The sequence below is a fragment of the Pseudokordiimonas caeni genome, from assembly GCF_026719705.1.
Lineage (GTDB): Bacteria > Pseudomonadota > Alphaproteobacteria > Sphingomonadales > Kordiimonadaceae > Gimibacter > Gimibacter caeni.
Window position 1 is genome coordinate 1,232,591 of record NZ_JAPPRR010000001.1, and the last position, 56,262, is coordinate 1,288,852.

At 60.7% G+C, this 56,262-nt stretch carries 59 protein-coding genes and 1 pseudogene (2 of these 60 only partly in view); 20 read left to right on the forward strand and 40 right to left on the reverse strand.

What is annotated here, in order from left to right:
- The 11 genes from OU694_RS05615 to rpiB form a co-directional block, all read right to left on the reverse strand.
- Nucleotides 1-2,079, reverse strand: partial view of a sodium-translocating pyrophosphatase gene (locus OU694_RS05615; RefSeq protein WP_308910000.1) — the 5' portion only. The gene continues 12 nt to the left of window position 1, outside the view; 2,079 of the gene's 2,091 nt are visible here — the first part of the coding sequence; the start codon lies at nt 2,077-2,079; the stop codon falls past the left edge of the window.
- Nucleotides 2,080-2,345: 266 nt separating this feature from the next.
- Nucleotides 2,346-2,861 (reverse strand): hypothetical protein, encoded by a 516-nt coding sequence (locus tag OU694_RS05620; RefSeq protein ID WP_308910001.1) that lies wholly within the window; start codon nt 2,859-2,861, stop codon nt 2,346-2,348.
- Between the two features lie 17 nt (nt 2,862-2,878).
- A complete protein-coding gene (gene thiL / locus OU694_RS05625) occupies nt 2,879-3,838 on the reverse strand; it encodes a thiamine-phosphate kinase (RefSeq protein ID WP_308910002.1) in 960 nt (319 codons plus the stop codon).
- Nucleotides 3,839-3,863: 25 nt separating this feature from the next.
- Nucleotides 3,864-4,328, reverse strand: a complete 465-nt coding sequence (gene nusB / locus OU694_RS05630; protein ID WP_308910003.1) for a transcription antitermination factor NusB — start codon at nt 4,326-4,328, stop codon at nt 3,864-3,866.
- Entirely contained in the window at nt 4,328-4,774 is a 447-nt protein-coding gene (locus tag OU694_RS05635) for a 6,7-dimethyl-8-ribityllumazine synthase (RefSeq protein WP_308910004.1), read from the reverse strand. The genes nusB and OU694_RS05635 overlap by 1 nt, the downstream gene beginning before the upstream one ends.
- Before the next feature lie 54 nt (nt 4,775-4,828).
- On the reverse strand, nt 4,829-5,932 hold the full coding sequence (gene ribB, locus OU694_RS05640; RefSeq protein WP_308910005.1) for a 3,4-dihydroxy-2-butanone-4-phosphate synthase: 1,104 nt from the start codon (nt 5,930-5,932) through the stop codon (nt 4,829-4,831).
- A gap of 3 nt (nt 5,933-5,935) precedes the next feature.
- Nucleotides 5,936-6,535 carry a riboflavin synthase gene (locus OU694_RS05645; RefSeq protein WP_308910006.1) on the reverse strand — a complete coding sequence of 200 codons (600 nt, stop codon included), beginning with the start codon at nt 6,533-6,535 and terminating at the stop codon, nt 5,936-5,938.
- A 9-nt stretch (nt 6,536-6,544) separates the two neighbouring features.
- Complete coding sequence (gene ribD, locus OU694_RS05650; protein ID WP_308910007.1) at nt 6,545-7,648, reverse strand: bifunctional diaminohydroxyphosphoribosylaminopyrimidine deaminase/5-amino-6-(5-phosphoribosylamino)uracil reductase RibD; 1,104 nt, start codon at nt 7,646-7,648, stop codon at nt 6,545-6,547.
- Nucleotides 7,649-8,122, reverse strand: coding sequence for a transcriptional regulator NrdR (gene nrdR, locus OU694_RS05655; protein ID WP_308910008.1), 474 nt, complete (start codon nt 8,120-8,122; stop codon nt 7,649-7,651).
- Between the two features lie 63 nt (nt 8,123-8,185).
- On the reverse strand, nt 8,186-9,478 hold the full coding sequence (gene glyA, locus OU694_RS05660) for a serine hydroxymethyltransferase (protein WP_308910009.1): 1,293 nt from the start codon (nt 9,476-9,478) through the stop codon (nt 8,186-8,188).
- A 46-nt stretch (nt 9,479-9,524) separates the two neighbouring features.
- A complete protein-coding gene (rpiB, locus tag OU694_RS05665) occupies nt 9,525-9,968 on the reverse strand; it encodes a ribose 5-phosphate isomerase B (RefSeq protein WP_308910010.1) in 444 nt (147 codons plus the stop codon).
- A 302-nt stretch (nt 9,969-10,270) separates the two neighbouring features.
- On the opposite strand from rpiB, the gene OU694_RS05670 reads away from it, so the two are divergent.
- Nucleotides 10,271-10,684 (forward strand): Ros/MucR family transcriptional regulator, encoded by a 414-nt coding sequence (locus OU694_RS05670; RefSeq protein ID WP_308910011.1) that lies wholly within the window; start codon nt 10,271-10,273, stop codon nt 10,682-10,684.
- Nucleotides 10,685-10,760: 76 nt separating this feature from the next.
- On the opposite strand, the gene OU694_RS05675 is transcribed toward OU694_RS05670, so the two are convergent.
- From OU694_RS05675 to OU694_RS05685, 3 genes are all read right to left on the reverse strand, one after another.
- Complete coding sequence (locus OU694_RS05675; protein WP_308910012.1) at nt 10,761-10,991, reverse strand: DUF6898 family protein; 231 nt, start codon at nt 10,989-10,991, stop codon at nt 10,761-10,763.
- 14 nt (nt 10,992-11,005) lie between these two features.
- On the reverse strand, nt 11,006-12,223 hold the full coding sequence (gene hemA / locus OU694_RS05680) for a 5-aminolevulinate synthase (protein ID WP_308910013.1): 1,218 nt from the start codon (nt 12,221-12,223) through the stop codon (nt 11,006-11,008).
- 107 nt (nt 12,224-12,330) lie between these two features.
- Nucleotides 12,331-12,810, reverse strand: coding sequence for a MarR family winged helix-turn-helix transcriptional regulator (locus OU694_RS05685; protein ID WP_289502514.1), 480 nt, complete (start codon nt 12,808-12,810; stop codon nt 12,331-12,333).
- A 190-nt stretch (nt 12,811-13,000) separates the two neighbouring features.
- On the opposite strand from OU694_RS05685, the gene hemB reads away from it, so the two are divergent.
- Nucleotides 13,001-13,990 carry a porphobilinogen synthase gene (gene hemB / locus OU694_RS05690; protein ID WP_308910014.1) on the forward strand — a complete coding sequence of 330 codons (990 nt, stop codon included), beginning with the start codon at nt 13,001-13,003 and terminating at the stop codon, nt 13,988-13,990.
- Nucleotides 13,991-14,007: 17 nt separating this feature from the next.
- On the opposite strand, the gene OU694_RS05695 is transcribed toward hemB, so the two are convergent.
- From OU694_RS05695 to OU694_RS05720, 6 genes are all read right to left on the reverse strand, one after another.
- A complete protein-coding gene (locus OU694_RS05695) occupies nt 14,008-14,742 on the reverse strand; it encodes an RNA methyltransferase (protein ID WP_373460257.1) in 735 nt (244 codons plus the stop codon).
- 2 nt (nt 14,743-14,744) lie between these two features.
- Complete coding sequence (cysS, locus tag OU694_RS05700) at nt 14,745-16,073, reverse strand: cysteine--tRNA ligase (protein ID WP_308910016.1); 1,329 nt, start codon at nt 16,071-16,073, stop codon at nt 14,745-14,747.
- Entirely contained in the window at nt 16,070-17,401 is a 1,332-nt protein-coding gene (gltX, locus tag OU694_RS05705) for a glutamate--tRNA ligase (protein ID WP_308910017.1), read from the reverse strand. The genes cysS and gltX overlap by 4 nt, the downstream gene beginning before the upstream one ends.
- A 46-nt stretch (nt 17,402-17,447) precedes the next feature.
- Nucleotides 17,448-19,115, reverse strand: a complete 1,668-nt coding sequence (locus tag OU694_RS05710; RefSeq protein ID WP_308910018.1) for an NAD+ synthase — start codon at nt 19,113-19,115, stop codon at nt 17,448-17,450.
- 434 nt (nt 19,116-19,549) lie between these two features.
- Nucleotides 19,550-20,212, reverse strand: a complete 663-nt coding sequence (locus OU694_RS05715) for an RluA family pseudouridine synthase (protein WP_308910019.1) — start codon at nt 20,210-20,212, stop codon at nt 19,550-19,552.
- Between the two features lie 93 nt (nt 20,213-20,305).
- Nucleotides 20,306-21,679: a class II 3-deoxy-7-phosphoheptulonate synthase gene (locus tag OU694_RS05720; protein WP_308910020.1), complete on the reverse strand. Its 1,374-nt coding sequence runs from the start codon at nt 21,677-21,679 to the stop codon at nt 20,306-20,308.
- A 265-nt stretch (nt 21,680-21,944) separates the two neighbouring features.
- On the opposite strand from OU694_RS05720, the gene gph reads away from it, so the two are divergent.
- The 8 genes from gph to phoB all read left to right on the forward strand — a co-directional run bounded on the left by gph (nt 21,945) and on the right by phoB (nt 30,338).
- On the forward strand, nt 21,945-22,613 hold the full coding sequence (gph, locus tag OU694_RS05725) for a phosphoglycolate phosphatase (RefSeq protein WP_308910021.1): 669 nt from the start codon (nt 21,945-21,947) through the stop codon (nt 22,611-22,613).
- A 142-nt stretch (nt 22,614-22,755) separates the two neighbouring features.
- Nucleotides 22,756-24,036: an ATP-binding protein gene (locus OU694_RS05730; protein WP_308910022.1), complete on the forward strand. Its 1,281-nt coding sequence runs from the start codon at nt 22,756-22,758 to the stop codon at nt 24,034-24,036.
- Between the two features lie 157 nt (nt 24,037-24,193).
- Nucleotides 24,194-25,264: a substrate-binding domain-containing protein gene (locus tag OU694_RS05735; protein ID WP_308910023.1), complete on the forward strand. Its 1,071-nt coding sequence runs from the start codon at nt 24,194-24,196 to the stop codon at nt 25,262-25,264.
- A gap of 96 nt (nt 25,265-25,360) precedes the next feature.
- Complete coding sequence (gene pstC / locus OU694_RS05740; protein ID WP_308910024.1) at nt 25,361-26,740, forward strand: phosphate ABC transporter permease subunit PstC; 1,380 nt, start codon at nt 25,361-25,363, stop codon at nt 26,738-26,740.
- 10 nt (nt 26,741-26,750) lie between these two features.
- A complete protein-coding gene (gene pstA / locus OU694_RS05745; protein WP_308910025.1) occupies nt 26,751-28,070 on the forward strand; it encodes a phosphate ABC transporter permease PstA in 1,320 nt (439 codons plus the stop codon).
- A 29-nt stretch (nt 28,071-28,099) separates the two neighbouring features.
- A complete protein-coding gene (pstB, locus tag OU694_RS05750) occupies nt 28,100-28,894 on the forward strand; it encodes a phosphate ABC transporter ATP-binding protein PstB (RefSeq protein WP_373460259.1) in 795 nt (264 codons plus the stop codon).
- A gap of 20 nt (nt 28,895-28,914) precedes the next feature.
- The gene (phoU, locus tag OU694_RS05755) at nt 28,915-29,628 is read left to right on the forward strand and encodes a phosphate signaling complex protein PhoU (RefSeq protein ID WP_308910026.1); all 714 of its coding nucleotides are present in this window, start codon (nt 28,915-28,917) and stop codon (nt 29,626-29,628) included.
- A 14-nt stretch (nt 29,629-29,642) separates the two neighbouring features.
- Nucleotides 29,643-30,338, forward strand: coding sequence for a phosphate regulon transcriptional regulator PhoB (phoB, locus tag OU694_RS05760; RefSeq protein ID WP_308910027.1), 696 nt, complete (start codon nt 29,643-29,645; stop codon nt 30,336-30,338).
- 3 nt (nt 30,339-30,341) lie between these two features.
- Here phoB and OU694_RS05765 read toward each other — a convergent pair whose 3' ends face one another.
- The 8 genes from OU694_RS05765 to OU694_RS05800 form a co-directional block, all read right to left on the reverse strand.
- A complete protein-coding gene (locus tag OU694_RS05765) occupies nt 30,342-31,190 on the reverse strand; it encodes a nicotinate-nucleotide--dimethylbenzimidazole phosphoribosyltransferase (protein ID WP_308910028.1) in 849 nt (282 codons plus the stop codon).
- A 127-nt stretch (nt 31,191-31,317) separates the two neighbouring features.
- On the reverse strand, nt 31,318-31,719 hold the full coding sequence (locus OU694_RS05770) for a helix-turn-helix domain-containing protein (RefSeq protein WP_289502531.1): 402 nt from the start codon (nt 31,717-31,719) through the stop codon (nt 31,318-31,320).
- A gap of 267 nt (nt 31,720-31,986) precedes the next feature.
- The gene (gene pepN / locus OU694_RS05775; protein WP_308910029.1) at nt 31,987-34,638 is read right to left on the reverse strand and encodes an aminopeptidase N; all 2,652 of its coding nucleotides are present in this window, start codon (nt 34,636-34,638) and stop codon (nt 31,987-31,989) included.
- A 3-nt stretch (nt 34,639-34,641) separates the two neighbouring features.
- Nucleotides 34,642-35,133 carry an Lrp/AsnC family transcriptional regulator gene (locus tag OU694_RS05780; protein ID WP_308910030.1) on the reverse strand — a complete coding sequence of 164 codons (492 nt, stop codon included), beginning with the start codon at nt 35,131-35,133 and terminating at the stop codon, nt 34,642-34,644.
- An 80-nt stretch (nt 35,134-35,213) separates the two neighbouring features.
- Entirely contained in the window at nt 35,214-35,681 is a 468-nt protein-coding gene (locus tag OU694_RS05785) for a DoxX family protein (protein ID WP_308910031.1), read from the reverse strand.
- Nucleotides 35,678-36,232, reverse strand: coding sequence for an HvfC/BufC family peptide modification chaperone (locus OU694_RS05790; protein WP_308910032.1), 555 nt, complete (start codon nt 36,230-36,232; stop codon nt 35,678-35,680). The genes OU694_RS05785 and OU694_RS05790 overlap by 4 nt, the downstream gene beginning before the upstream one ends.
- Nucleotides 36,225-37,070 (reverse strand): MNIO family bufferin maturase, encoded by an 846-nt coding sequence (bufB, locus tag OU694_RS05795; protein WP_308910033.1) that lies wholly within the window; start codon nt 37,068-37,070, stop codon nt 36,225-36,227. The genes OU694_RS05790 and bufB overlap by 8 nt, the downstream gene beginning before the upstream one ends.
- Nucleotides 37,071-37,100: 30 nt before the next feature.
- On the reverse strand, nt 37,101-37,376 hold the full coding sequence (locus OU694_RS05800) for a BufA1 family periplasmic bufferin-type metallophore (protein WP_308910034.1): 276 nt from the start codon (nt 37,374-37,376) through the stop codon (nt 37,101-37,103).
- Between the two features lie 129 nt (nt 37,377-37,505).
- Here OU694_RS05800 and OU694_RS16380 point away from each other — a divergent pair.
- Nucleotides 37,506-37,631: pseudogene (locus OU694_RS16380) on the forward strand (cyclase family protein); the annotation flags it as partial.
- A 12-nt stretch (nt 37,632-37,643) separates the two neighbouring features.
- On the opposite strand, the gene OU694_RS05805 reads toward OU694_RS16380, so the two are convergent.
- The 8 genes from OU694_RS05805 to OU694_RS05840 all read right to left on the reverse strand — a co-directional run bounded on the left by OU694_RS05805 (nt 37,644) and on the right by OU694_RS05840 (nt 45,661).
- A complete protein-coding gene (locus tag OU694_RS05805) occupies nt 37,644-40,535 on the reverse strand; it encodes a tetratricopeptide repeat protein (RefSeq protein WP_308910035.1) in 2,892 nt (963 codons plus the stop codon).
- Entirely contained in the window at nt 40,522-41,259 is a 738-nt protein-coding gene (locus OU694_RS05810) for an OmpA/MotB family protein (RefSeq protein WP_308910036.1), read from the reverse strand. The genes OU694_RS05805 and OU694_RS05810 overlap by 14 nt, the downstream gene beginning before the upstream one ends.
- Nucleotides 41,259-41,948: a hypothetical protein gene (locus OU694_RS05815; RefSeq protein WP_308910037.1), complete on the reverse strand. Its 690-nt coding sequence runs from the start codon at nt 41,946-41,948 to the stop codon at nt 41,259-41,261. Before OU694_RS05815 ends, OU694_RS05810 begins: the two co-directional genes overlap by 1 nt.
- 32 nt (nt 41,949-41,980) lie before the next feature.
- Complete coding sequence (locus OU694_RS05820) at nt 41,981-42,637, reverse strand: protein phosphatase CheZ (protein ID WP_308910038.1); 657 nt, start codon at nt 42,635-42,637, stop codon at nt 41,981-41,983.
- A 63-nt stretch (nt 42,638-42,700) separates the two neighbouring features.
- On the reverse strand, nt 42,701-43,417 hold the full coding sequence (locus OU694_RS05825) for a MotE family protein (protein ID WP_308910039.1): 717 nt from the start codon (nt 43,415-43,417) through the stop codon (nt 42,701-42,703).
- Nucleotides 43,418-43,444: 27 nt separating this feature from the next.
- Entirely contained in the window at nt 43,445-43,882 is a 438-nt protein-coding gene (locus OU694_RS05830; RefSeq protein ID WP_308910040.1) for a DUF6468 domain-containing protein, read from the reverse strand.
- Nucleotides 43,883-43,885: 3 nt separating this feature from the next.
- Nucleotides 43,886-45,022, reverse strand: coding sequence for a flagellar motor switch protein FliM (gene fliM, locus OU694_RS05835; RefSeq protein ID WP_308910041.1), 1,137 nt, complete (start codon nt 45,020-45,022; stop codon nt 43,886-43,888).
- A gap of 51 nt (nt 45,023-45,073) precedes the next feature.
- Nucleotides 45,074-45,661 (reverse strand): flagellar basal body-associated FliL family protein, encoded by a 588-nt coding sequence (locus OU694_RS05840; RefSeq protein WP_308910042.1) that lies wholly within the window; start codon nt 45,659-45,661, stop codon nt 45,074-45,076.
- 340 nt (nt 45,662-46,001) lie between these two features.
- Here OU694_RS05840 and OU694_RS05845 point away from each other — a divergent pair, with 340 nt between their 5' ends.
- The 5 genes from OU694_RS05845 (at nt 46,002) to OU694_RS05865 (ending at nt 50,123) form a co-directional block, all read left to right on the forward strand.
- The gene (locus tag OU694_RS05845; protein ID WP_308910043.1) at nt 46,002-46,748 is read left to right on the forward strand and encodes a flagellar hook-basal body complex protein; all 747 of its coding nucleotides are present in this window, start codon (nt 46,002-46,004) and stop codon (nt 46,746-46,748) included.
- Nucleotides 46,749-46,780: 32 nt separating this feature from the next.
- Complete coding sequence (flgG, locus tag OU694_RS05850; protein WP_308910044.1) at nt 46,781-47,566, forward strand: flagellar basal-body rod protein FlgG; 786 nt, start codon at nt 46,781-46,783, stop codon at nt 47,564-47,566.
- A 12-nt stretch (nt 47,567-47,578) separates the two neighbouring features.
- Nucleotides 47,579-48,313 carry a flagellar basal body P-ring formation chaperone FlgA gene (flgA, locus tag OU694_RS05855; protein ID WP_308910045.1) on the forward strand — a complete coding sequence of 245 codons (735 nt, stop codon included), beginning with the start codon at nt 47,579-47,581 and terminating at the stop codon, nt 48,311-48,313.
- 41 nt (nt 48,314-48,354) lie between these two features.
- Nucleotides 48,355-49,125 carry a flagellar basal body L-ring protein FlgH gene (gene flgH, locus OU694_RS05860; RefSeq protein WP_308910046.1) on the forward strand — a complete coding sequence of 257 codons (771 nt, stop codon included), beginning with the start codon at nt 48,355-48,357 and terminating at the stop codon, nt 49,123-49,125.
- Nucleotides 49,126-49,427: 302 nt separating this feature from the next.
- Entirely contained in the window at nt 49,428-50,123 is a 696-nt protein-coding gene (locus OU694_RS05865; RefSeq protein ID WP_308910047.1) for an HPP family protein, read from the forward strand.
- Nucleotides 50,124-50,183: 60 nt separating this feature from the next.
- Here the strand turns inward: OU694_RS05865 and dksA are convergent, their stop codons facing one another.
- Nucleotides 50,184-50,615 (reverse strand): RNA polymerase-binding protein DksA, encoded by a 432-nt coding sequence (gene dksA / locus OU694_RS05870; RefSeq protein WP_308910048.1) that lies wholly within the window; start codon nt 50,613-50,615, stop codon nt 50,184-50,186.
- Nucleotides 50,616-50,823: 208 nt separating this feature from the next.
- Complete coding sequence (locus tag OU694_RS05875) at nt 50,824-51,243, reverse strand: flagellar assembly protein FliX (RefSeq protein ID WP_308910049.1); 420 nt, start codon at nt 51,241-51,243, stop codon at nt 50,824-50,826.
- Nucleotides 51,244-51,486: 243 nt separating this feature from the next.
- Between OU694_RS05875 and OU694_RS05880 the strand changes: the two genes are divergently transcribed.
- From OU694_RS05880 to OU694_RS05895, 4 genes are all read left to right on the forward strand, one after another.
- Nucleotides 51,487-52,608, forward strand: coding sequence for a flagellar basal body P-ring protein FlgI (locus tag OU694_RS05880; RefSeq protein WP_308910050.1), 1,122 nt, complete (start codon nt 51,487-51,489; stop codon nt 52,606-52,608).
- Nucleotides 52,608-52,967, forward strand: coding sequence for a rod-binding protein (locus OU694_RS05885; protein WP_308910051.1), 360 nt, complete (start codon nt 52,608-52,610; stop codon nt 52,965-52,967). The genes OU694_RS05880 and OU694_RS05885 overlap by 1 nt, the downstream gene beginning before the upstream one ends.
- 3 nt (nt 52,968-52,970) lie before the next feature.
- Nucleotides 52,971-53,441 carry a hypothetical protein gene (locus tag OU694_RS05890; RefSeq protein WP_308910052.1) on the forward strand — a complete coding sequence of 157 codons (471 nt, stop codon included), beginning with the start codon at nt 52,971-52,973 and terminating at the stop codon, nt 53,439-53,441.
- A gap of 632 nt (nt 53,442-54,073) precedes the next feature.
- A complete protein-coding gene (locus tag OU694_RS05895; protein ID WP_308910053.1) occupies nt 54,074-54,904 on the forward strand; it encodes a flagellin in 831 nt (276 codons plus the stop codon).
- Between the two features lie 103 nt (nt 54,905-55,007).
- Here the strand turns inward: OU694_RS05895 and pseC are convergent, their stop codons facing one another.
- Nucleotides 55,008-56,195, reverse strand: a complete 1,188-nt coding sequence (pseC, locus tag OU694_RS05900; protein WP_308910054.1) for a UDP-4-amino-4,6-dideoxy-N-acetyl-beta-L-altrosamine transaminase — start codon at nt 56,193-56,195, stop codon at nt 55,008-55,010.
- A 7-nt stretch (nt 56,196-56,202) separates the two neighbouring features.
- On the reverse strand, nt 56,203-56,262 hold the end of the coding sequence (pseB, locus tag OU694_RS05905; protein ID WP_308910055.1) for a UDP-N-acetylglucosamine 4,6-dehydratase (inverting). It continues 978 nt past the right edge of the window; 60 of the gene's 1,038 nt are visible here — the last part of the coding sequence; its start codon lies beyond the right edge, outside the window; it ends in the stop codon at nt 56,203-56,205.

The following is a 56,262-nucleotide window of genomic DNA, read 5'->3' on the forward strand; positions in this document are numbered from 1 at the left end:
CATGGCGAGGAGAAGAAGGGCCACGATATTGGTGATCTTGATCATCGGGTTGACGGCAGGGCCTGCCGTATCCTTGTAAGGATCACCAACCGTGTCGCCAGTCACTGCCGCCTTGTGGGCTTCTGACCCCTTGCCGCCGTGATGGCCGTCCTCGATATATTTCTTGGCATTGTCCCACGCGCCGCCGCCGGCGGTCATGGAAAGCGCCACGAAGAGGCCGCCGACGATCACACCTAGGAGAAGCGCGCCGAGGGCCGCAAAAGCCGCCCCCTCGCCCGCAATCGCCTTGATCACGTAGAAGGTGACGATGGGTGCCGCGATCGGCAGAAGGCTCGGCACGATCATCTCGCGGATGGCAGCCTTGGTCAGAAGATCCACCGAACGTGCATAATCAGGCTTCGAAGTGCCGGCCATGATACCGGGATTTTCCCGGAACTGGGCACGAACTTCCTCGACAACCGCACCGCCGGCGCGGCCGACTGCGGTCATGCCCATTGCCCCGAACAGGTACGGCAGCAGGGCACCCAGGAACAGGCCGACCACCACATAGGGGTTAGAAAGGCCGAAATCGACCGTCACATGCCCGAAGTAGGTTTCAAGGTCTGCCGTGTAGGCGCCGAACAGCACGAGGGCAGCAAGGCCTGCCGAACCGATGGCATAGCCCTTGGTGACCGCTTTCGTGGTGTTGCCGACAGCATCAAGGGCATCGGTGCGTTCCCGCACGTCATCCTCAAGGCCTGCCATTTCGGCAATGCCGCCGGCGTTGTCGGTAACCGGGCCGTAGGCATCAAGAGCGACGACCATACCGGCGAGCGCCAGCATCGCGGTGGCCGCAAAGCCAAGGCCGATGAGGCCTGCCATATTGTAGGCCACGATGATGCCCACGCAGATCACGATGGTCGGCAGCGCTGTGGCTTCCAGCGACACGGCAAGGCCCTGGATCACGTTGGTGCCATGGCCGGTTTCCGAAGCCTTTGCGATGGACCGCACAGGCCGATAGTCAGTGCCCGTGTAGTATTCGGTGATCCAGATGATGAGGCCGGTGACCACAAGGCCAACGATGCCGCAATAATAGAGATCAACCCCGGTGAAGGTCATCCCCGACTTGGTGGTGATCACCGTGCCAAGATCGCCGCCCAAGCCCCACTCCATCGCGAACCACATGACGACGGCAGAGAGAAGCGCCGTGACGGTGAAACCCTTGTAGAGCGCCCCCATGATATTCTGGCTTTTGCCGAGCTTCACGAAATAGGTACCGATGATCGAGGTGATGATGCAGGCCCCGCCAATAATGAGCGGCAAGCTCATCACGGCAGCGGTGCTGCTCGTGATGAACAGGGCCGACAGCACCATGGTGGCGCCGATAGTGACGACATAGGTCTCGAAAAGATCCGCCGCCATACCGGCGCAGTCACCCACGTTATCGCCCACGTTATCGGCGATCACGGCCGGGTTGCGCGGGTCATCTTCGGGGATGCCGGCTTCCACCTTGCCGACAAGGTCGGCGCCCACATCTGCACCCTTGGTGAAGATACCACCGCCAAGACGCGCGAAGATCGAAATGAGCGAAGCACCGAAACCGAGCGCCACAAGCGCATCGATCACCTCACGGCTTGTCGGGTCATATCCCCGCGCGCCGGTGAGATAAGTGTAGTAGCCGGCGATCGCGATGAGGCCAAGGCCCGCCACCAGCATGCCGGTCACGGCGCCCGATTTGAAAGCGATGGTCAGGCCCGCCTGCAGGCTGGTGCGCGCAGCTTCGGTGGTGCGGACGTTCGCTTTCACCGAAATCAGCATACCGATGAAGCCCGCCACGCCCGAAAGCACGGCCCCGATTACAAAACCGGCGGCCGCAAGGCCGCCGATGGCAAAGAAGAGCGCGATGGCGACAGCCACGCCGACAATCGCAATGGTGCGGTATTGGCGGTTCAGATAAGCCTTTGCGCCCTCTTGGATGGCGCCTGCGATTTCCTGCATTTTCTCGTTGCCGGCAGAGGCCGACAGAATGGATTGACGCGTAATGATGCCGTAAACCACGGCCAGAACGCCGCACAGAATAGCAGCGTATAACACTTGCATGTGAATTATCCCCCTCGAACAGGCCGAACTCTGAGACCCAATATGGTTTAACCACTTGGCGAGCAGCCTTCAGGGGCATTGAACGCGTAACAGTCTGCCTACCCCGAGGCCACTCACGTTAACGGCCCGACCTCCCCCCATACTTCCGAAGGTCGAACAGGATCAGTCTAGGGATCGATTTCACGAGGCGCAAGGGGGCACTTTGAAACGCGAAAAGCGCCCTGGATGGAGCGCTTTCCCATTGATTCATATGCCGTTATTGGAAATTAGCGTGAGGCGCGCACCGCTTTCGAGACACTGACAGCATAGACGACATCATTGCCGAGCACGCTGTTGGCGCGCTCCTTCAGCACCTCTGCCGCCTTGTCGAGATCAAGCTCCATCGGACTGTCGGCGCGCATCAGGTCGGTCTTGCTGATCGCCGAAATGAAGGCATGTTGCAGGCGCGGGCCGGCCACGCGGACCTTTTCCAGATTTTCAGCGCCGTCCACCTCAATCGTGAGGTCGATGAAATAGTTGCCAAGGAAGCTCATCTTGCCGCCGCGCGAGGCATAGATCGGCACAGCAAGCCGTTCGATCGTATGGCTTTGCGGATCAGTGGGGCCTGCCGGCACTTCAGGCTCGGCTGTGGCATGCTCGTCTGCCACACCTTCCTCCGCCTGATTGCCGAAAAGGAAGAAGCCGCCCCCTGCACCAAGGCCAAGCCCCAGGGCAAGGCCGACAATCAGGAGCATCTTGCCCCCTTTGCCGCCACCCGATTCTGTTGCGCCCTCAGCTGCCATACTCTCTCCCTTTCCACTCAATCGCCAAAATGACTGTAACCGCCGGCGCCAGTTTGCACAGGCATCCCTGCCCGATCAACCATCACGACACCGGTGCCTGCTTGCACCCGCCCGATCCGGGTAACAGGCACGCCTGCCAACGTGCCTGCCGCCAGCACCTTTTCCCGAAGAAAAGAGGGTGCTGTAAAAACCAGCTCGTAATCGTCTCCGCCCGCCCAGACACAGCGGTCGAGGCTCGGTTCGGACGCCAACCTTTCCTCCGCGGCGGCTGAAACGGGCAGCGCTGCCCGCTCGATCACCATCCGTACGCCGGAAGCCTTGCCGATATGCCCGGCATCGGCAATCAGCCCGTCGGAAACATCTGCTGACGCTGTTGCAAGTCCCCGTAACTGACTGCCAAGCGCCACCCGTGCCACGGGCTGTTCGAGCCTCTGGCGCAAGCCTTCGTCAGGCGTCCGGCCCTTGAGGATGGCGTCCAAGGCGAGGGCTGCATCACCCAGCGTGCCGCTCACCCATATATCGTCGCCAACCGTGGCACCATTGCGGCGGATCATGGCGTCACCCGGACATTCACCTATGGCCGTAATGCTGATGGTGCGGGGGCCGGTCGAGCCCGTGCTGTCGCCGCCCGCAAGTGTCAAACCGCCGACTTCCTGCGCTCGGCGCAAGCCTTCGGCAAAACCTTCAAACCAGCTGTCCGGGGTATCCTTCGGTGCGGAAAGGCCTACAAAATAAAGGCGCGGGGTGGCACCCTTGGCAGCAAGGTCCGACAGGTTGACCATCAGAGACTTCCAGCCAAGGGCTGCGGGATCGACACCGGACAGAAAATGGATGCCCTCGGTAAGGACATCCTTGGTGATCACCAGATCCTGCCCCGGTGTGGGGGTGAACAGCGCGGCATCGTCAAGAAGACCGAGCCCCTCAGGGCCCGCGAGCGGCGCGAAACAGCGCCCGATCAGGTCAAACTCCCGGCTCATCCCTGGGGCACGGCCGCCATGAAGCTCAGCTCCGTGCGGTGCGGGCAAGTTTGTCCAGCACGCCGTTCACGAAAGCCGCTTCCGCGCGCTCATAAAAGGCGTGGGCGACATCCAGATATTCGTTGATGACAACCGCGGTCGGCACATCCGGGCGGGCCGACAGCTCGTAGGCGCCGGCACGGAAAATGGCGTGGATAATGCTCTCAAGCCGTTCGAGCGGCCAGTCCGCTGTCAGGCAGTCACGGATCGCTTCGTCAAGGTCTGCGCGGCGTTCCCACGCGCCTTTCACGATATCGCCGAAAAGCTCGGTGTCGGCTTCCACATACTGATCACCCTCGATCTCGGCGCCAAGGCGGTGACGAATGAATTCCTCGATCACCAGCGGCACTTTCGGATCTTCGCTGACCCCGAGCTGATACAGGGCCTGAACGGCACCAAGGCGTGCAGCACTACGTGGGCCGCCGGGCTTTTTTGGGGCTTGTCCGTTCATCAGATGACGCCGAAGCTTTTGCGGAGCGTCGCCATGCGCATCGCGGCGTTGGCGGCATCGGCACCTTTGTTCTTCTTGGTGCGCAGCGCGCGCGCCCAGGCCTGATCGTCGTTTTCAACGGTCAGGATGCCGTTGCCGACAGCCAGATTGTATTTCAGCGCCAGTTCCTGCAGGCCACGGGCGGATTCGCCGCACACATAGTCATAGTGCGTGGTCTCACCGCGGATCACACAGCCAAGGGCAACATAGCCGTCGTAATCAAGGCCGGAACCGGAATGGGCGAACTTGATGGCAGCAGGAATTTCAAGGGCACCGGGCACATCCACGCGGTCAAACGTGGCGCCCGCCTTTTCGATGGCGTCGATGGCGCCGGCGACGAGTTCGTCAGCGATATCTGTGTAGAAGCGCGCTTCCACGATCAGAAGATGCGGCTTGGGGTCGGACACGGCGTCATTCCTTTTCTTTGTTCAGCCGCACCTTCAGGACGCGGCGGGCACCATTCAGGCGCCGGGGATCGGGCGGTGTTCTACAATATCGAGGCCATAGCCATCAAGGCCCACGACATGGCTTGAGGAGTTTGACAGCAGAATCATGTGGCGCACACCGATATCGCGCAGGATCTGGGCACCGATGCCGTAGTCCCGCAGTTCGTTATGATGCCCGCCAGACGGCGCTTTCGCCTGAAGTGCCTGCGACGGGCGCATGCCGGCCAGTCCCGGGAACAGGACAGCCACGCCCCTGCCCTCGGATTCAATCACATCAAGTGCGCGGCCAAGCTGGCCCGAACGCGGGCTTGCGCCGTCCAGCATATCCTCGAACGGGTTCATCGAATGCATGCGGACAAGGGTCGGCGTATCGGCATCGATATCACCCAGCACCAGCGCCACGGTCTCGCGGCGATCCGAGGTGGCATTGTAAACGCGGACGGTCCATTCCGCCCCGCTCCGGCGGCGGAAGGTGGACGTCGCCACGGTTTCCACCAGATGATCATATTTCAGGCGGTAAGCGATCAGATCACGGATCGTGGCCACTTTCATCTTGTGCTGTTTCGCGAATTCCACCAGCTCCGGCAGGCGCGCCATGGTGCCATCGTCATTCATGATCTCGCAGATCACGGCAGACGGGTTGAGGCCGGCAAGGCGCGAAATATCGACCGATGCCTCGGTATGGCCGGCACGCTCCAGCACGCCGCCGTCACGCGCCATCAGCGGGAAAACGTGGCCAGGGGTGGCGAGATCGTCCTTGCCCTTCGACGCATCGATAGCAACCGCGATGGTACGGGCGCGGTCTGCGGCTGAAATACCGGTCGCCACCCCCGTCTTGGCTTCGATCGAAACCGTGAAGGCCGTCTGGTGGCGGCTTTCGTTATTATAACTCATCAGCGGCAGGCCAAGCTCCGCCACGCGCTGGCGGGTGAGCGGCAGGCAGATAAGACCACGCCCGTATTTCGCCATGAAATTGATTGCATCCGGCGTCGCCATCTGGGCGGGGATGATCAGGTCCCCTTCATTTTCCCGGTCTTCATCGTCCACAAGGATGAACATGCGGCCATTGCGGGCATCTTCGATCACGTCCTCGATGGGTGAAAGGTAGGATTGCGGCACGGATCAGGCCCTTTCAGTCAGCCGCGCCACATAGCGCGCAAGAATATCGAATTCCACATTCACCCGGTCGTCCGCCTTGGCGGTACGGAAGCTCGTCACTTCCTGCGTGTGGGGAATGAGATTGATGGCGATCACGGTGCCATCCGCCGTATCTGTCACCTTGTTGACGGTCAGCGACGTGCCGTTGATGGCAACGCTGCCCTTTTCGGCAACATAACGGCCCCAGCGCGCCGGCACTTTGATATCCATGGCAATCGAGCCGCCGACGGCTTCAAACCGAACGATCTCGCCCACGCAGTCGACATGGCCGGTGACGATATGGCCGCCAAGCTCGTCCCCGAGCTTCAGCGAGCGTTCAAGATTGATCAGGCTGCCGACCTGCCAGTCACCGAGCGCGGTCACCCGCAGCGTTTCATCCGAAACGTCTGCCGCAAACCAGTCGTCGCCCTTGTCGACAACCGTGAGGCAAACGCCCCCGCAAGCGATGGAGGCCCCGATGGCGACGTCGGAGAGATCGTAGCCGGTGCCGATGACGACCCGAAGGTCGCCGCCTTTTTCGAGCGCCCTGACCGCGCCCACATCCGTGACAATGCCCGTAAACATGCCGCCTCGTTACTCTTCCTTGATCCAGGATGCAAGAACATCGGGCCCGAGCGGGCGCATCCCCTGAAGTTTAAATCTGGGCGCTGAGCCAAGCGCCGTCAAGCCAAGCGCGGCGATTGCAGGTGTTGCATCGCCGCCAAGCGCCATACCGCTCACGAAATGTTCAACTCGCGAAGCGAGCCCTGCCTTCAGGAACGAGGCATGCACCTCTCCGCCGCCTTCCACAAGCACGCGGGTGAGGCCCTCGTCGCCCAGGCGCTTTGCAACAGCACTCATGTCGCGGATATCCTGAACGACCAAAACCTTTACCCCTGCCGACACAAGGGCATCGCTGCCCGCCCCGCCTGCGACTTCGGTGACGACCCAAAGCGGCAACCGGGATGCCGACTGCACGAGTTTCGATGTCACGGGCAAACGCAAACTGCGGTCCAGCACAATGCGGATGGGGGAGCGGTCCTCGAGCCCCTCGACCCGGCAATCAAGCACAGGGTCATCGGCAAGCGCAGTACCGATGCCGATAAGGATCGCATCGTGCGCGGCCCGCATCATATGGCCCATGCGGCGGGCATCATGGCTCGTGATCCAGCGGCTTTCGCCATTTGACAGCGCAATGCGGCCATCAAGGCTTGTTGCCATCTTGAGGGTGAAGCCCGGCCTGCCGGTTGCGACGCGCGAGAAGAAGCCGGCATTGATCACCTCTGCTTCGGCGCGGCGCACCCCTTCGGTCACCGCAATGCCGGCCGCCTTGAGGATGGCAATTCCCCGACCCGCCACGCGTGGGTCACTGTCGCCTGCCGCCGTCACCACACGGGCAACACCCGCCGCAACCAGTGCTTCGGCGCAGGGCGGTGTTTTGCCATGGTGGGCGCAGGGTTCAAGCGTAACATAGGCAGTGGCACCGCGCGCTGCAGTGCCCGCCTCTCTCAAGGCTTCGGCTTCGGCGTGTGGCCTGCCGCCGGGTTGGGTATAGCCCCGGCCAACGATGATGCGATCCCCGACGATCACACAGCCAACGGAAGGGTTCGGAAAGGTGCGGCCGAGGCCACGGCGGGCCAGCGCCAGCGCATGGCCCATCAGGCGCGCGTCATCCGGCTGCTGGGGTGCGCCTGCCACTCATGCTTCCCCGGCGTCCTCGTCAGACGGCTCCATGCCGCTGAGGAAGTTTGCAAAGTCGGAAGCTTCACGGAAATTTCGATATACCGAGGCGTAACGGACATATGCAACCTGATCGAGGCGCTCCAGCCCCTCCATCACCAGCTTGCCGATCTGGTCGGAATGCACTTCGCTGTCACCCAGCGATTCAAGCTGGCGGACGATACCGTTGATCATGCGTTCAATCCGCTCGGATTCCACCGGACGCTTCCTGAGCGCGATATCGAGGGAACGTTCCAGCTTGTTGCGGTCGAACGGCACATGGCGGCCGTTGCGTTTGATCACGGTCAGTTCACGCAGTTGCACGCGTTCAAACGTCGTGAAGCGGGCACCGCAGGCGGTGCAGGAGCGACGGCGACGGATCGCGGAATTGTCTTCCGTGGGCCGCGAATCCTTCACCTGGGTATCTTCATGCTGACAGAACGGGCAACGCATTGATCAAATCCCCCTTTGTAAACCGGCCGGTACGAACCCCCATCCGCACCGGCCAGCCTAGCGTCAGGCAAGGTCTTCGTAAATCGGGAAGCGCTTGCAAAGATCGGCCACCTTGGCGCGGACCGAAGCTTCGGCAGCCTCGTTATTGTCCGGATTGGCCTTCAGGCCATCCAGCACTTCGGTGATCATGTCAGCAATCGCGATGAATTCGGCCTCGCCGAAACCGCGCGTGGTGCCGGCGGGCGTGCCAAGGCGGATACCCGACGTGATGAAGGGTTTCTCGGGATCGAAGGGCACACCGTTCTTGTTGCAGGTCATGTGGGCGCGCTCGAGCGCCTCGTCGGCGGCCTTGCCTGTCAGGCCCTTGGGCCGCAGGTCGACAAGCACAACGTGGGTGTCGGTACCGCCAGAGACGATGTCGAAGCCGTTCTCTTTCATGCGGGCGGCAAGCGCCACGGCATTCTTCACAACCTGGCTTGCATAGGCCTTGAACTCGGGGCGCAGCGCTTCACCGAAGGCCACGGCCTTCGCGGCAATCACGTGCATCAGCGGGCCGCCCTGCAGGCCGGGGAAGACGGCCGAGTTGATCTTCTTCGCCACATCTTCGTGATTGGTGAGGATCATGCCGCCGCGCGGGCCACGGAGCGTTTTGTGGGTCGTCGTCGTCACCACATGGGCATGCGGCAGCGGCGAAGGATGCGCACCACCCGCCACGAGGCCGGCAAAGTGGGCCATGTCAACCATCAGGTAGGCACCGACGCTGTCGGCGATCTGGCGGAAGCGGGCGAAATCGATCTCGCGCGGATAAGCCGAGCCGCCGGCGATGATCAGGGTCGGCTTGTGTTCCTTGGCAAGGCGCTCGACCTCGTCATAGTCGATGAGCGCGTCTTCGCGGCGCACACCATACTGAATGGCATTGAACCACTTGCCCGAAAGTGCGGGGGCCGCACCATGCGTCAGGTGGCCACCGGCATCGAGCGACATACCGAGGATGGTATCACCCGGCTTCACAAGCGCCAGCATCACGGCGCCGTTCGCCTGCGCACCGGAATGCGGCTGCACGTTCACAAAGTCGCAATTGAAAAGCTTCTTGGCGCGGTCGATCGCCAGGTTCTCGGCGATATCCACCTGATGGCAACCCTGATAGTAGCGCTTGCCCGGATAGCCTTCGGCATATTTGTTGGTCAGGACCGAACCCTGTGCCTCAAGCACCGCGCGGCTGACGATATTTTCAGACGCGATCAGCTCGATCTGGTTCTGCTGACGGGTCAGCTCGCCGTCAAGGGCGGCTTTCAGCTCGGGATCGGTTGCGGCCACATGGGCCGAAAAGAAGCCATCCTGGGTAAATTTGCTCATGGAAAGTACCTCGTGCGCTATGCTCAGAAACCGGTTGATCGCGTCTTTAGCCTTTAATGCCGAGCTTGTCGACCCGGCGTTGATGGCGGCCACCCTCGAACGGTGTGTCGAGGAATTCATTCAGGCAATCGATGGCTACCTCGTCGCCGATAAGGCGCGCACCAAGGGCCAGTACGTTGGCGTCGTTATGCTGGCGCGACAGGCGGGCCATCAGGCCGCTTTGGCAAAGTGCCGCACGCACCGCGGGATTGCGGTTGGCCGCAATCGAAATACCGATACCCGAGCCGCAGACGATAACACCACGCTCGGCCTTGCCTGCCGCAATCGCGTCGCCGACAGCTGTGCCGAAATCAGGATAATCGACGGATTCAAGGCCGTGCGCACCCAAGTCCAGCGCTTCATAACCACGAGCGGCGAGCCACTCCTTGATTTTTTCCTTGAGGGCAAATCCGGCATGATCGGAAGCAAGGGCGATGGGTTTGGCGCTCATGATCGGTCCATTCGTAACGGTTGGGGAATTTCTGTCGCGAGGAAAAGTACAGTCGAGCCTTTTCAGCCAGTCTTCTTCTCCGCCGCGTCTTAGCACAATAGATCCGGCAACCCAAGACGAGCGTATATGGATCGGCGCAATTTAAACTAGCTTCCGACAATCGATAAAATTTTCGGAAAATTAGCGGAAGCTTAACCAATTCAAAGCTATTGAGTGGCACGTCATCGCTATTTCTTGTTGAAAGCCCCCCTGCTTTCAGCAATATAAAATCATCACATGTCAAGAAGTCGAGGTGGATTTTAATGTCCGGGAATGCAATTCAGAAGCTAATCGGAGAAGATGTGCTTGCGCTTACGGCTGATATTGTTACGGCCTACGTAAGCAATAACACGATTTCGACGGACGATCTGCCACGCATGATCCATTCGGTATTCAGCACCCTGTCGTCGCTCAACGGGGCCGAAGCCGAGTCGCAGCCGGTCGAACAGAAACCTGCGGTATCGCCGAAAAAATCTTATACGGACGATTACATCATCTGCCTTGAGGACGGTAAGAAGCTGAAAATGCTCAAACGTTACCTCCGCACGCGCTATAATCTCACCCCTGAGGAATATCGTGCAAAGTGGAACCTGCCGGCCGATTACCCGATGGTCGCCCCGAATTACGCCAAGCAGCGGTCCGCCTTCGCGAAAAAAATCGGCCTCGGCAAGCGCTGATAAAATTAACGCTGAATTCTTGCAAAAGCCCGGTTTCTGCCGGGCTTTTACTTTGGGGCATTAACCTTATTATTTGTCAGGTAAGGATGCCGCCTCGCCCGCCGGACGTGCCCCCACCACCCTGCCCGCCAGCCTTCTTGGCACGCACATATTCAAGCTTGCGGATGGCCAGGCGCTCAAGCTCCATACGGCTCACGCGCGGGTCGCCAACGATGCTGACTTCAAGCCCCGTGCGTTCGCACACAGCCGTGACTTTCACGACAGTGCCCATCTTGATGAATTCGATGATGACCCCGGCGCCTGCCATGGTGTCGCGCCCGGTCAGGACGCTTTCTTCTTGAGCCCGAGCCGCGCCCAGATATCGACAAGGGCAGCGACAAGCGCGTCCATCATGCTGTCGTCATGCATGGGGCCGGGGGTGAAGCGCAGGCGCTCGGTCCCGCGCGGCACGGTCGGATAATTGATCGGCTGCACATAGACGCCGTATTCATTGAGGAGCGTGTCGGACACTTCCTTGCAGAGCACGGGGTCGCCGACGAAAAGCGGCACGATATGGCTGACCGAGTCCATCACCGGTAGTCCGGCGGCCCGGAAGCGGCGTTTCAGTTCGGCCGCGCGAGCCTGCTGACCGTCACGTTCGATCTGGCTGACTTTCAGGTGACGAATGCTGGCCAGCGCCCCTGCTGCCAGCACCGGCGACAGCGAGGTCGTGAAGATGAAGCCCGACGCCATCGAGCGCACGACATCAACCAACGTTTTGGATGCAGCGATATAGCCGCCCATCACGCCAAATGCCTTGCCAAGTGTGCCCTCGATCACGGTCAGGCGGTGCGCGACCTTGTCGCGTTCAGAAACGCCACCACCACGCGGACCATACATGCCAACGGCATGCACTTCATCAAGGTAGGTCATGGCGTCATATTTGTCGGCCAGATCACAGATGGCTTCAATCGGCGCGATGTCGCCGTCCATGCTGTAAACGGATTCAAACGCGATAAGCTTCGGGCGCGACGGATCAGCAGCCTTCAGAAGCTCTTCGAGATGTTCAAGATCGTTATGGCGGAAGATGTGGCGCTCGGCGCCGCTGTTGCGGATGCCCTGGATCATCGAGGCATGGTTCAGCGCGTCCGAGAAGACGATGCAGTTCGGCAGAACCTTGGCGAGCGTCGAAAGCGTCGCCTCGTTCGAGATATAGCCCGAAGTGAAAAGAAGCGCAGATTCCTTGCCGTGGAGATCGGCCAGTTCGCGCTCCAGGAGCACATGATAATGATGGTTGCCCGCGATGTTACGGGTGCCGCCGGCGCCAGCGCCGGTTTCATCAAGCGCCTTGTGCATGGCTTCCAGCACCGTCGGATGCTGGCCCATCCCCAAATAATCGTTGGAGCACCAGACCGTGATGGCGCGGGCATTGTCGCCGGCGTCAAAGCGGGTCGCGCGGGGGAATTCCCCCCGGTGGCGGGAAATATCCGCGAAGACGCGATAACGCCCCTCAGCCTGAATGGCGGCAATCGCGTCAGCGAATACTTTTTCGTAATCCATCGGGCACTGTCCAACTGTCATATACCGCGCCAGTGTATCGGCGCGGCATGTTTAGCGCAACCATACGAAAGTAGTCCAGTGGCCAATTTGTCGCAGCAAGGTGCGACTTACATCCCGAAATGCAGTTTGTCGGACCAGAAGCGTTCAAGATTCCTGAGATTGCGACGCAGGCTCTTCAGTTCCTCCGGCGACAACAGGTTGTCGGCGAGGATCTCTTCCAGGTGATTCTGGTAGAGCTTCTCGACCATATCCCGCACCACATAGCCCTCGTCTGTCAGCGAGATACGCACCGAACGGCGGTCGAAATCTGACCGCTCATGACGCATGTAGCCCATCTCGACCAGTTTCTTGAGGTTATAGGAAACGTTGGAGCCCTGATAATAACCGCGGGTTTTCAGCTCACCCGCCGTCATTTCATTCTCGCCGATATTGTAGACGAGCAGCGCCTGAACGGGGTTCAAGTCCTCAAGGCCGGCACGGTCAAGCTGGTCCTTGATCACGTCAAGAAGGCGGCGGTGAAGGCGCTCGACCAGCGACAGAAGGTCGTGGAACAGGAACTTGGGATCGTCAAAATTGTAGTCGTTCATTTTCGTTCGCCTGATTTCTGTCCGAATTTTCGTCGAACTGTTACCATTTGCCGCACTGTTTCGCACAAAGCTTAACGCGAAGTTAAACCTAAAATTGCCAGCAATTTTTCGCAACAGTGATGAAGCACATGACAGAAGTTTGCCAAGGCGTTAGGGTCGCTGCCGTTTCCGGTTTCGCACGAGGCTAAAGATGACCGTTCGTTTCCCCCTCACCCGCCTTCGCCGCCCCCGCGCACATGACTGGTCGCGCCGCATGATGCGCGAGACAATCCTGACGCCGGACGACCTGATCTGGCCTATTTTTATATGCGAAGGCAAAGGTGTGCGCCAGCCCATTGGCTCGATGCCGGGTGTGGAGCGGCTGTCTGTTGACCTTGCTGTTGTGGCCGCGAAGGAAGCCGCAGCCCTTGGCATCCCGTGCATTGCCCTCTTCCCCTCCACGCCGAAAGACAAGCGTGATGAGCGGGGCGACGAAGCCCTCAACCGCGATAACCTGATCAACACCGCCATGCGCGCCATCAAGGATGCCGTGCCGGAAATTGGCCTCCTGGCCGATGTGGCGCTCGATCCCTACACCAGCCACGGCCAGGACGGGCTCGTTGAAAACGGGGTGATTCTGAATGATGAAACGGTCGGCGTGCTGGTGCAGCAAGCTGTCGTTCAGGCTGAAGCAGGCGCCGATATCATCGCACCGTCCGACATGATGGACGGCCGTATCGGCGCAATCCGCACCGAGCTGGACAAGGCCGGCTTCCAGAATGTGCAGATCATGGCCTATGCCGCCAAATATGCGTCGGCCTTCTATGGCCCATTCCGCGAGGCCGTGGGATCGGGTGGCGTGCTGAAAGGCGACAAGAAAACCTACCAGATGGACCCCGCCAACCGGCTGGAAGCCATCCGCGAGGTCGCCATGGATATCGCTGAAGGCGCCGACAGCGTGATGATCAAGCCCGGCATGCCGTATCTTGATATCATCCGCGAGGTGAAGGACCAGTTCGGCGCGCCGACCTATGCCTATCAGGTGTCCGGCGAGTATGCGATGCTGATGGCCGCCGTGCAGAATGGCTGGCTGGACGGCGACAAAGTCATTCTTGAGGCAATGACAGCCTTCAAGCGCGCTGGCGCCGATGGGGTGCTGACCTATTTCGCGCCGCGCGTGGCGAAGCTTCTGAATGATTGATCGGCAACCGGGCGGGGTTATTCGCCCTGCCCGTCCCGCGTCAGCGAGCGGATGATGCCGCGCATGGTGTGGATTTCCTGCGTAGACCAGCCAGCCGAGTGAAACAGATTCTGCAGCATCCGCTTCTGCGTGGCGCGGCGGTCTTCGCTGCGGAAGAAGCCACGGCCTTCAAGTGCTGCTTCCAGATGCTCGATCAGCCCCAGAAACTCCGATTTCGGCGCAGCGCCATCGGGGTGTGCGGGCTGGATCGGCGTGGTTTTATCCACAGCTTGCGAGAATTCATATGCCAGCAAGATCACTGCTTGGGCGAGATTGAGGCTGCCGAATTCCGGGTTCACCGGCACGGTCAGCACCGTGTCCGCAAGCGCCACGTCGTCGTTTGAAAGGCCGGAACGTTCGGGCCCGAACAGGATTGCAGGCCGCTCGCCGCGCGCAATGGCGGCATGCATCTCGGCCGAACAGACACGCGGTGTTACCACCGGCTTCGGCATGTCGCGGTCCCGCACCGTGGAGGCATAAACGCTGGTGCAGTCGGCAATCGCCTCTTCGACCGTATCGAAGACCTTCGCGTTATCGAGGATCACATCAGCGCCAGATGCCGCAGGGCCAGCCGCCGGGTTCGGCCAACCGTCGCGCGGCGCCACCAGCCGCATGTCGGTCAGTCCGAAATTGAGCATGGCCCGCGCCGCCTTGCCGATATTCTCGCCAAGCTGCGGCCGCACAAGAATGATGGCGGGCTGAAGATCACTCATCATCAAGCCTTCCGCCAAGTCGTGCCGCCCGGTCCGTCCTCAAGGACAATATCTTGCGCCAGAAGCTCGGCACGGATCGCATCGGCGCGAGCGAAGTCTTTGTTCTTCTTGGCGTTGATGCGTTCTTCGATCAGCGCTTCGATGGCCGACGCATCGCCCTCACCGCGGAACCATTCCGCAGAGCCAGCTTGCAGGAACCCCATGAACTGCGCGCCAGCCTTCAGGTCCGCTGCCGTTTCGGGCGCAGCAAGCGCATCAAGTGCCGCCAGCGCCTTCGGCGTGTTCAAGTCATCGCTGAGGGCTTCGATCACGCTGGCGGGCACGTCAGCGGCTGCCGTCACGCCGTCCGTCACGCGGTACCATTTATCCAGCCGTCGCTTCTGTTCCGCGACGCTATCAAGGCTGAAATCAATCGGCTGGCGGTAATGTGCGGTCAGCAGTGAAAGGCGCAGCGCTTCGCCGGCATGGCCATCGGCGATCAGGTCATGCACGGTGTGGAAGTTGCCGAGGGATTTCGACATCTTTTCGCCGTCCACGGTCAGATAACCATTGTGCATCCAGTAGTTCACGAAGGTATGGCCCCCGTGCGCGCATTCGGATTGCGCGATCTCGTTTTCATGGTGCGGGAAGATCAGGTCCTGCCCGCCGCCGTGAATATCGATGGTCTCGCCCAGATGCTTCTCGATCATGCAGGAGCATTCAAGGTGCCAGCCGGGGCGGCCACGACCCCACGGGCTTTCCCAGCCGGGTTGATCGTCGGTGGAGGGCTTCCACAGCACGAAATCCGCCGGATCGCGCTTGAAGGGAGCGACATCAACCCGCGCGCCCGCCACCAGTTCATCGCGGCTGTGGCGCGACAGACGGCCGTAATTCGGCATCGAGGGCACATGGAACATCACGTGGCCTTCGGCTTCGTAGGCGTGACCCTTGGCGATCAATGTCTGCATCATGGCAATCATTTCCGGCAGATGCTCGGTCGCCTTCGGCTTGACCGACGGATCAAGGGCATTGAGCGCGCCCATATCCTCGCTGTACGCCTTGGCGTAGCGGTCCGAGATGACGTCGATGCCGACGCCCTCGTCCGCCGCACGCTTCATGATCTTGTCGTCAATATCCGTTATATTACGGGCATATGTGACGTGTTCTTCACCATATACATGACAAAGAAGCCGGAAGAGCGTGTCGAAGACCACCACAGGCCGCGCGTTGCCGATATGGGCAAAGTCCCAAACGGTCGGCCCGCAGACATACATCCGTACATTCTTCGGGTCGATGGGCGTGAAGACCTGCTTTTCGCGGGCAAGCGTATTGTAAAGACGGATTTCCGTCATGCGGCTTCCCCGCTGAGGCGCGCCGCAACCTTCTGACGACCGATCAGCGGCAGCAGTGTCGCCATTTCCGGCCCGCGTTCCTGCCCTGTCAGCGCCAGGCGCAGCGGCATGAAGAGGCCCTTGCCCTTCACGCCCGTCGCTTCCTTGATCGCGTTCGTCCATGCGCCCCAGGTCTCGCCTGTCAGCTCACCCGAAGGCAGCAGCTCAAGCGCCTTTGCCATATGAGCCGCGTCCTCGATCACCGGTGTCACCGGCCCGCGCACGATGGCGAGCCAGTCTTTCACGTCGGCAAGTTTGTTGAGGTTCGGCTTCACCGCTTCCCAGAAAGCCTCGTCAAGGCCGTCCAGCCGATCCGCAACCAGCGCGAACGGCGTGGCGTGCAGGATCTTGGCATTGAGGATGTCGAGGTCAGCCGGATCGAGCTTTGCGGTCGAACGGCCGAATTTCGAGAAGGCAAAGCCTTCAATCAGGGGCTCCGGCGATACGAACGCCTCGATAGGCTCGCTGGTACCAAGGCGCGCCAGCAGCGAGATGATGGCCATGGGCTCGATGCCTGCTTCATCGCGGTATTCTTCGACTGACATGGCGCCGTGGCGCTTCGAGAGGCCCTCGCCGCTTTTGCCGGTAAGGAGTGCAAAGTGCGCCATTTCCGGCACTTTGCCGCCGATGGCTTCGAAAATCTGGGCTTGCACGGCCGAGTTGGTCACATGATCTTCACCGCGCACGATATGGGTGATGCCATAGTCCACGTCGTCAATCACACTCGGCAGCGTATAGAGGTACGAACCATCCTCGCGCACGAGGATCGGATCGGAAAGGGCCGCCATATCAATCGACTGCGTGCCGCGAATGAGATCATTCCACTCCACGCGGGCCGGCACTTCAAGCATGAAACGCCAGTGCGGCTTGCGGCCCTCGGCTTCAAGCTTGGCGCGGTCCTCGTCCGTCAGGGCAAGGGCTGCGCGGTCATAAACCGGCGGCAGGCCGCGACCGAGCTGGATCTTGCGCTTCATTTCCAGCTCTTCAGCGCTTTCATAGCAGGGATACAGGCGACCAGCTGCCTTGAGGTCAGCCACCACCTCGTCATAACGGCTGAAACGCTCGCTCTGACGGAAGGTGTCATCATAATTCAGGCCAAGCCATGCGAGGTCGCGCTTGATCGCTTCCTCGTTCTCGAGCGTGGAACGTTCGCGGTCCGTATCGTCGATCCGCAGGAAGAAGGTGCCGCCCTGCTGGCGCGCGAACAGCCAGTTCACGAGCGCGGCGCGGATGTTCCCGACATGGAGTTTTCCGGTCGGAGACGGGGCGAAACGTACCTTCACAGTCATTCTTCTCAATCCTTGATCGGTGGGGATAAGCCCCCACGCGGGGCGATCAGCCTCGCCGCGCGCTCCTGAACCCGTTGGTGATCGGGTAGCGCCGGTCGCGGCCGAAGTTCTTGCGCGTCAGCTTGACGCCCGGCGGGGCCTGCCGCCTTTTGTACTCGGCGATGTACAGCAGGTGCTCGATTCGTGCAACAGCCGATGCGTCATGGCCGCGTGCCACAACCTCGGCGACCGACATTTCCTCGTCAACCAGACAGCGGAGCATGTCATCCAGCGCTTCATAGGGCGGCAGGCTGTCCTCGTCCTTCTGATCGGGGCGAAGTTCGGCCGTTGGCGGCTTCGAGATGATATTCTCGGGGATCACGACCCCGCTCGGCCCTTTGGCGCCCGGCGGCACATGGCTGTTGCGCCAGCGCGCGAGCGCAAAAACGTCCATCTTGTAGACGTCCTTCAGAATATTGTAGCCGCCACACATGTCACCGTAGAGCGTGGCATAACCGACCGACATTTCGGACTTGTTGCCGGTGGTGAGCACCATCTTGCCGTATTTGTTGGAAAGCGCCATCAGCGTGACGCCACGCAGGCGCGACTGGATATTCTCTTCCGTCGTGTCGGCGTTGGATCCCTTGAAGGCATCGGCCAGCATCGTGTCCATCGCTTCCACACCGGGTGCGATGGAGATGATATCGTAGCGGGCCCCAAGGGCTTCTGCGCATGCCTTGGCGTCCGTATGGCTTTCGCCCGATGTGTAGCGCGACGGCATCATCACGCAGTGCACGGCATCGGCCCCGAGCGCATCTACGGCAACAGCTGCCGAAAGGGCGCTGTCGATACCGCCCGACATACCAAGGATCACGCCAGGGAAACGGTTCTTGCCCGCATAATCGCGAAGTGCCAGCATCATGGCCTGATACAGGCCTTCCATCCGGTCGGGATCGTACCCCCGATGCCCGCCAGCAACCACATAGCCCTTGTCGGTTGCGTCAAGCCGGATGAGCATGCCCTGACTTGCCCACGCATCCATGGTGACAGCAAGGCGGCCATCGCGGTCCATCGCGAAGCTGGCACCGTCGAACACCAGTTCGTCCTGCCCGCCAATCTGGTTGCAGTATAGAAGCGGCACACCGGTTTCCGCCACGCGGTTACGGGCATGGGCAACGCGTTCGCCACCCTTGCCATCCTCGAACGGGCTGCCGTTCGGCACGATCATGAAATCGACGCCACTGGCGGCAAAATGGCTGGAGATGCGCGGGAACCACATGTCCTCGCAGACCATCAGGCCGATGCGCACGCCGCGAAAACCGACCGGGTCCGGCAGTGTTCCTGAAACGAAGACTCGTTTCTCATCGAACACGCCATAGTTTGGCAATTCGTGTTTGAACCGCACAGCTTCGACCCGGCCGTCGGCCAAGAGAAGTGCGGCATTATGAAGCCCCGCATCCGACAACCACGGCGCGCCAACCACAAGGCCCGGACCACCGGCTGCTGTCATGGCCGCCAGCCGCTCCACCGCGGCTTCCGCTTCACGCACGAAAAAGGGCTTCAGGACCAGATCTTCGGGCGGATAGCCGACGACCGAAAGCTCCGGCGTCAGCACCAGATCGGCGCCGTGCGCTTTGCCCTCAACCCAGGCGGCCTCAATGAGGGTTTCGTTGCCGGCGATCGCCCCGACAGTGGGGTTGATCTGTGCCATCCATATGGAAAATGCCTTTGTCATGCCATGCTTTTAGCCAACGACGTGAGGGGCGGCAAGCAGCATTCTGGGCGGCCACAAGATCGATAGGCATTTTAATAAAATTGTGATAGCGTCCGCTTTGCCTGTGCATTTTTCGAGGGCGCGGGCCAACGGGAGAATAAGGACTAGCCGGGGGGCGAAGGGTGCAATTGCCAGCACCTGTCCAGACATCTCCATATCCAGTGCCGGATCGGCCAGATTGGCCGCGCCGGAGCGCCCTCGGCAGGCATGTTCCGTGTTTGCAGTTTCATGCAACTATGGAAAGGGGGGCATTGATGGGATTTTTCAAATCCACTCTTTTTGCCATCAAGCTGTTCTTCTCCGTCCCGGCCTATGCGTAAGCGGATCGTGAGATAAGTACCAGATACCTTGAAGCGTGCGGCCATGCCATGCCCGGCATGGCCGTTACTTTTTCCTCAGAACGGCACATCCGAGCGGAAAGTGAGCGCCTCGCCCGTGGCCGGGTGCGCAAAGGAAAGTTCGGTAGCATGCAGGCACAGGCGCGGGGCGGCGGCCCTGCCTGCTTCGGTCGCATAAAGCGGATCACCGATGATCGGATGCCCCAGGGCTTGCATGTGCACCCTCAACTGATGCGACCGGCCGGTGATCGGATAGAGCGCCACCCGCGTGTTGCCACCCTCCCGCACCAGCACCTTATAGCGTGTCAGCGACGGCTTGCCGTTATCAAAGTCGACCATATGCTTCGGGCGGTTCGGCCAGTCGACGATCAGCGGCAGGTTCACCTCGCCCTCGCCTGCTTCCACGTCGCCTTCAACGAGCGCGGTATAGAATTTATCCGTTTCGCGGTTCTCAAACTGACGGCTGATATGGCGGTGCGCGTCCATGTTCAGGGCCATCACCATGATGCCGCTGGTGTCGAGATCCAGCCGGTGCACGACTGTGGCAGTGCGGCGATCCTTCTGCACCCGCCATGCAAGGCTGTCGCGCATCTCGCGCCCACGCCCGGGCACCGAGAGCAGCCCGCTCGGCTTATCAAGCACGATGATATCCGCGTCCTCATAAAGGACGGTCAGCCAAGGCTCGGTCGGCGGATCATAGACAAAATCAGGAAGGCTCATGCGATCCCCATAAAAAGTCATGCCGGGCTTAACCCGGCATCCAGCGTCTACAGAAGACTGGACCCCGGCTCAAGGCCGGGGTGACAATATTTATCAGGCGGCTGCGCTTGCCGCCATCGCGTCGCGTTCTTCCTTCAGAGCTTCCGCCAGCTGGAAGGCGAGCTCGATCGACTGGCTGGCATTGAGGCGCGGGTCACAGTGGGTGTGATAGCGGCTCGACAGGCCTTCTTCGGTGATCGCCACGGCGCCGCCGGTGCATTCGGTGACATTCTGCCCTGTCAGCTCCAGATGGATGCCGCCGGCATAGGTGCCTTCGGCGCGGTGAACGGCAAATACCTGCTTCACTTCCTTCAGCACGCGGTCGAACGGGCGGGTTTTCAGGCCGCCGGCCGCCTTCACCGTGTTGCCGTGCATTGGATCGCACGACCACACAACAGTGCGGCCTTCGGATTTCACGCGGCGCAGCAGGCGCGGCAGATATTCTTCGACCTTGTCGGCGCCGAAACGGCTGATCAGCGTCAGCCGGCCCGCTTCGTTCGAAGGATTGAGCTTGTCGATCAAACGAATGAGGTCGTCCGGTTCCGTCGACGGGCCAACCTTCGAGGCAATCGGATTGCCGATGCCCGAGAGGAATTCCACATGGGCGCCATCAACCTGACGCGTACGGTCACCAACCCACAGGAAGTGTGCCGAGGTGTCGTACCAACGGCCGCTTGTGCTGTCGATGCGGGTCATGGCCTGCTCGTAGCCCAGCAGCAGCGCTTCGTGGCTGGTGTAGAAGTCCGTGCCCTGCAGTTGCGGAATCTCGGCCGGGTGGATGCCGCAGGCTTCCATGAAAGCGAGCGCATTGCCGATCTGGTCGGCGATTGCCTTGTAACGCTCACCCGCGCCGCTTTGCGACACGAAATCGAGATTCCACTGGTGTACCGACATCAGGTTGGCATAGCCGCCCTGCGCGAAAGCACGCAGCAGATTGAGCGTCGCAGCAGCCTGGCTGTAGGCCTTGAGCATACGGGCGGGATCAGGCAGGCGGGCGCCTTCCTCGAACTCCATACCGTTGATGATGTCACCCCGGTAGCTCGGCAGTTCCACACCGTCGATAGTTTCGGTGCCCGCCGAACGCGGCTTGGCGAACTGGCCAGCCATCCGGCCGAGCTTCACCACAGGGCAGCTTGCAGCAAAGGTCAGAACGACCGCCATCTGCAGCAGCACACGGAAGGTGTCTCGGATATTGTTTGGATGGAACTCGGCAAAGCTTTCAGCACAGTCGCCCCCCTGCAGGAGGAACGCCTTGCCGTTTGCGACTTGCGCAAGCTGGGCTTTGAGACGGCGGGCCTCGCCGGCAAACACGAGCGGCGGATAGCTCGAAAGTTCCCTTTCGACTTGCCCGAGTCGCTCAGTATCCGGATAGTCCGGCACCTGCACGACGGGGCGAGACCGCCAGCTGTCTGGGCGCCAATCACTCATTGAGGTAACCTTTCTCAAAATTCGGCGCCAGGGCGCCGCGACAGAAAATTCCATAGGCCGCCGAAAATTCGCAATTTCCGGCGCGTCCATAAACAATGCAGCCGCCTTAATGGCAAGTCAATTGTCAGCGAGACCGGAAAACGGCGGGAAAGGCTACAATTTCTGTCGCTTTCAGTGACGATTTCTTAACCTTGATCGCTTGTAAATCCCCTCGCCAGACGGCATAACCCAGCCCATAAACGAGCCCCGGAACGAAAGCCAGTTCATGTTTGTCGTGCCTTTTGATGTAGAGCGTATCGTCTTCGATCTTGACGGAACCCTTGTGGACTCCGCCCCCGATCTGCACCGCGCCACAAACCATGTGCTGACAAGCGTCGGGCGTCCTGAAATCCCGATCGAAGCCGTCCGTCATATGGTCGGCGAAGGGGCACGGCGACTGATCGAGAAGGGACTGATGCATACCGGGGGGATCAACGGATTTGATCTCGATGCCCTGCTCCCGACATTCCTTGATTTCTACAAGGACAATCTCTGCATCGAGAGCCGCCTCTATGACGGCACGCTTGAGATGCTGGATGCGCTTGATGCCCGCGGCATCAAGTCGGCCGTCTGCACCAACAAGCCCCTGCATCTGGCCGAGCCGCTTCTCGAAGCCCTTGGCATCCGCCAACGCTTCATTGCCGTGACCGGCGGCGACAGCTTCCCGTTCCGCAAGCCAGATCCCCGGCACCTTACCGAAACGCTCGCGCTGATGGGTGGCACCGGCCGTGCCGTGATGGTAGGCGATACGGTCAGTGATACGGCAGCCGCGCGGGCAGCGGGCATCCCGAGCATTCTTGTGAGTTATGGTTACCTGAACGGCAACCTTGCCGATCTCGACGCGGATGCCATTGTCGACAGCCTTGTAGATATCCCCGGGATTCTGCGGGGCTGAGATAAAGAATCTGGCCTTCATCAATCTGTAACATTAGTGTCATTCATTGTCTGCACGACTGCGGGACACGATTCCTGCATCCAGATTGTATGACCCCGGCGTGCCAATCCGGCTACGCCGCCGTGAACAGAGCCAGGCACCCATGGAACCCGCAGACAATAGCTACAAGAGCCTCCTCAGCGAACGCTCCGTTATCGCGGTTCTGGTGCTGTTGCTTGTCCTCATGTGGACCCTCGGGCTGACGACACCTGCCACCGTCATCACGGTCGGTGGTGCGGCAATCGTGCTGCTGGTGCAGCTTGAAGGCAAGCGGCGGCTGGATATCCTGCGCGCCCGTCATGCTGCTCACCCGGAGCCTGAAGAAGTGCAGACGGAAGGAACCATGTCGATGCGCGCCCATGCGCTGAACGGCCTGCCCTCGCCCGTGCTGATCGTTGACGACCAGCACAAGATCGTTTTCGCCAACGATGCCGCAACCGCGTTTCTTGGCGCCAATCTTGTCGACGAAGACGTATTCCTTTTCCTGCGCCATCCGCGCATCGTGCAGTCGGTAGACGCGGCCCTCACGGACGGCCCGCAACTCGCCGGTTCGCTGCGTTATACCGCAGCACATGATCGCAGCTTCGATATCACCATCGCCCCGCTTGCCGAGCGTTCGGCGCGCGGCGGACGGCAAGCCATGATCTATTTTTACGAGGTCACGAGCCTTCTCAGGACCGAGCAGATGCGCGCCGATTTCGTGGCGAATGCCAGCCACGAGCTGCGCACGCCGCTTTCGTCTGTGATCGGCGCCATCGAAACGATCCAGGGCCCTGCCCGTGACGACCCGGATGCCACTCAGCGGTTCCTTTCGATCATGCAGAAGGAAGCCGAGCGTATGGCCCGGCTGATCGATGACCTTCTCTCGCTGTCGCGGATCGAGATGTCGCGCCATGTGGCGCCGGACACCCAGTTCGAGATTGGCCTCGTCATCGGCAATGTGATCAATGCGCTTGTCGGTCAGGCTGGCGAGCGTGATATCGTTATTTCCAACGAAGTCGCGGCTGGCCTGCCGAGCGTTCGCGGTGACGATGACCAGATCACGCAGGTGCTGCTGAACCTTCTGATGAATGCCATCAAATATGCCAATCGCGGCACCACCGTGCATGTGAAGGCCGAGCTTATGCCGGGCGCAGCGAAGGTACGCATCGCGGTGGCAGATGAAGGCCCCGGGATCGCGCCCGAACACCTGACACGCCTCACCGAGCGCTTCTACCGGATCGATACGGCACGTTCGCGCAAAATGGGCGGCACGGGCCTCGGCCTCGCCATCGTCAAGCATATCCTTTTACGTCATGAAACAAATCTCGACATCAGGAGCGAAGTCGGCAAAGGCTCGTCCTTCGCCTTCGTCCTGCCCGTTTCAAAAAGTGACGCAAAATAAACAGGTTAGCCAATTGTTACAGTCTGTCATGAAACTGTAACACAGGCATTGTACCAAGGGAGCACCCGAGAAAGCCAGTCGGACGGGCCGCATCCAGCACCCGGTATCACCAGATTGGCCGCTCACCGCGTTACGATAACAATCGGAGCCACCAGAAATGAAAAAGTATCTCCTTGGCACTATCGCCGCCCTCGCCTTCATTGGCTCGACGGGTGCGCATGCTCAGTCGCGCGACCAGATCCGCATTGTCGGCTCCTCGACCGTATTCCCCTTCTCGACCGCCGTGGCGGAAGAGTTCGGCCGCACCACCAACTTCAAGGCCCCGATCGTTGAATCGACCGGTTCCGGCGGCGGCCTGAAACTTTTCTGTGGTGGCGTCGGTACGGCACACCCCGACATCACCAACTCCTCGCGCCGCATCAAGCAGTCGGAAGTTGATATGTGCGCCGCCAACGGCGTCAGCGAAATCGTCGAAATGAAGATCGGCTTTGACGGCATCGTGATGGCTGCTGCCAAAACCTCGCCCTCGATGACGCTTGCGCTGCATCACATCTATCTTGCGCTCGCAGCTCAGGTCCCGGCTCCGGGCACCGATGGCGGTGAAGGCCACCTGATCCCCAACCCATTCAAGCGCTGGAACGAGATCGACCCGAGCCTGCCGAACGAGGAAATCGTCGTCCTCGGCCCGCCGCCGACCTCCGGTACCCGTGACGCCTTTGTCGAACTCGCGCTAGAAGTCGGCTGCGACTTCTTCAAGGGCAATGCCGCGCTCAAGAAATCGAACGAGAACAAGCACAAGCAGGTCTGCCAGACCGTTCGTGAAGACGGCGCCTATGTTGAAGCTGGCGAGAATGACAACCTGATCGTCCAGAAGCTTCAGGCTGATGGCCGCGCTGTCGGTGTCTTCGGCTACAGCTTCCTCGACCAGAATAGCGACGTCCTGCAGGCCTTCCCGGTTGCCAAGGATGATGCCGAAGCCGTCGAGCCGACCTTTGAAGCCATCTCGTCGGGCGACTATCCGGTTTCGCGTTCGCTTTATGTCTATGTGAAAAAAGCGCATGTTGGCGTTGTGCCCGGCATCAAGGAATTCCTGACCGAATTCACGAGCGAAGCAACCTGGGGTGACATGGGCTATCTGGCCGACCGCGGCCTGATCCCGCTCCCGGAAGACGAGCGCGCCACGGTTGCGGAAGACGTTGCCGCCCTCAAGCCGCTCAGCCTGAAGTAACAGCATTATCGAAAGCGGGGCGGAGACAAACCGCCCCGTTTCCCCACTGCCTGAAACGGCCTATACTACCAGTCGGCCAGCACCCGGAAAGACCAGATGACCAGTTCAGCCATCTCCGTCATCATCCTGCTTCTCTCGCTTGCCGCCTTTGCCGCCGGACGGCAGCGGTCGCTTGCCACCGTTGGCGGTCGCCGTAGCGACCTGCACAGCCTGCCCCGCCACTATGGCTATTTCGCCGCGTCCCTCGTTATCCTGCCAAGCACCCTGATCCTCGTTCTGTGGCTCACCTTCGGCGACTTCGTGCTGGAGCGGATGACCATGAATTCAATTCCGGAAGGGGCAGTCGCCACCGAAGGTGTTGAAGACCATCTGGTGCTGAACCGCGTCCGTATCGCTGTCGATCAGGGTGACCGGGTTGAAAAAGACCCGACGATCCTCGCGGCCGCCAAGTTTTACCGTGAAGCCCACGGAGAAGCTGTCTGGGTTACCTTCGCTGCAGCTCTTCTTGCAGGCCTCGCGGGTCTTGCCTTTGCCCTGAAGGCGACAAGCCCCGAATTCCGCGCCCGCAACAAGGTCGAGACGATCATGCGTGTGGTGCTTATCGCCTGCTCGACGCTTGCCGTTCTCACCACTGTCGGTATCGTTGCCTCGCTGCTTTTCGAAAGCCTGCGTTTCTTCCAGCAGGTGCCGATCAGCGAATTCCTCTTCGGCCTGAAATGGAGCCCGCAAACCGCGCTGCGCGCCGACCAGGTCGGCTCATCCGGTGCCTTCGGGGCTGTGCCCCTGTTTGCCGGCACGCTGCTGATCAGCCTTCTGGCCATGGCGGTTGCTGGCCCCATCGGGCTGCTCGCTGCAATCTATCTGACCCAATATGCAAGCGGCCGGGTCCGCGCCGTGGCGAAACCGGCCCTTGAGATCCTCGCAGGCGTGCCGACCGTGGTTTACGGCTTCTTCGCCGCCCTCACGATAGCGCCACTTTTCCGCGACATGGGGCTGAGCGTCGGGTTGGATATCGCCAGCGAAAGCGCGCTTGCAGCCGGCGTCGTGATGGGCATCATGATCATTCCGTTCGTCTCGTCCCTGTCTGACGATGCGATCACTGCCGTGCCGCGCAGCCTTTCCGATGGTTCGCTTGCCCTTGGTGCCACGCCTTCGGAAACCATCCGCAAGGTGATCCTGCCCGCGGCGCTCCCCGGCATTGTCGGCGCGTTTCTGCTGGCCGTGAGCCGCGCCGTTGGCGAAACCATGATTGTGGTGATGGCCGCCGGCATGCAGCCAAACCTGACGGCCAACCCGTTCGAAGCGGTCACGACCGTGACAGTGCAGATTGTCGCCCTGCTGACCGGTGACCAGGAATTTGACAGCGCCAAGACACTTTCCGCCTTCGCGCTCGGCCTCGTCCTTTTCGTCGTCACCCTTTTCTTCAACATGATTGCGATCCGCGTCGTGCGGAAATATCGCGAGATTTACGATTGAGGCCCGCTCCATGACGACGCCCTCGAAAATCGACAGTCCGACCCTGTGGGACAGCAAGGAAATGCAACGGCGCACGGCGCGCCGCTACCGGCAGGAACGCATCTTCCGCGCCGCCGGCCTTGGTGCAGTGGCAATCTCTGCGCTCTTCCTTGTTGTGCTCCTCGGCAATATCATCAGCCAGGGCACCGGCGGCTTCTTCCAGACGTATATCGAGACGGAAGTCGAGCTTCCCGTGAAGGTGCTCGGCGACCCGCGCACCATGACCCCGGAAGAGTTTGCCAATTCGGTACGCCGCGCCAACATGCTGGGTCTCGTTGCCAAGTCGCTTGAGGAAACTTTCCCCGAAGTGACAAGCCGCAGCGAAAAGCGGGCGCTTATCAAGATCTTCAGCACCGGCGTGCGTGGCCAGCTTGCCCAGTTCGTGACCGAAAACCCAAATGTTGTCGGCACGCGCCAGAAACTTTGGCTGCTTGCTTCTGATGATATCGACCAGGTGGTGAAGGGCAATATCGATACCGAGACCGACGAAGGAGACCGCCGGGTTTCCGACCGCGAACTGGCTTGGCTGCAGAAACTTGAAGATGCCGGCCGCGTGGATGTGAAATTTCACACCACCTTCCTGACGTCGGGCGACAGCCGCAACCCGGAAATGGCGGGCGTTTGGGGTGCGGTCGTGGGCTCGGCGCTCACGCTGTTTGTAACGCTGATCCTCGCGTTCCCCGTTGGTGTGCTGACGGCCATCTATCTTGAAGAATTTGCGCCGCAGAACCGCTTCACCGATTTCCTTGAAATCAACATCAACAACCTCGCAGCCGTGCCGTCGATCGTCTTCGGTCTTCTGGGCCTTGCCGTCTTCATCGGCACTATGCACCTGCCGCGCTCGGCGCCGCTTGTCGGCGGGTTTACCCTTGCGCTCATGACGCTGCCGACCATCATCATTGCCAGCCGCGCCGCCATCAAGGCAGTGCCGCCGTCGATCCGCGATGCAGCCCGCGGCCTTGGCGCGTCGCCGATGCAGGTGATTTTCCACCATGTGCTGCCGCTTGCGATGCCCGGCATCCTGACCGGCACCATCATCGGCATGGCGCAGGCGCTCGGTGAAACCGCGCCGCTCCTGATGATCGGCATGGTCGCCTTCATTGTCGACATTCCGTCCGGCATCACGGGCGCCGCCACTGCCCTGCCCGTGCAGGTCTATCTCTGGGCGGATAGCCCGGAGCGGGCCTTTGCCGAAAAAACTTCAGCCGCCATCATGGTACTGTTGTTTTTCCTCATCATGATGAATGCGGTAGCCATCAAACTGCGTCAGAAATTCGAACGGAAATGGTAATGTCCGCTATGCCTGATCAACTGTCCCGGATGACCGAAGCGATGCCTGAAGTGACCCAAACCACCCGTACCCCGAAAATGGCCGCAAGGGACGTCCATGTCTATTATGGCGAAACCCATGCTGTGAAAGGCGTGAACCTTGACCTGCACCAGGATGAGGTAACAGCCCTGATCGGCCCGTCGGGTTGCGGCAAATCCACCTTCCTGCGGTGCCTCAACCGCATGAACGATACCGTTGCCACCTGCCGTGTCGAAGGTTCGATCACGCTTGATGGCAAGGATATCTACGACAACAAGATCGATGTGGTGCAACTGCGCGCCCGTGTCGGCATGGTGTTCCAGAAACCGAACCCCTTCCCGAAATCGATCTATGAAAACGTCGCCTACGGCCCGCGCATCCACGGCCTTGCCGAAACGCGGCTCGATCTTGACGAGATCGTCGCCACGAGCCTCGAAAAAGCCGGCCTCTGGAATGAGGTGAAGGACCGCCTCGATACCCCCGGCACGGCGCTTTCGGGCGGTCAGCAGCAGCGCCTTTGCATCGCCCGGGCGATTGCCGTGAACCCCGAGGTGATCCTGATGGACGAGCCCTGCTCGGCCTTGGACCCCATCGCCACGGCGCGCGTCGAGGCGCTCATCGAGGAACTCAAGGGCCGCTACGCCATCGCGATCGTGACCCACAGCATGCAGCAGGCTGCCCGTATCTCGCAGAAGACCGCCTTCTTCCACCTCGGCAACCTTGTCGAGATGGGCGAAACCACGCAAATCTTCACCACCCCGCGCGAGGAACGCACGCGCGATTATATCACTGGCCGGTTCGGCTAAGGACGGGTGAGGGAAAAACCATGGAACATATCGTGAAATCATACGATGCGGAAATTCGCGAACTGAGAAGCCTGATCAGCCGTATGGGCGGTCTGGTGGAAGACCAGCTTTCCGCCGCCATCACGGCACTTTCTGAATATGATGTCGAACTGGCCGCCAAGGTGAAAGCCGGCGACCGCCAGATCGATGACCTTGAAATCCAGGTGGAAAACACTGCCGTTTCGATCTTCGCTCGCCGTGCCCCGGTAGCCGATGACCTGCGCGAGATCATCTCCAGCCTCAAGATGTCGGCGGTGTTAGAGCGCGCCGGCGACTATGCCAAGAATATCGCCAAGCGGACCATCGCCATCGCCCAGGAACGCCCGGTCGGCTTCCCCCCGACAATCGTGCAGATGAGCGAGCTTGCCGCCACCATGCTGCGCGACGTGATGGACGCCTATGTCCGCCACAATGCCGATGCAGCCATGGATGTGTGGTACCGCGACGAGCAGCTCGACAATCTGCATAACACCGCCTACCGGCAACTGATCGCCCGGATGGTGGAAATGCCGGATCATATCAACACCTGGACCCACCTTCTGATGATTGCCAAGAATCTGGAACGCATCGGCGACCAGACAACCAATCTGGCGGAACAGATCTATTACAGCGTCAAAGGCACGATCCTTGAGGATACGCGCCCCAAGCATGACCTGACGAGCTCGGTAACGTCCGGGCCCGACGCCAGCGCCTGAAATGGAGTGAAAGCTTGAAGACGAAGATCCTGCTTATCGAGGATGACGAGAATATCTCGGAACTCGTGAAATATAACCTGACCCGCGCCGAATTCTCCGTGATCACGGCGGCGGACGGGGAAGAGGGCCTGCTTCTGGCCACGGAAGAATCGCCTGACCTGATCCTCCTGGACTGGATGCTGCCCAATCTTTCAGGGCTTGAAATCTGCCGTCGGCTGCGCCGCAACAACAGCACAGCCCACACGCCGATCCTGATGCTGACGGCCCGCGCAGACGAGCCCGACCGTATCCGCGGTCTCGAGACCGGCGCCGATGATTATATCACCAAGCCCTTCTCGCCGAAGGAACTGGTGGCACGCATCCAGGCGGTGCTGCGCCGGGTGCGCCCAGCACTGGCAGCCGAGCAACTGCGCTTCAAGGATATCGTGCTCGATAACGTTTCCCATCAGGTGACCCGCGCCGAAAAGCCGGTCCATCTGGGGCCGACCGAATATCGGCTGCTGCGCCACTTCATGGAAAATCCTGGCCGGGTCTTCAGCCGCGAGCAGCTTCTGGACTCGGTCTGGGGCTATGACGTCTATGTGGAGCCGCGGACCGTGGACGTGCATATCCGCCGCCTGCGCAAGGCAATCAACGGCGACACGCTGCCTGATTATATCCGTACCGTCCGTTCGGCCGGTTACGCCCTCGACACGACAAACAGTATCTGAGGGTCAGACAAGACTTGCCGCTGCGGCCAGCAGCCCGGCGGCAAGCGCAGCATCGGCACCGGGGCCTGCCCCGCTTGATTGCGACAAAAGCGGCGTAAGACCCATCCGGGCCGCCGCTTTTTCCATTTCTGCGGTCTCTGTGGCGGCAAGCCGGCAGTGACTGATGGCGGCAGGCGACAGGGTATAGAGGACGGCTGCCGCTGAGAGGGCGGCTGCACCGTCAAGGATCACCGCCAGCTTCTGCATGCGCGCCGCCAGGATGGCGCCGATCAGTGCCGCCACCTCGCGACCAGCATAGTGACGGGCGAGTTCAAGCGGGTCGCCTCTCTCGCCTGCCTTCTCAAGCACCGTCAGCAGGGTCGCTGCATGCGCTTCCCCCCCGAAAGCGAGCGCGGAAAGACCCAGCACATTGCCACCAGCCGCCACCGCTTCCATCCCGAACGCCGCCGCCGCCATCATGTCACGGGCCGACCATGTCGGCGCCTCAACATCCACACGGTGAGGCACGGTCGGCGCCAGTTCGAGGATGCGCAGGCCCACCCCACCCGGCTTGCACAACTGGTTCACAGGCGCCGTGCCCTTGGATGCCTCGGCGATGAAGCCCGTGATGGCTTCGGGGTCTGCGCCGTCTTCATAGCTCGATGCCAGAAGGCAGATATGGGTCTCCCGCGTCGCCGGATGCTCGCCCCCGGCCACGGAGGCAAGCCATTCGGCGATATCGGGCATCGCACCCGTCACTATCCCCTTGACCGCCAGATGCTGCCGCACATGGCGACCGGCGCAGTCGTCGAGCGCAGGAAGGCGGTCGATCAGGGTGCGAAGGTCATCGAAAGGGGAGGCATTGGTCTGCATGGCGGCATCCGGGCATATGATTGAAACGCGTCATTTCTATAGAAGCCGCCTCGCCTGCCTGCAAACGGAAAAGGCGTGCCAAGCGTGGCACGCCTTCCAATTCGGATCGGATGTTCAAAGGGCGCAGTCAGACCCCGTGTTCATCCATGCCGCTGGCCAGTAGCCTTGCAAGGCCGAGAACCTTCTTGCGGACGCGCGGGTCAGCAATACGGTAGTAGGCTTCGACAAGTTCAAGAGTTTCCTGCTTCTCGAATGCGTCAGCATCCAGACCTTCCGGTACAGGGTTGTAACCGGACAATTTGGTTTCGGCGCCTTCGAAAAAATAGGCTACAGGCACATCAAGCGCCGCAGAAAGCCGGAAAAGGCGGCTCGAACCGATGCGGTTCGTGCCTCTTTCGTATTTCTGCACTTGCTGGAAAGTGACCCCCAAGTCTTTACCAAGCTGCGTTTGAGATAGGCCCAGCATTTTCCGTCTTGCGCGCACACGTTGTCCAACGTGTACGTCAACCGGATCGGGACTTTTCATCATTGCTTGCTCTCCAGTTAGGTTGGCAATGGTATTATAGGCTGCATCTCTTACCATCGCCAGTATCTTGTCGGCCCTGTGCGGCATACGAACAGGCTGACAAGGCGGCCTATTTCCTCACGTTGAGCTTTCGTGCAGATATTTCAAGGGATAAGTCTGCAATCGCCACCGGATACAATCGCAACCGGTGGCAGCCGATTGCAATCGGAACAGGGTGTATCAAAATGGAACAGAATCAGGCAGCCGATTCACAACCGACGCTATAGAGCACTACCCCTTCAAGGACTTGCTCGCGAGTTCGCGTACATCGTCACTCAACTTGGGCTCGTCGAGGATGAAGCGCAGCGAGTCGAGCATCATGCGCTGCCGTGTAGGGGTCAGCTTGGCCCAGCGGCCGAGCGGTGCTACCAGCCGGGCGGCTATCAGCGGGTTGATCTTGTCCACGGCAAGGATGGTTTCAGCGAGAAAGCGATAGCCCTGCCCGCCCGCTTCATGGAACCCCGCCTGATTGAGCATGGTGAAGCTGGATACCAGCGACCGCAGCCGGTTCGGATTCTTCAGCGTGAAGGCCGGGTGACGGGCCAGCTCGCGCACCTTTTGCACGGTGTCGGCCCGGCGGCTTGTTGCCTGCACGGCAAACCATTTGTCGAGGACTAATGGCTCGTCTTTCGAGCGCTCGTAGAAATCGGCAAGGATCTCATCGCGGCAAGCAAAATCGCTGTCGCTGACGGCAGAAAGTGCAGCGATGCGATCGGTCATATTGTCCGCCGCCTCGTAATGCGCCTTCACCAGCGCTTCGCCGGCAGGCCGGCGCGCCAGGAACTGCAGCAGCAGGTTCGACAAGCGCCGCGCCGAACGCGCCGCCCCGTCCTGCCTGTAGCCACCATTCGTGCGAAGGCTATCGTACCGCGCCTGCATCTCGGCCTCATAGCGGGCGGCCAGATCGTTGAGCGTGGCTTCGCGCGCCGCATGCAGATGGCCGGGCTCCAGCACGTCCATCATCTGGCCAAGCTCGACCTCGCCCGGCAGCGTCAGAAGCTCGGCAAGGAAGGCCGGGTCCAGCGTATCGTCGGTAAAGAGGCTGCCGGCGGCATCGCTGAAAGGCGTATCGGCGGGCGCGTTGCGGCCTTCAGCAAGGGTAGCCGTCAGGCCCGGCACCTGATCGCGCGCAAGCGTCTGAGCGGCTTCCCAGCGGGCGAACGGATCGCTGTCGTGCCGCAGGAGAAAGGCGAGGTCGTCGCGGGTCAGGTCGCTTTTCAGCAGCACGGGGGCGGTGAAGCCGCGCAGGAGACTCGGCACCGAACCTTCGGGCACGTCCTTGAAAGTGAAGCTCTGCCGGGCTTCCTGGATTTCAAGGAGGCACCCGTCATCCCGCCAGTTGCCACCCGAAACGGCCGGCGTGATCGCCTGCCCGTCCGGCCCGATCCAGCCGATCATGAACGGCATATGGAACGGCTCCTTCACAGGCTGGCCCGGCGTTGGCGCGGTTTCCTGCTCGATTGTCACGGTAACCTCATTGCCGTTACGGGCGCGCGAAACACTCAGCACCGGCGTGCCGGCCTGCGAATACCAGCGCTTGAACTGGCTGAGGTCCTTGCCCGACGCATCGGCCATGGCGGCGGCGAAGTCGTCACAGGTGACAGCCTGCCCGTCGTGCCGCGCGAAATAGAGGTCCATGCCCTTGCGGAAGGCTTCAGCACCGATCAGGCGGTGCATCATGCGGATGACCTCGGCGCCCTTGTTGTAAACGGTGACGGTATAGAAATTGTTGATTTCCACGTACCGGTCCGGTCGTACCGGATGCGCGAGGGGGCCGCTGTCTTCCGGAAACTGGTGCGAGCGCAGGATGCGCACGTCCTCCAGCCGTTTGACGGCGCGCGAGCCCATGTCGGCCGAAAATTCCTGATCGCGGAAAACGGTCAGGCCTTCTTTCAGGCTGAGCTGGAACCAGTCGCGGCAGGTAACACGGTTGCCGGTCCAGTTATGAAAATATTCGTGGCCGATGATGCCTTCAACACTGTCATAGTCCCGGTCCGTGGCCGTCTCCGGGCTCGCCAGCACACATTTGGTGTTGAAGATGTTCAGCCCCTTGTTCTCCATGGCGCCCATGTTGAAATCGCCAACCGCCACGATATTGAAAAGATCCAAATCATATTCAAGACCATAGACTTCTTCATCCCACTTCATGGATCGCTTTAACGATTCCATGGCATGGTCGCACTTGTCGAGATCGCGCGGCGCGGCATAGATATTGAGCGTTACCTTACGCCCTGAAGCAGTCGTAAAGCTGTCTGTAATATGGCCCAGATCGCCAGCGACAAGAGCGAACAGATAGCTCGGCTTCGGGAACGGATCTTCCCATTCCGCATAGTGGCGGCCCTCGCCCAGATCACCGGCGGCCACGGGATTGCCGTTTGACAGCAGCACCGGACAGGATGCCTTGTCCGCCTCGATCCGCACACGATAGCGTGCCATCACGTCCGGGCGGTCAGGGAAAGCGGTGATTTGGCGGAATCCTTCGGCCTCGCACTGGGTGCAGAACATGTCGCCAGAACGATATAGCCCTTCAAGCTTCGTATTGCTTTGCGGCTTGATGCGGGTGACGACCTCAAGCGTACCTTCGGGCCCTGCCCCTTCAACCGTCAGCGCACGTTTGCCCCGGCTGAAACCAGCCGGTGCGCCGTCAAGTTTCACCGAAACGATTTCCAGCATGTCGCCGGCGTCCAGCATCATAGGGGCGGCAAGGTCACCCTGACGCCTGAATTTGCTGGTTGCAGTGATATCCGCGTGGGTATCGAAAAGGCGGAAGGTCAGATGGATGTCGGTAACGACCGTTTTGGGCGGTTCGTAATCGGCCAGAAAGATTTCCACCTTGTGTTCGGACTGTGCCTCGGTGCCGTTTCTGACCGCCTGATCCATCATTTCCTACTTGCCTCTTCGTTTGCCCTTCGAGCTGTCGTCGACATAATCGAGCGGGAGGGCTGTTGTGTATTTGATGCGTTCCATCGCGAAGGAAGAGCTGACGTCGGTCAGCTTCACCCGCTTGATGAGTTCCTTGTAGAACTTGTCATAAGCTGCCATGTCCGGCACCACAACCCGCATCAGATAGTCGATCTCGCCGCTCATGCGGTATAGTTCGACAACTTCCGGGAACTCGCCCACAAGGCGGGCAAACTCATCAAGCCATTCCCAGTTATGCTCATTGGTGCGGATCGCAACAAACACATCCAAGGGCACATTGACCATGTTCCGGTCAACCAGTGCCACCCGCGCAGTGATATAGCCTTCCTGTTCCAGCAACTGGATGCGGCGCCAGCAAGGCGTAGTCGAGAGCCCGACGCGCGATGCAATTTCAGCGGTGCTTAACGTGGTATCCTGTTGCAGCAGATCAAGGATCTTGCGGTCAATCTCGTCCATAATACCCCCAACAACTCGTTTGGCGCAGTGTTAGCCCATTTGTGGGGGAAATAAAGCGTTTTCCTGCGAAAAAGTCGCAACTAATCTCTACTTTTGCGAAAAAAAGTCATCTCAAGCACACGGTCAAGGCTAGCAGCCCCGCCTCCCGTCAACGAAAGTGATAGAAAACCGACCATCCATGGCAAATGTTCCATCCAATAGCTGGGGTAGACGAAGAGCTGGATGACCAAAGCCATGAGGAGAAGCCCGAAGGCCGCAAAGCGGGTGCCGAGACCAACCAGCAGCATGGCCGGCAGGATTGTCTCGCCCAGCAAGGCAAGTTGTGCAGCAAGGCCAGGGTCAAGGAGCGGCAGCCTGTATTCTTCTTCGAAAAGTGTCACGGCAAGATCCGAGGGCACCCAGAAACTGTCACCTGCTTTCGTGCGCCCGGATGCATAAAAAAGCGGCGCGAGCCAAAGGCGCACTGCGAGCGGCGCCAATGCAGTAGCGCCCGGCAGGCTGGACAGCCACGCTGACCCCTGCTGATATCTGATTACAAGCGCGCTCACGCTGCGTCCCCTTCTAGTTCAACATGCACTTCGCCGCTGCGTCCGGCCACCAGCACCTGCTGCCCGCCCGCGCCCATGTCCACAGCCTCTGGCGCAATATGACCGCTCGCCGCGCGCCACAGGTCAAACACCGGGTGGGCACTCGTGAGCCGTGCTTCGGCGTCTCCGGCCCGGTTCTGGATGTCGTGAATGAGCCATTCGAGCCGCGCGAGGTCGGCCAGATAAGGCAGCGACTGCGTCGGTGTAAAATCGGTCAGGAAATCACCCATGCCGGCGCCATAATCGTTAAGCACCGCCGAGTGCGGCGGGTGGGCCCTCACGTAGGCACGGGCAACGGCGCGCCAATATTCATCGCCGACAAAGGCACGGCAGGCGGGATAGCGGTCCATCAGCGTATCGATGAGCCCAAGCCGCAACGTGTTGGCATGGATGCGCAGCCGGGCATGCGGATCAAGCCCGTGGCCATTCACGGCAAGGCCAATCACGGGTTCGGGCCCGGCGCCTAGTATTTCGGCCTTCATGGCCTTCTGCAGCGTCGCAAGATCAGGCATGGACGGCGTATCCTTCGATCAGAATGGCGCGGGCTTTTTCGCTTTCATCTACAAGCTCGGCAAGCGGCGGGATTTCATTGTCGCGTTCCAGAAGCGTCGGCTTCGGCCCAGCGCGCTCAATCAGCCGGCGGTAAAGCGCCCACACGGCGTCGCTGACCGGGCTGCCATGGTCGTCGATCAGGATGGTCACGCCTTCCACCTCGCGTTCGATGTGCCCCGCCAGATGGATTTCGCCGATGCGGTCGGTATTCACCCGGTCGATATAATCCGCCGCGCTGAGGCCAAGGTTGCGGGCGCTGACCTCGATGTTATTGACATCCAAGAGGAGCCCGCAGCCAGTGCGGTCGCAAAGGGCCTCCAGAAACTCGACCTCCGGGATCGAGGGGCCGGTGAAATCAAGATAGACAGAGGGATTTTCCACGAGCAGCGGCCGGCCGATCTCATCCTGTACCCGCGCCACATTGGCAGAAACCACATCAAGCGTTTCGGCATTCAGAGGCAGCGGCAACAGGTCGGCGAGATACGCCCCGCCCGAGACAGACCAGGCAAGATGCTCGGAAACGAAGACGGGCCGGTAGGTTTCCACCAGATGGTGGAAGCGGGCGAGGTGGGCTTCATTGATCCCTTCAGCGGACCCGAGCGACAGGCCGACACCATGAAGGGAAATCGGATAGTGTTCGGCGATCCGGTCCAGATAGCGGCGGTGCGGGCCGCCGGCCATCATATAATTTTCAGCGTGAATTTCGAAAAAATCGACGGCGGGTCGCGTGTCCAGCACGGCATCATAATGCATCGCCTTCAGGCTGATGCCCACGGTGCCCTTCCCCTTGGATGCCATGACGCGCGCCCCGCCGCAGATCAAGCCGGATCAGGCCTTGGGGGCTTCGGTCGAGCCGCCAGCAAGGCGCTCGCAAAGGCCGGCGGGTACATAGATCCATTCGTCTTTCGCATGGTCTTCTTTCGCCTGTCCGGCGCAGCTGTGGCTAGCCGTGCCGCAGTCGTTGGCGCCCTTGGCGACAACGCCGTAGCACTTTTCCTTGCCCTTGTTGCCTTCAGCGGCCACCGGACCGGCAACGATCATCGAGGCTGCGAATGCGGCACCCGCCGTGGTCATGGCCAGTTTGCCAATCGAGGTCATTTTCATGGGTATTTCCCCTTGCACTAGACTTGGGCCGAACCCCCTTGGCTCGGCCTGGGGTCATATTGGCCGCGGCGTGTTGCGAAGGGAAATCATAAGACTGTCACGTGTTGGTGAGACAGTTCGCGCACCCTCATCCCGATCGTCGAACATCTGACCGGGCTCGACCGGTTGCCAGACGCGGGTTTCAGCTTTCATGCGGCGCCCATCAAGCTTGAGGACGTTGGCACCTTCCCGGTGCGCGCCTATGCGACCTTCTGATACCGCAGAGAATCAATCGTCCGAAAAGTCGTTCCGGTAGTCCTTGAGGAAGGATTGCAGGCCGGAGACATTGGCGATCTGGCTGACGATCTGGCTGATCTCGCCACCGGAAAGATCCTGCGGGCCGGTCAGAAGCGCGAAGGCATTGGCGAACTCGCCTTCCTTCATGTCCCCGGCAAAGCGGCGGCGCAGCACGGCAAGGCCTGCCTTGTTCTCGTCGAACGTCATGGCGATGGCAAGACGCAGCAGCTGTACCCGGTCCCCCGGCTCCAATGGCTCGCCACCTTCACCCTTGCCATCAAGCAGTTTCAGGCCGGCGTCCACCATTTTCGGCCAGTCTTTCGATTGCCAGTAGATGTCAGCCCTGAGAAGGTTCGACGCCCGGTCGTTATCTTCCTCGATCAGCACCTCGGCTTCTTCATAGCGGCCAAGTTCGGTCAGTGCCCGGGCTTCAACCAGGCGGCGGTCCAGCTCGATTTCCACGGGCAACTGCGGCTCGCGGGTCGCACGCAGGGTGCCAAGGGCACGCTCGGGGTCACTGTTCAGGAGATAAAGCTTGGCCAAACGCGAGGCGATGGCCGCACGGGCCGCCCCTTCCGTCCGCACTTTCACCTGATATTCAAGGAGTTCCGCTGCCTGATCGATCAGGTCAAGCGCGACAAGCCTGTCTGCAAGGCGGCGGATCATGGCATCGCCGTCCGCCCCGAGCGGGGTAAGCTCACGGAATTTGTAGAAAAGCCCGATGGCCGCCACCGGGTCCATCCGGTCAGCTTCGCCCTCAAGGTAAAGGCGGCGGAAAATCTGGCTCATCTTGGCGGACATCCGGGCCTCACGGGCGCGGTCCGGGAAATAGGTGACCCCGATGCGCAGGCGTTCCAGCCCCTCTTCATACCGGCCAGCCGCGAAATAGAGGTCGGCGAGTTCGTTTAAAAGATCAAACTCGAGCCCGTTGCCGCGCCAGGCGTAACGCAACTGTTCCAGCGTCTCGATGGCTTCGGTGCCGCTGAGGATACCCTTGCGGATATCGTGGGCTGCCCGTACGTGACGGGCTTCGGCACCAATATCGCGCTGTGGTGCCATCGCGAGACTGTCGTAGGCGATGAGGGCGTCTTCTTCACGACCTTCAAGTTCGTCGATCCGTGCTGACAGAAGTACGCGCTCGGAAAGCTGCCTGTCAGTCAGGGCTACGCCGCCGAGCAGTTCAAGCTCGCGCTTGGCGAGTTCCATGTCGCCGGTTTTCATGGCCGCGCGGATGACGGCGAGCTGGATATCGGCCTTGTCCTTGTCGTCATAGGGGCCGAGCACATCGACGCCGCGCCTGTAATTGGCAAGGGCTGCCTCGGGCCGGTTCAGGCCTTCATCCACCAGCACCTTCCACAGCGACACATCCTGTTCGGCTGTCAGGCTGTCGTTGCTGAGGTCGGCGTCTGCGGCCTGCAGCCTCCCCTTCTTGACGTTCGCAACGCCGCGCACCGCCAGATATTCGCCGTTTCCGGTCAGCGCCGGGTCTTCATCCAGCATCATCTCCAGGATAGCCAGCGCCTCAGTCGCACGGCCATGCGCCAGATAGAAACGGGCCAGATCCCAGCGGGCTTCGTTGCGGTCGTCCGCCGGGCGCAGGGACAGCGCATAAAGGAGTCGGGTGCGGACCTCGTAATAGTCCTCCACATCGCCTTGCCGCCATGCCTTGAAATCAATGAGCCGCCGCAGGGCCTGATCCCGCGCGGCATCCCCTTCTGCATAGCGCGCATCACCGCTCATGATCGCCACGCCGTCGCGGAAACGCTCGACCCGGACTTCATCCGAATAAGGCACTACAACGATGCCCTGTGCTGTCTCGCCAACCTCGGCGACAGTGTAGCGGAAGGCTTCGGCCATCCCCTGCCCGCCTTCGACCAGTGGCACGATCACGAGATCGTCGCCGATCAGGGGGTCGGCGACAGCAATACGACGACCGGCCGCACCAGACGCGATGAAGACCTGCTGGCCGGATGGCGTGTCGATCCGTTTGATCGGCTTCAGCGGAAAGCGCGGCGCCGTGCGCAGCGGCTTGAAAGAAAGTTGCCAGCCAGCCCCATCGCGCATCACCGAAAGGCTCGGATCCCCCTCCAAGGCAAGGCGCAGGATCGTTGCGTCCGGATGATCGATCCGGGCAACCGATGTAATCACCCCTTCCGACCCGCGCGCCAAAGCAGCAGGATCAACGGCAAAGGGTCTGTCGACCACCAGCCAGGCCTCGCTCGAACGTTTGAAGAAGGCAAGTCCCACATCCGGCTCGGTGATCGGCAAGGTGAGCTGCACGCCCCCCTCGGCCAATGCCCGGAAGACAGGCTGCAGGCGCGGATAGTCTGCACTGCGTCCCTCGAAAGTCGGCGTTTCGGCGGCGGGCTCCGGTGTGGTTTCCGGTTGCTGTACCGGTGTTTCTGCAGGTGGCGTCGTCTGCGGGCGGCTCGGCGCGTTGCGTTCGGCAGCACTTGCAGGCGCCACCGACTGGCCGGAGACAACCGATGCGGGCGCTACATCCATCACATCAAGAACAATGGAGTTGCCGCTGCGGAAATGGCGCGGCCCCGCCCCTGCCGGCATCGTCACGGTTACAGTCGTGATATCGCCTTCCCGGCTGATCGAGGGTGCGGCCATGCCGCGCAGCACACCCCGACGGATCGCGCCGAGGTCGGCATCGAACCCGGCTTCAATCCTGATGGTCAGCACATTGCCGTCAGTGCGCACGGAATAAGGCACTTCACGCGGCAGATCGAATACCGCACGACTATAGTCCGTGTGCTGGCCGACGCGAACGGCAATCGTGCCGAAGTCCACAGCCATAACAGGCAGGCTCAGGAGCACAAGCAGGGCCCAGAGCATCTGCCGGAGCTTGCCTTGCACGCCTTCAGAAAATGTCATACGGCCCCCGTTCGCCTGCCTCGTCAATGAAGACGATATCGATCCGTTCGGCCAATTCATAGCGCGTCTGCAGGGTCATCGTCTGCCCCAATTCTTTAAATCTTGTATCGGCATAGCCGACGGCGACGACGGGGCGGGCATAGCCGCGCGAAGCCAGAAGGCCAGCCACCATCTGACTGCGCGCGATGGAAAGTTCCCAGTTCGACCGGAAAAGGCCGCTTTTGACCGGCTCCTGATCGGTATGCGCGGCGATCACGATGCGATTGGCGATCTGGCTGAAGGTCGCGACCAAATCCCCCGCTGCCGCGCTTGCGCCGGGAAGCAGATCAGCCGTTTTTCCATCGAACAGGCGGTTTGCGGGGATTGACAGCACCACACGGTCGCCGATCCGGTAAGCCTGCGAACCTGCCAGCGCCTCGCTTGTTGTGGTCGCGCGTTCCAGAATGCTCAGAAGATAGCCGGGCCCCACACCGCGCGCCCGCGACTGACGCATGCTTTCGGGTGCGTCAAACTCTTCGGTTTCCACCATGGCGCGGGTCGGGTTGAATTCGCGCTGGAAGGCCGTCACCACGGTCCGCCAGCTGTCATACTGGACCGAATTCATCGAATAGATCAGTACGAAGAAGGTGAGAAGCAGCGAAAGCAGGTCGGCAAAGGTGAGGAGCCAGCTGGCATCGCCGCCCCGGCGCACCGATTGTTCCTGCTGACCGACCTCGGGCAACATCAGCGGAACTCACCTTCGCTGGCGGACAGATCGACATCCGCGCCGCTCGCCAGTGTCGGTCGGAAGACCACAAGGATACGATCCTCCGCGTGCGCCGCGAAACCGGCGCCGTAGGTGCCGCCTTCAAGCCCGGCGTCGCGCAAGAAGCGGGCAAGAGAGCCCGAACGGCGAATGGCAATCTCCTGCCCACGGGTGAGTTTCGGCGTCACGGCCGCTTCGCCATTGCCGAACAGGAACAGCACCTGCTGGCGCTGACGGGCTGATGCGCCCTTGAGCATGCCAAGGATACGCCCGAGGAATGCTTTGCGATCCGACCGTACCTCCGTATCGACGCCGGAGAAAAGCGCACTGACCGGGATATCCAGCTCAAGGATGCGGCCGCCGGCCCCTGTGAAGCGGCCCTCGATGGCCATTTCGGCAAAGAATTCCCCCTTGATGCTGGTCAGCAGGTCATCGGTCGGGGCCGTCTGCTCGGCCGGATCAAGGCCCGGCGGAGCAACCGGGGACGACGCTGCGGAGAAAGTGCCGCTCACGCTGTCCATCGTTTCCACGGCCTTCGCAGGCGCATGATTGGAAACCGCATTCAGCACGATGAAGAAGGCGAGCAGGATCAGATAGAGCGAGACGAACAGCCCCATTGTGCCGTCAATCGGCGGCTGGCGCCGGATATGATGGTCATCATGCAACATGGGGATGCCGGGCTCTCCTCCGTGGGCCGCGATCAGTCGAACATGGCGAGGATGGCGTCGATCTCATCCTGGCTGTTGCCCTGCCCCTCAAGCTGAGGGCCGTGCAGCAGATCCTTGTCGTTCACGGCGACACCTTCATCGTCTTTTTCAATCTCCGCTTCGGCGGCCGCTTCCTCGACATGCGTATCGCCGATGGCGTCGGCAAGGCTGTTGAGACGCTCTTCCAGATGCTGCAGGATGCGGGCGACCTTGGTCACGCGCTGGCCGGTCAGATCCTGAAAGCTCGAAGCTTCGAAAAGTGTGATCGCGAGATTGCCGAGCGTGGCTCCCATGTCGCCCTCAGCATCTTCCGCCATGGCCTCGAGCGTTTCCGCCACATCCATGATCGACGTTGCGGCCGCATCGGTGGCTTCCACGATGGCGTCAAGCTGCTCCGCCGCATCGGGGATCGAGCGGTTCGACAGGTTTTTCGGCCCGAGGTCCGAGAGAACATGCTTGGCCGCCCCGATAAACAGGGTCAGCTCCCGCAGTTCCGAGGCGACTTCATCAAGCTCGTCATCCACCACCGTGCCGCTCATCAGGCTGCCGACGACGTTGGAAATCTCGGCAATCGCGACATTGTCACCCCGATCCTGGCGCAGGGCTTCCGCGCGGCTCTCAAGGCTGACTGGTTTGGCTTCTTTGGTCATTCTGAAACTCCGGTGCCGGGCCTGCCGGCAAACTGAAACTGTTCAATCAGCACTCTAAGCAAATCAATTATTACCTTGAATATCCTCAATTTTTGGCGCCTGAGCAACATTGGCAAGCTCGGTCGTCAGGCGTGAGGCCGCGTCGGGGGACATCTTGGCCATCAGCGCCGCCACCTTGAGCGGCTTCATTCGCGTCACCAGATCCATCTGGGTTTCAAGCCCCAGCATTTCGAAACGCGGCGCTGCCTCTTTCGCGGGCATCGTTTCATAAACCTTCACGATGCTGGCGAGTTGTTCGGCTTCTTGGTCCTCGAAGACCTTGAGGTGGCTTTTCACCTGTTCTTCCAGCACTTTCAGCTGGCCGATCTTGTCATCAATCCGCTTTTCGAAGGCGAGCAGCGTTTTTTCCTGCTCGTCAAGCTCGCGGGCGCGCTTGTCAAGCTCCAGCCGGCGCTGGCGAAGCTGGCTCAGAAGTTCCATCTCTTCGCTCGATGGCAGGCCGATGATTGCCGGTGCCCCGGTGTCTGCGGGCGGTGCTGCCTCATCGGCAGCATGCTCGACACTTGCCGCGTCCTGATTTTCGGTCGTGGCCGTTGCTTCCTGTTCTTCCGCGTTCGCCGCCGAGAACATCAGGTCAACGCCTGTGTAGATATCGACCGTACGGCCAACGAGCGCCAGCGCGGCCACACCGATCAGCAACGGAAACAGACGGACGCGGCGCCGCGTCACGATATCGGTGCTCGGTGCCTGGTCGTTGGCTTCGTTAAAGATTGGGGTCATTGGCCTGCCTGATCCTGATTTACAGCCTCAGCGCGCTTCCCGGAGCGCTGCGAGGATTTCTTTTTGCTGGCGCGAACCGGCTGCCTTCTCGGGCTCTTCCGTCGGCGTTGCTTGCGGTGCTGCTGCAGACTGCGAATTGCCGCCCGTAAGCCCGCGTTCGATCCGGTCAGCCAGATTGTTGCCTGCCTCGGTGATCAGTTTCAGCTCGTCGGAAAGGGCCCGCGCCTTGCGGATTTCGCCGCCAAGCTTGCCTTCCATTTCCTGCGCCGAATGCTTGAGGTTCGCGATGCCGCGCTGGGCATCGACCACGGCATTGTTCAGCCGGTCGGTCAGTATCTTCAGCTCCGCCTGACCTTCGCGGATGGTGCCAAGCCGGGCATAAACGACCCAGCAGCTGACAATCGCCAGCACAAGGAGGAGCGCCAGCACACCATCAACGATCAGACCGGCCATTTCAGGCAGCATCCCCTACTCCTCCATATTCGCTGAATGCAGGCGCTCCGCCGTCCGGCGCACCTGCACCGCCATATGTTGGCCCGCCCGCCCGATGGCGCCGCTGACCATGGCAACATCACCGCATTTTAGCACGATTTCATCGCGCGGTGTCTTGTTAAAGACCACGGTTTGCCCGACTTGCAGGTTCATCACCTCGCCCAGCGACATTTCGGTTTCGTCCATGATCGCCATCAGGTCCACATTGGCGCGCCACAGTTCGGTCGCGAGGTGCGTTTCCCAGATGGTGTCGCGGCCGAACTTTTCGCCCATGAAACGCTGCAGCAAGAGCTCGCGGATGGGTTCAAGCGTGGCATAGGGGAACAGCACTTCAAGCCGCCCGCCGCGGTCTTCCATATCGACCCGAAGCTTGATAAGGACAGCCGCGTTGGGCGGCCGGGCGATTGTGGCGAAGCGCGGGTTGGTTTCCAGCCGGTCGAAGGTGAAGTTCACCGGCGACAGCGGCTCGAACGCACCGCACATGTCTTTCAGCACCACCGAAATCATCCGCTCCACAAGCGTCTGTTCGATCGTCGTATAGGGCCGGCCCTCAATCCGCATCGCCGCCGTACCGCGGCGCCCACCAAGAAGCACGTCCACGATTGAATAGATCAGGCTCGAATCAATGGTCATCAGACCATAGTTGTCCCACTCCTCGGCGCGGAACACGGCCAGCATGGCCGGCAGCGGGATCGAGTTCAGATAGTCGCCGAAACGGACCGACGTGATGTTATCCAGCGAAACCTCGATATTGTCCGATGTAAAGTTACGCAGGCTTGTGGACATCATGCGGACCATGCGATCGAAGATGATGTCCATCATCGGCAGGCGTTCGTAGGAAACGAGCGCGCTGTTGATCAGGGCGTGGATGCCGGTGGTTTCGCCAGCGTCGGCATCGCCGTCAAACCCGAGAAGACTGTCGATCTCGTCCTGATCGAGCACCCGGCCGGGGGCAGCCCCGGACATTTCCTCGTCGTCTTCTTCAGGAGGCGCATCTCCGCCTGCCATGGCCTCCCATTCGGCGGCCATTGCATCCTGATCGTCGTCACCGCCGCCTGCCATGGCTTCCCACTCGGCCGCCATTGCCTCGTCATCGATCGGTTCGTCTGCCATCACTTTTGCCTTTCGGGCTTGCCTGCATGGTTACACGCACACATGCAAGAATCAGCCCTGAATCAGAAACTCGCGGAACAGCACATCCTTCACGCGGGTCGGCGCCACCGCCTGATTGATCCGCATCAGCAGCTCTTCCTTCAGGCGAAACAGGCCCGCCGCACCGTCAAGGTCTTCAGGCCGCAGTTCGCGCATATAAATGTTCAGTTCATCCAGAATGCGGGGCATCTTGGCATCAAGATCGGCAAGGAAGCTTTCGCGGTCCACTTCAAGCGAGATGGTCACCGTCAGGAAGCTCGAACCCGAGCCGTCCGTTTTCAGATTATAGGTGCGGCGGTCCAGATCCCTGAACAGGATTTTCGTCGGCTCGTTCTCGGCGGCCTCCGAAGCCGCGCTCGCTGCATCGCGCCCGGCAACGTGATCCGCCCCCATCTGGTCGAGCTCGGCTTGCGCCTTTTCCGCGTCGGTTGGTTCAGGATGATCTTCGCCGCCCCCGAAAAGCGACATGATGCCAAGCACCGCGAAAACGAGGAAAACCAGACCGACAACACCAAGAACGATAACCTTGCCGTTGACCTTCTTCTTTTCCAGGCCCTCTGTCAGCGCCTCATCACCAATGCCTGTAGTTTCTTCCGACATGCCTGCCTGCCTTTGCCTTCGGGACGCGCGGGGGCCATACATACCCCGGCTCGCAATCATCGCGAAGTTTATCTTTATTATTGCGCGGTTAACAAGCCGTGAAACCGGAACATGCGGAATAAAAATCCTGCAGGCATCATGATTGTCGCTGCCCTGCCGATCTTGCCGCCGGGCGGCAGAAAGCGACGGCAAGCTTTTCCCCGGTCGAGCGCATCATACCGGCTGCCGACCCACATCCCTTTGAAATATATTAAATATTCTGACTGGCATGCTTCATGCTTTTTCCATGCCGAACAAAGCCGCGCCAGACGGCATGAATTCGGTACATTGGAGAAGGATGATGGATTCCACTCTCTATATCAGCCTGTCCCACAGGATGGCTCTCAGAAGGCGCATGGACGTAGCGTCCCACAACGTTGCCAACATGTCGACGACCGCCTTCAAAAAGGAAAGGGTTGCGTTCAGCCAGTATCTGATGGACGCCCCCGGCGCCGAAGCGGCAACCCGCGGCAAGATCGCCTATGTGCTTGATCACGGCGTGATCCGCAATCTCGAGATCGGCCGCATGGTGCCGACGGAAAACCCCCTCGATATCTATATCGACGGCAAGGCCTATTTTTCCGTCCGCGCCCAGAACGGCGACACCCTTTACACCCGCAACGGTCGCATGATGATCGATGCCGACGGCGAGCTTGCCCTCACCTCCGGCGAGAAACTTCTGGATGATGGCGGCGCGACGATCGAGATGCCCGATGGTTATACCTCGGTGGCGATTGCCGCAGACGGCTCGGTTTCCACGAATATCGGGCCTATTGCGAAGCTGCAAATTGCTGCCTTCACGGACGAGCAAGCCCTGCAGCGGCGTGGTTCCTCGCTGTACGAGACGAACGCGCAGCCGATGCCTGTGGACCAGATGCCCCGCATCACGCTCATTCCGAAGGCTGTGGAAGAATCCAACGTCAACCCCATCGAATCCATGATGGAAGTGATGGAAGTTCTCCACGCCTACCAGAAGTCAGCCAAGTTCGAAAAAGATTACCAGGACATGCGCAAGGACGCGCTCGACCGGCTCGCCCGGGTCCAGTAAGCGCCGCCTTATAGCACCGAAAGGAAGTTCCGATGAAAGCCATGAGCACCGCAGCAACCGGCATGTTGGCCCAACAGCTCAATGTCGAGGTCATCTCGAACAACATTGCCAACATGAACACAACCGGCTTCAAGCGTTCCCGCGCCGAGTTCCAGGATCTCTTGTACCAGAATATCGAGCGCGTCGGCGCCAACTCCTCGGACGCCGGCACCACGGTCCCGAGCGGTATTCAGGTGGGCGTGGGCGTTCGCGCCTCGGGCATCTACCGCATCACCGAACAGGGCGCGCTGTCGATCACCGGCAACCAGTATGACTTTGCGATCAACGGCCGCGGCTACTTCCGCATCCAGATGCCGGACGGCACGGATGCCTATACCCGCGCCGGATCGTTCCAGATCGACCAGACCGGCCAGCTTGTGACGCCTTCGGGCTATATCGTGCAGCCGAACATCACGGTGCCTGAAGACAATATCGACATCACCGTCAACGAACAGGGCGAGGTGCAGGCCAAACTTCAGGGCCAGACAAACCCGCAGGTTCTGGGGCAGCTCGAACTGGTGATCTTCCCGAACGAGGTAGGCCTTGAAGCCATCGGCAACAACCTCCTCGTCGAGACGCAGGCGTCTGGTGCCCCCGCCATCTCCACCCCCGGCCAGCCGGGTTATGGCACCGTGCTGCAGGGCTATCTCGAGAATTCGAACGTGAACCCGGTGAGCGAAATCACCAGCATGATCACGGCGCAGCGCGGCTACGAGATGAATTCGAAAGTCATCCAGGCCGCCGACGAGATGATGAGCGCCACCAACAACCTGCGCTGATAGGAGGCTAGAATGACCACCCGGCACATCCCGACCCGTCGCCCGCTTCGCACGGCCATTGTCGCCGGCCTTATGGCCGCGCTGTCGGCGCCTGCCATGGCCGCCACGCTCGACACCCTTGTCGCCAGCGAAATCGAGACGCGTTTCGGCGGCGATGTGGAAGTTCGCATCTTCGGCAAGGGCAACGATGTCGTTGTCGCCGATGCGTTGGCGGGTGGTGTCACCTTCGAAGCACTGGATGTGACGGCACGGCGCGACCGTTTCACTGCAATCGCTCTCGTTCCCAAGGCAGACGGCGGCAAGGTTCGCTATGATCTCCGCGGGTCGCTTGAGGACATGCGCGCCATGCCGGTTCTCACCCGCGCCGTGATGCCGGGCGAGACAATCCGCGAAAGCGATATCGGCTGGGCATCCTTCCCGATGCGGACGCTGCGCAGCAATGTGATCGACGACGTGGAAAATCTGGTCGGCCGCACGGTACGCCGCCCTTTGCAGCCCGGACAGCTGCTGAATGCGGTTGATGTGAAAACCCCGGTTGTCGTCCGCAAGGGGGCAACCATCGCAATGAAACTGACAAACGGCGCCATGCGGCTCGTGGCCGGTGGGCGCGCACTTGAAAATGGCGGGGTTGGTGACACGATCCGGGTAATGAACCTGGCATCTCGGCAGACAGTGGATGCCGTCGTCACCGGTGACGACACGGTCGAGGTCGTGACCCTGCAATCCCACATTCTGGCATCCCGTTGAGTTTGGAGTGAACCGGCGAACGGCCGGGCAAGGAGAGTGACATGAAAAGCTATCCTCTGAAGAAATCCGCCTCCCTCCTGATGGCGCTGGCGCTTGGCGCGTGCGGCGCGATGGACCGTATGTCCGAGATCGGCAAGGAACCGGCGATGACGCCGATTTCCAATGTGGCGGCCCCCGCACAGCAGCGCTCGATCAGCCTGCCGATGCCGAGCCAGGAACCGCAGGTCTTTCAGGCGAACTCGCTGTGGCGCACCGGTGCGCGAGCCTTCTTCAAAGACCAGCGCGCGGCACAGGTTGGCGACATCCTGACCGTGGAAATCAATATCGAGGATCAGGCCAAGATCGGCAATTCGACCGCCCGCAGCCGCACGACGGCAGAAGGCGCCGGCCTGCCCAACATGTTCGGCCTTGAAACTCTGATTGGCAAAGGCATCGGCCAGGTCAGCGGCACCGCCGGTGCGGCAACCGATCCTTCGAACCTTGTGACGGCGGATTCGTCCTCATCCTATGCCGGCACCGGCACTGTGGACCGCAGCGAGAGCATCTCGCTCACCGTGGCCGCCATCGTTACCGAAGTGCTTCCGAACGGCAATCTGGTGATCCAGGGCCGTCAGGAAGTGCGCGTCAATTTCGAGAAACGCGAGCTTCTGCTCGCCGGTATCGTGCGGCCGGAAGATATCTCCAGCGGCAATACCATCCAGCACACCCAGATCGCCGAGGCACGGATTTCCTACGGCGGCAAGGGCCAGATCACCGATGTCCAGCAGCCGCGTTATGGAACGCAGCTATATGACATCATCTTCCCGTTCTAACGACTGAAAGGAGGTTCTGACACCCAGGAACGCATTGTACTTCTTACCGAATTAAAGCCAAACTTATCTGCAGATTTGCAGTGGCCGGGCGCCTCCGTGGCGACCGGCCCTTTTTTCTTGCGCGAGGCATAAGCATAAGTTGCATCCCGGCGCTTGCCGCCTATCGCTCGTACGCATAGGCTGCCGCACAATCAAAACATAAGGGGAAGAATGATATGAAAGCCGAAGCGGCCTTCAAGCCCTGCAGTCCAGATGAATGCGATGCCTGCCTCGTACGCTTGGGTGAGGCGGAGGCCTGACCTATGCCAAGACTGACTTTCCGCCCCCTGTCGCCCCTCGGGCGGCTGGGCTGGCTGCGCGCCTCGCTCGGCGCACTTCTCGGCATTCTCGTGACAGGGTTCGTGACCCGCTGGATCGAGGGTGACAGCAGCATGTTGCCATGGCTGATTGCTCCGATGGGAGCCTCGTCGGTGCTTCTGTTCGCAGTGCCGGCAAGCCCGATGGCCCGCCCATGGCCTGTCCTCGGCGGCAATACGATATCGGCCCTTGTGGCCATCGCCTGCCTGCCGCTTTCGGATGACCCCGCAATCGTTGCCGCCATCGCCATCGCAGCAGCCATCGGGGCAATGAGCGCCCTTCGCTGCCTTCATCCACCCGGAGGCGCGGTGGCGGCAACCGTGGCACTGGGCGGGCCAGCGGTTGCAGCCTTTGGCTGGTCGTTCGCTTTCCTGCCCGTGATGGTCAACACTGCCATCCTTGTCGCCGCCGCATGGGTTTTCAACAACCTGACGGGGCACCGGTATCCGCATGCGGCAACGCCCGCCGAGCCTGTCCCTCTCGCGACCGGTTTCGACCTCACAGAAGACGATATCGAGGAAATCATCAAAAATTATGATGAGGTGCTGGATATCGGCCGCGATGATCTGATCCGCCTGATCCGGATTGTCGAGGCTCAAGGCCGCAAGGGCGACCGTTTCGAAAGCGGCAGCGGCATCTGAAGCAAAACAAAAGGGGACCTGCGAGGCCCCCTCATGCGTTTCACAAGCCCTGAAAACCGCTTACTCGTCGCGGTGGACCTTTTCGGCCCGCTCGTGCGCTTCCTGCGCTTCGATCGTCATGGTGGCGATCGGACGCGCATCCAGACGCCGCAGGCTGATCGGATCACCCGTCACTTCGCAGTAACCATACTCGCCATTCTCGATACGGCGCAAAGCGGAATCTATCTTGGAGACCAGCTTGCGCTGGCGATCACGTGTCCGAAGCTCCACCGACCAGTCAGTCTCGGACGATGCACGATCCGCAATGTCGGGCTCGCGCAGGTTGTCCTGCTGCAGGTTCTGGAGAGTCTCTGCGGATTCGCGGAGGATATCGGCCTTCCAGGCCAGGAGCTTGCGGCGGAAATATTCCAGCTGCAGCGGATTCATGAACTCTTCATCCGGGGACGGAACATAGCCTTCCGGAAGTTTGATCGCTGTCATTGTCTCGGTCATAGTCGCTCCCACTACAATGCACTCCCTGACGGGCATGAGGCCGCGACCGGCCGCTGTCCGCCATACAAGCAGCCCCCTTTTGTCCCCCGGAGGCTCGCGGGTTATATAATGATTTCAGGCTGGACGGGCAAGACGTAATAAAATTGCAATGCTGGCGCTTCATTTGGCGCCGCACAAACAACCGGTAAGCGACTGTAATGTATGGATTTCAGTAGCCGAGCTTGGCAAGCTCGACCTCGGCCCTCAGTTCAATGTCACCCAGAATCTCCGCAAGCTTGGGGTCCGCTATCCGCCCGCGCTGATTCCGTGCGAGGTCGGCAAGGGTCCTGAGATTGCCTTCCGGGATGGCACCAAGAAGCAGGCCGCGCCGCACTTCCTCTAGCATGTCGAGCATTTCGTCGGCCCGTTTCAGGCCCTTCGAACGGCCGACCGTCGCGTCCGGCACTTCCTGTACGCTGAGCAGCACATCAAGGGATGCAATCGGCGACGCCCCCCTTGTGGAAGCGGCACTCGAAGCATGGCTCGTCTCATCGAGTTCGGACGCAAAAGACGATCCATCCGCACTGCGGCGGCGGGATGTTTTCTGGATCGACTTGGATTGGATCTGGCCTGGGCCAAAAATCTTCATGAGACCGAACCTGCCTTGATACGATGGCACGGGACGACACAACCGATACGCTGGTGAGCCTCCCCATGCGGGCATTATGCCATATCACCCCATGGCGTACATAGGTTTCTGTACCGTTTCAACCCCTGCCCCCAAGATTGTGGCATTTGGCCACCGTCTGGCATGCTTCTCGCATCATATGCTGGCAAGAAGCCACAGCCCGGCAAGAAGCGCCGGGTGGCCCCTGTTTGAAGGAAGTCCGAAATGACCCGTTCGATCATCCGTCTGCCGCTTGTCCTTGCTGCCCTCTGCGGACTTGTGCTGCCAGCCCTGCCGGTGGCAGCCGCCTCGCGGATCAAGGATATCGCAGCGGTCGAAGGCATCCGGGAAAACCAGCTTATCGGTTATGGCCTTGTCGTCGGCCTTAATGGCACGGGCGACACGGTCCGGAACTCTCCTTTTACCCAGCAAAGTATCGCTGCCATGCTCGAACGCATGGGTATCAACGCCAAGGGCGTGACCATGAAGCCGGAAAATGTTGCCGCCGTGATGGTCACGGCCAACCTCCCGGCCTTTGCCCGTCAGGGTACGCGCATTGACGTTACCGTTTCCTCGATGGGCGACGCGAGCGACCTGAATGGCGGTACACTGCTTGTCACCCCGCTTCTGGGCGCCGACGGTGAAGTTTATGCCGTGGCGCAAGGTGCCATGGCCGTGGGCGGCTTCTCGGCCGGTGGCGACGCTGCCACCATCGTACAAGGCGTGCCGACGTCGGGCCGTGTGTCGAACGGTGCGATCGTCGAGCGCGAAACCACGTTCCAGCTGTCAGACATGAACAAGCTGCATCTGGCGTTGCATAACCCCGACCTCACCACTGCCCGCCGCGTGGCGGAAGCCATCAACGAGCATATGGGCGAGCGACTGGCGGAAGCTACCGACCCGTCAACCGTTCTGCTCAGCCGTCCGGTCGGCTACAAGCTGCCGCTTGTTGCCATGCTTGCCGAGATCGAGCAACTGTCGGTTACTCCCGACCAGCGCGCCAAGGTGGTGATCGACGAACGCACCGGCACCATCGTGCTTGGCTCCGAGGTTCGCATCAACTCGGTGGCGATCGCGCAGGGTAATCTCACGATCCGCATCTCCGAAACCCCCGTGGTTTCGCAGCCCAATGCCTTTGGCGAGGGGGAAACGGTCGTCGTGCCCCGCACCCAGGTTGACGTGACGGAATCCGGCCCCAAACAGCTTGGCATCCTTCAGGAATCGGTCAGCCTGCAACAACTGGTGGACGGCCTGAACGCTCTGGGCGTGGGCCCGCGCGACATGATTTCCATCCTGCAAGCCATCAAGGCCGCAGGCGCCATGCAAGCCGAAATACAGGTGATGTGATGATGGACAGCGGTCTCCTCACCCTGCCCCAGGCCGATATCGGCTCGTTCGAACGCTCGAAGGCACGCCTTGAGGCCGCCAAGAGCGCGGCGACGCTGGAGCCCGGCGCCACCCTCACCGACGCCCAGAAAAAATCCGCCCGCAAGGCTGCCGAGGATTTCGAAGCGGTCTTCATCACGCAGATGCTGAATCCGATTTTCGAGGGTCTTTCCACCGACAGCATGTTCGGCGGCGGCCAGTCGGAAGAGGTTTATCGCTCGCTGATGCTCGACGAAGTGGGCAAATCTGTTGCCCGTCGCGGCGGCTTCGGCATTGCGGACAATGTCTATACGCAACTCTTGAAACTGCAGGAGGCCTGATCCATGCCGCGCGACACGCTTGAAACCACACCTGAGGCGCCGATCGTAACCGGCCATGCGGCCAAGCTCGTTGACCTGACGAGGCAGCTTGGTGACCTGTTCCGCCGGGAAACGCAGTTCCTGCGCCAACAGCGCCCCGAAGTCGCGCAAAGCCTGCACGGCGAAAAAGCGCGCCTGATTTCGGAATATCGCGATACCCTTGGCAAGCTGCAAACCAACCAGCACCTTCTGGGCGCTCCTGATTCGCCACAACGGCAATATATCCGCTCGATCACCGACGGATTCCGCGAAACCCTGAAGGAACATGCCCGGATCGTCCTGCGCCTGAAGGCCGTCACCGAAGGGATTGTGCGCTCGGTCGGCGAAGACATTGCTCGTCAGAACAGGCCGGTGGCTGGCTATGGCCGCAATGCCGCCGCCCGTCCTGCGTCGGTTGCCCGTCCGACCTCCATTGCCATCAACCAGACGATCTGATCCGTGCGGCCGGTGGCCCCTCCGGCTCCGCCCCAGGTTCCCTGGCCACAGGCCGAGACAGAAATATCCGGTGGCGCGACCCGCGCTGCCAGCCCAGCCCGGTTCCAGCCCATGCTTGAAGAAATTCTGAGCGCCAGTGACTGCGATGCCCGTCCGGGCTCGTTTTCGCATTTTGCCGGATCCGCTGGCGCCAGTTTACAGTCAGGCTCTGCAACGAGCCTTCCGCTGACACAGCAGAATCCCCTTCTGCCGGTTCCCTATCCCTATCTCACCTTGCGCACCTTCCCGATCATACCAACCTCGTCCTACGCGTGTAGCGACAACGCACCCCGACGGCCGGCGAGGAAGCGGAAGCGGGACGACGAAACCAAACCTTGACAGGCGCGGCGGGCAACAATCGCCGCCTGGGACGTTCCAACTATGCCGCTCCGCAGCAGAATCTGCCCGTTTGCACCCGCCTGAGGTGGCATGTTTTGCCCCCGCGACTCGACGACATTGAAACTGCCAATTCTACAAAATATCTATATATTTCAACATATTATAAATTTTATAAAAACTGGCACACCTCTTGCTGATCACTAGGCAAGCCGAGAAGTCGGCGGGTTCGAAACGTCTAGTGGAGGAGAGGTTAAATGGCCTTCTCAATTAACGTAAACGCCAGTGCGCTGAGTGCACTTCGTAACTTGGACAATACCAACCGGTCGCTGAATACGACCCAGACCCATATCAACACGGGCCTGAAAATTTCGTCCGCCAAAGATAACGCCGCAGTCTTCTCGATCGCGCAAAAGTTGCGCGGCGACCTGCGCGGCCTGAACGCCGTGAAACAGTCGCTCGACCGCGGTATCTCGACCGTCGACGTGGCTCTTGCGGCTGCTAACGCTATCTCCGACCTTCTCCTTGAAATGAAGGAAAAGGCCGTGGCTGCCGCCGACCAGGGGCTCGATTCGACGAGCCGCCAGGCGCTGACACAAGACTTCCGCGCGCTGCGTGACCAGATCAGCACGATCATTGAAAACGCTTCGTTCAACGGCACCAACATCATCGATGGCGGCACTGACCAGATCGTGGCGATCACCAACGCCGATGCGACCCAAACCCTGAGCGTGGCCCACGAAAACCTGACGCTGGGTTCGAGCGCGATCCCGATCGATGCCACGCAGGAAATCGGCACCCTTTCCGATGCAGCGCTTGCTGTGACTGAGGTGGGTCAGGCAATCAACAACCTGAACGCCGTTCTGACCCGTCTGGGCTCTGGCGCGAAGGCACTCGAGCAAAACCGCATCTTCGCCGGCACGCTTTCCGACGTGATCGAGGTGGGTATCGGTAACCTTGTCGATGCCGACATGGCGAAGGAAAGCGCGAACTTGCAGGCCTTGCAGGTCAAGCAGCAGCTGGGTATCCAGGCGCTTTCGATCGCCAACCAGTCGCCGCAGCAGATCCTGTCGCTGTTCCAGGGTTAAGCCGAACGGGCCCATGGGCCCCGGCAAACACGTTTCGCCCGCCGCGCCTCCGGTCAGAAGATCGGGGGCGCTCGTTTTTTCTGGGCAGTCACTTCAGGCAAGTTCAGCCAAGCAGGCGGACGAGCGCTTCAACCACGCGCTCAGGCGCATCGCGCGGCATCGCGGGAAAGATCGGCAGGCTCAGCACACGATGGTAATAGGCAGCTGCCCCCGGCAGGTCCTGCGTGCCATATCGAGCCCTGTAATAGGGTTGCCAATGCAGCGGGATATAGTGCACCTGCGTGCCAATCCCTTCCTCCGCCAGCGCCCGCATCAGGCGCGCACGCGTAGTGCCAAGGGCCTCATAATCGATAAGGACAGGATAAAGGTGCCAGGCGGAAAGGCCCGGCATCCGCGGAATCGGCCGCAACAGATTATCGTGCGGCTTCAGGAGGTCGTCATAACGGTTGGCGATGGCACGCCGCGCCTTGATGAACCGGTCAAGTTTGCCGAGTTGGGAAAGGCCCAGCGCACACTGGAAATCGGTGGCGCGGTAATTATAGCCAAGTTCCTGCATCTCATAGAACCAGGGATTGGCCTCGCCGCCTTCATCAAGCGCCAGATCGGTAGCCGACCACCCCTCCTCGCCCCGGCGCATGTCATGCCCGCGCAGCCGGCGCAAGCGCGCAGCAACAGCCGTATCGTTCGTGGTGACCATGCCCCCCTCGCCCATGGCGATGGTTTTCACCGGATGCAGCGAGAAACAGGCAATATCTTCCCACTGCCCGTCACCGGGTGCGCCGCGGCCCTCATATTCGGCACCGATGGCATGGGCGCAGTCTGTGATGATCGTGGCGCCGGCTTGCCGGGCAATGGCGGCAATCTCTTCCATATCAGCGATCTGGCCGTTCAGATGCACCGGCAGAACCGCCTTCACCGAACCATCCGCCGATGCAAGCGCCGCCCTGAGGCTCGCAGGCGTCAGCAGGCCCGTATCGGGGTCGACATCCGCGAACACCACTTCGGCCCCGCACATGCGCACGGCATTGGCGGTGGAGAGGAAGGTGACCGCCGGCACGATCGCCCGGTCGCCCTCCCCGAGCCCTGCCGCGATGCAGGCAAGATGCAGCGCCGTTGTACCGTTCGAGCAAGCAACAGCCTCGGCCGCCCCCACGCATGCTGCAAAAGCCCGTTCGAACTCGGCAACCTTGGGCCCGCCTGTCAGCACCGGCCCGCGCAAAACCTCCACGACCGCCGCGATGTCATCATCGTCGATAGAGTGGCGGCCATATGGAAGGAAATCCGCAGGCATACTGATTTCAGGCCGATTGGGCGGGGATCTGCGCGAGAATCTCCCGCAACTCTTCAACCGTCATCCA

Coding starts and splice junctions, on each gene's coding strand:
- pepN (WP_308910029.1), bottom strand. CDS start 34,638: ATGATGGATCAGGCGGTCAGAAACGGCACCGAGGCACAGTCCGAACAC.
- flgG (WP_308910044.1), top strand. CDS start 46,781: ATGAAAGCCATGAGCACCGCAGCAACCGGCATGTTGGCCCAACAGCTC.
- OU694_RS05685 (WP_289502514.1), bottom strand. CDS start 12,810: ATGAACGACTACAATTTTGACGATCCCAAGTTCCTGTTCCACGACCTT.
- flgH (WP_308910046.1), top strand. CDS start 48,355: ATGAAAAGCTATCCTCTGAAGAAATCCGCCTCCCTCCTGATGGCGCTG.
- fliM (WP_308910041.1), bottom strand. CDS start 45,022: ATGGCAGACGAACCGATCGATGACGAGGCAATGGCGGCCGAGTGGGAA.
- OU694_RS05620 (WP_308910001.1), bottom strand. CDS start 2,861: ATGGCAGCTGAGGGCGCAACAGAATCGGGTGGCGGCAAAGGGGGCAAG.
- OU694_RS05885 (WP_308910051.1), top strand. CDS start 52,608: ATGATGGACAGCGGTCTCCTCACCCTGCCCCAGGCCGATATCGGCTCG.
- OU694_RS05695 (WP_373460257.1), bottom strand. CDS start 14,742: ATGAGTGATCTTCAGCCCGCCATCATTCTTGTGCGGCCGCAGCTTGGC.
- OU694_RS05765 (WP_308910028.1), bottom strand. CDS start 31,190: ATGCAGACCAATGCCTCCCCTTTCGATGACCTTCGCACCCTGATCGAC.
- OU694_RS05800 (WP_308910034.1), bottom strand. CDS start 37,376: ATGAAAATGACCTCGATTGGCAAACTGGCCATGACCACGGCGGGTGCC.
- OU694_RS05840 (WP_308910042.1), bottom strand. CDS start 45,661: ATGTCGGAAGAAACTACAGGCATTGGTGATGAGGCGCTGACAGAGGGC.
- OU694_RS05730 (WP_308910022.1), top strand. CDS start 22,756: ATGGAACCCGCAGACAATAGCTACAAGAGCCTCCTCAGCGAACGCTCC.
- OU694_RS05815 (WP_308910037.1), bottom strand. CDS start 41,948: ATGTTGCATGATGACCATCATATCCGGCGCCAGCCGCCGATTGACGGC.
- gph (WP_308910021.1), top strand. CDS start 21,945: ATGTTTGTCGTGCCTTTTGATGTAGAGCGTATCGTCTTCGATCTTGAC.
- hemA (WP_308910013.1), bottom strand. CDS start 12,223: ATGGATTACGAAAAAGTATTCGCTGACGCGATTGCCGCCATTCAGGCT.
- gltX (WP_308910017.1), bottom strand. CDS start 17,401: ATGACTGTGAAGGTACGTTTCGCCCCGTCTCCGACCGGAAAACTCCAT.
- OU694_RS05805 (WP_308910035.1), bottom strand. CDS start 40,535: ATGACATTTTCTGAAGGCGTGCAAGGCAAGCTCCGGCAGATGCTCTGG.
- OU694_RS05675 (WP_308910012.1), bottom strand. CDS start 10,991: ATGGCAGGCGCCGGGGTCATCATCGAATTCATCAAGATGGGCACTGTC.
- OU694_RS05710 (WP_308910018.1), bottom strand. CDS start 19,115: ATGACAAAGGCATTTTCCATATGGATGGCACAGATCAACCCCACTGTC.
- OU694_RS05670 (WP_308910011.1), top strand. CDS start 10,271: ATGTCCGGGAATGCAATTCAGAAGCTAATCGGAGAAGATGTGCTTGCG.
- glyA (WP_308910009.1), bottom strand. CDS start 9,478: ATGAGCAAATTTACCCAGGATGGCTTCTTTTCGGCCCATGTGGCCGCA.
- pstC (WP_308910024.1), top strand. CDS start 25,361: ATGACCAGTTCAGCCATCTCCGTCATCATCCTGCTTCTCTCGCTTGCC.
- thiL (WP_308910002.1), bottom strand. CDS start 3,838: ATGAGCCGGGAGTTTGACCTGATCGGGCGCTGTTTCGCGCCGCTCGCG.
- OU694_RS05865 (WP_308910047.1), top strand. CDS start 49,428: ATGCCAAGACTGACTTTCCGCCCCCTGTCGCCCCTCGGGCGGCTGGGC.
- OU694_RS05830 (WP_308910040.1), bottom strand. CDS start 43,882: ATGCTGCCTGAAATGGCCGGTCTGATCGTTGATGGTGTGCTGGCGCTC.
- OU694_RS05875 (WP_308910049.1), bottom strand. CDS start 51,243: ATGAAGATTTTTGGCCCAGGCCAGATCCAATCCAAGTCGATCCAGAAA.
- pstB (WP_373460259.1), top strand. CDS start 28,100: ATGACCGAAGCGATGCCTGAAGTGACCCAAACCACCCGTACCCCGAAA.
- phoU (WP_308910026.1), top strand. CDS start 28,915: ATGGAACATATCGTGAAATCATACGATGCGGAAATTCGCGAACTGAGA.
- OU694_RS05790 (WP_308910032.1), bottom strand. CDS start 36,232: ATGCCTGATCTTGCGACGCTGCAGAAGGCCATGAAGGCCGAAATACTA.
- OU694_RS05810 (WP_308910036.1), bottom strand. CDS start 41,259: ATGTTGCCCGAGGTCGGTCAGCAGGAACAATCGGTGCGCCGGGGCGGC.
- OU694_RS05880 (WP_308910050.1), top strand. CDS start 51,487: ATGACCCGTTCGATCATCCGTCTGCCGCTTGTCCTTGCTGCCCTCTGC.
- cysS (WP_308910016.1), bottom strand. CDS start 16,073: ATGACGGAAATCCGTCTTTACAATACGCTTGCCCGCGAAAAGCAGGTC.
- nusB (WP_308910003.1), bottom strand. CDS start 4,328: ATGAACGGACAAGCCCCAAAAAAGCCCGGCGGCCCACGTAGTGCTGCA.
- pstA (WP_308910025.1), top strand. CDS start 26,751: ATGACGACGCCCTCGAAAATCGACAGTCCGACCCTGTGGGACAGCAAG.
- OU694_RS05825 (WP_308910039.1), bottom strand. CDS start 43,417: ATGACCCCAATCTTTAACGAAGCCAACGACCAGGCACCGAGCACCGAT.
- nrdR (WP_308910008.1), bottom strand. CDS start 8,122: ATGCGTTGCCCGTTCTGTCAGCATGAAGATACCCAGGTGAAGGATTCG.
- OU694_RS05715 (WP_308910019.1), bottom strand. CDS start 20,212: ATGAGCCTTCCTGATTTTGTCTATGATCCGCCGACCGAGCCTTGGCTG.
- OU694_RS05895 (WP_308910053.1), top strand. CDS start 54,074: ATGGCCTTCTCAATTAACGTAAACGCCAGTGCGCTGAGTGCACTTCGT.
- OU694_RS05735 (WP_308910023.1), top strand. CDS start 24,194: ATGAAAAAGTATCTCCTTGGCACTATCGCCGCCCTCGCCTTCATTGGC.
- OU694_RS05720 (WP_308910020.1), bottom strand. CDS start 21,679: ATGAGTGATTGGCGCCCAGACAGCTGGCGGTCTCGCCCCGTCGTGCAG.
- hemB (WP_308910014.1), top strand. CDS start 13,001: ATGACCGTTCGTTTCCCCCTCACCCGCCTTCGCCGCCCCCGCGCACAT.
- pseC (WP_308910054.1), bottom strand. CDS start 56,195: ATGCCTGCGGATTTCCTTCCATATGGCCGCCACTCTATCGACGATGAT.
- OU694_RS05770 (WP_289502531.1), bottom strand. CDS start 31,719: ATGATGAAAAGTCCCGATCCGGTTGACGTACACGTTGGACAACGTGTG.
- OU694_RS05845 (WP_308910043.1), top strand. CDS start 46,002: ATGGATTCCACTCTCTATATCAGCCTGTCCCACAGGATGGCTCTCAGA.
- rpiB (WP_308910010.1), bottom strand. CDS start 9,968: ATGAGCGCCAAACCCATCGCCCTTGCTTCCGATCATGCCGGATTTGCC.
- OU694_RS05645 (WP_308910006.1), bottom strand. CDS start 6,535: ATGTTTACGGGCATTGTCACGGATGTGGGCGCGGTCAGGGCGCTCGAA.
- dksA (WP_308910048.1), bottom strand. CDS start 50,615: ATGACCGAGACAATGACAGCGATCAAACTTCCGGAAGGCTATGTTCCG.
- OU694_RS05780 (WP_308910030.1), bottom strand. CDS start 35,133: ATGGACGAGATTGACCGCAAGATCCTTGATCTGCTGCAACAGGATACC.
- bufB (WP_308910033.1), bottom strand. CDS start 37,070: ATGGCATCCAAGGGGAAGGGCACCGTGGGCATCAGCCTGAAGGCGATG.
- flgA (WP_308910045.1), top strand. CDS start 47,579: ATGACCACCCGGCACATCCCGACCCGTCGCCCGCTTCGCACGGCCATT.
- OU694_RS05890 (WP_308910052.1), top strand. CDS start 52,971: ATGCCGCGCGACACGCTTGAAACCACACCTGAGGCGCCGATCGTAACC.
- OU694_RS05820 (WP_308910038.1), bottom strand. CDS start 42,637: ATGACCAAAGAAGCCAAACCAGTCAGCCTTGAGAGCCGCGCGGAAGCC.